The following is a 42,343-nucleotide window of genomic DNA, read 5'->3' as shown; positions in this document are numbered from 1 at the left end:
GGGTCAGCCCGTGGGAGGCCAGGGCGCCGCTGACCGGTGGACGGCACCGAGCCGTCATCGAACTTAGAAGGGGGAGGCCTCGCGGCCTCCCCCTTTTTTTGCGTTTACGGGCTTTTGTCTCACATAGTAGCTGTGTTTTATAACCCTCGTTTGTCGCATCTTCTGCGAACGGGCTACAATAACTTAGTCTGTGCGATCTGGAGGTGAACATGGCTGAAGCTGGTATCGGCGTTGATATCGTCGAGATTTCCCGCATGAAATCAATTCTTGAAAAGACGCCGTCGTTTGCTCGGCGTGTGTTTACCGAAGAAGAGCGTGCGTATTGCGATGCATCATCGCGTCCCGCTGCTCACTATGCGAGCCGCTTTGCTTCGCGCGAGGCGGTACTTAAAGCTCTCGGCACGGGTTTTAGTCAAGGCGTGGGTCGCAAGGATGTTTCGGTTACGCGTGATAAACTCGGCAAACCGAAGGCGCTGCTTTCGGGCTGTGCTCTCGAGATCGCTCAAGAACTGGGTGTTGTTGAGGTCGCTCTTTCCATTACGCTTACAGGAGACTTGGCCGTTGCGAATGCCATCGCGATTACCGAAGATGCTCGGCCTAAGCCAAAAGAGGAAAAGGTGAGCACCAAGAAACGCGTAGCGCAGACATTTAAAGAGGCTCGCTCTGTTTTAGATGAGCTTGAGCAGCTGCAGAATTCAGCATTGACGGAGCACCTGGGCGATGCTTCGCAAGATACGCTAGGAGCATAGATGAAACCGGTTTTGAGTACCGAAGAAGTCGTTCGTCTCGAGGATATCATCGAACGCGAAGGGACTTCGAAGGCCGAGCTTATGGAGCTAGCGGGTGAGTTTGCCGCCAACGAGGTCTTGAAGCTCAATCCCGATCGGGTTCTCGTTCTGGTCGGTTTTGGTAATAATGGCGGTGACGGTTGGGTTGCCGCCGATATCCTGAGCCATAAGGGTGTGGACGTGGATATCGTTTCTCCGGTTGAGCCGGATGAGATTCCTGCTGCTCTGGCACGTCATGTTGCTCGTCGTACTGCCGGCCGCGATGTGCACGTTTGCGTCGGCCCCTCGCGTGACGAACTCGAGGTTTTGATCGATAAGGCCGATGTTGTTGTCGATGCCATTTTTGGTACCGGTTTCCACGGAAATCTGCGTGCGCCGTTCTCCATCTGGATTCCTACGGTCAATGAATGCGCCGATTGTGTCGTATCCATTGATGTTCCCTCGGGCCTGAATGCCGAGACGGGCGTTGTTGATGACGACTGCATTCGTGCCGAGCATACGGTGACGATGATTGCGCCCAAGATTGGTCTGTATAGCGCTGATGGTCCTGAGTATGCTGGCGATTTGATCTGCGGCAATCTTTACGACCGTCTTGACGAGGTCATCGATGATGTCGACCACGCCGCCGAGATTGTCGAGCCCGGTGACTTAGTTGATTACTTTGCCCCACTACCTACGAATATCGATAAGTATTCCCGTGGCTCTGTGCTTATTGTCGCCGGATCTGCGCAATATCCTGGTGCTGCCATTATGGCGGCCAAGTCTGCAGCTCGCGCGGGTGCTGGTTACGTGGCAGTCGCGGCTCCTGACGCCTGCGCCAATCTTATTCGCATGGCACTTCCTTCGATTCCCGTCTTTGCTATTCCGTCTGATTCCCGCGGCTCCTTTGGCGCCGCTGCGCGCATGACTGTGTGCGAGATTGCAAAGAAGTACAGCTGTGTACTGTGCGGTCCCGGTATTACGACATCTGCCGGCGCTATGCAGGTGGTTTCGGGCTTGCTCGAGCTTGATGTGCCGCTTATCTTGGACGCCGATGCACTCAACTGCCTTGCTAAGATTGCCATTGACGGTATTGATAGTAATCCCGAGATGTATCGTCGCGAACAGCCGTTGGTTATGACGCCGCACTATCGTGAGCTTTCGCGTCTGGTTGCCGGTGACGAGGTGAACGACCTTGGTACCGCGATTGCGGCCGCGCAGAAGGTTGTCTGGGCTGCAGGCTCCGACAATCTGGTGGTCATTGCCAAGGGGCCGACGACGGCTATCTGTGGCGTTGAGCGTGTGCTGCTGCCGCTCTCGGGTCCGGCTTCTCTGGCAACTGCCGGTTCGGGTGATGTTCTCGCGGGTATTTTGGCCGGCACGCTTGCCACCATGCGCGACGAGATGGATCGTTGGGAGTTGCTGTATTCGTACGCCGTCGCACTTCACAGCTACGCCGGTTTTGCCGCGGCGACGGAGTATGGTGAGAAGAGCGTCATCGCGACCGATCTTATCGACTTGATCGGTCCTGCCATGGAACTGGCGGCAAAGGATGCGCTCGAAGATCTGGGAATCATGGACGAAGGGTCGGATGACTAATCATGAATAAAGCCGATTTGACGCGCTGGTCCTGGGTCGAGATCGACCGCGGGGCGCTCCGTCGCAACACGAGGGCCTATAAGAACTTGCTGAATCCACGTCAGCGCCTGTGCTGCGTGGTCAAGGCCGATGCTTATGGTCATGGAGCTGTTGAGTGCGCCAAGATCATGTATTCGGCCGGTGCCGACATGTTTGCCGTGGCGACGGTTAACGAGGGCGTTGAGCTCCGACAGAGCGGGATTACGAAACCCATCCTCATCCTAAGCGAGCCGCCTATCGAGGCCATTCCGACGTTGCTCGAGTTTGATATCATGCCTTCGGTCTATACGTCTGACTTTGCTCTTGCGTATGGCGAATGCGCCGTCGCGGCGGGCAAAGTGGGCAAGTATCATCTCGCCATCGAGACGGGCATGAATCGTATCGGCGTTCACTACACACAGGTGCTCGACTTTGTCCGCGGTATAAATTTCCATCGCGGTATTCAGTGCGACGGCGTATTTACGCACTTCGCCACGGCCGATGAACCTTCGGGCTGGGACTACAAGCTGCAGTGTCAGCGCTTTACCGAGGCCGTTCAGGCCATTAAGGATGCGGGTTTTGAGTGCGGTATCGTGCACTGCGCCAACACGCCGTCCTCGATGCTCGACCCCTCGATGCATTTTGATATGATTCGCGCCGGCGTTGGCTTGTATGGCATGCAGCCGTGCGAGCTGAGTGGCCGCGTGATGCAGCTTGATCCCGTTATGAGCGTCCATGCGCGCGTGACGCGCGTGGCACACCCTGCGATGGGTGAGGGCGTGGGCTACGGTTTTACCTACCGCGTACCGCGTACGCGCGTTCAGATCTGTACGCTGCCGATCGGTTATGCCGACGGCCTATCGCGTACACTTTCCAATCGTATGGATGTGCTGTATCGCGGCGAGCGCGTGCATCAGGTTGGCAATATCTGCATGGACCAGTTTATGGTCGCCATTCAGTCCAACCCGGCACACGAGATTCCCGAGGCCGAGTATGGTGACGAGATGATCATTGTCGGCCGCGATGGCGATGCCGAGATCACTATGGACGAGATGGCCCGACTGCGCGGAACGATTAACTACGAGGTCGCCTGCGGCTTTGGCATGCGTCTCGACAAGGTCTACGTGTAGGAGCCGCTATGGGCGTCATGCACATCCCCGGCCATACCCATCAGGCACCACGTGAGGTCGCACTCGAGGAAATTGAGGCCGTTTTGGGCGATTGTCACCTCTGCCAGCTCTACCAGTCGCGTCACAATATCGTGTTTGGCGTGGGAAACCCCCGCGCTCGCGTGATGTTTATTGGTGAGGCGCCGGGTCGCAACGAGGATTTGCAGGGCGAGCCCTTTGTGGGGGCGGCAGGCGAGGATCTCAACGGCATTTTGTCGCTGGCGGGGCTCAAACGCGAAGACGTCTACATTGCCAACGTGCTTAAGTGCCGCCCGCCGGGAAACCGCAATCCGCGTCCCGAGGAAGTGCTGGCTTGCTCGCCGTTTTTGCGTGAGCAGATTCGAAGCATCTGGCCTGATATTATCGTGACGCTCGGCAACCCCGCGACGCACTTTGTGCTTAAGACCGAGATTGGCATTACTAAGCTGCGCGGCAGGTTCCACCAGATGGGGCATTTTGTAGTAATGCCCACTTTTCATCCGGCAGCAGCGCTGCGCAATCCGGCGTGGCAGGAGCTGCTGGAGGAAGACTTTAAGATGCTGGGCGATTATCTGGAGCGACATCCCGCACCAGAGGACGCCTCGGAATAATAAGGAGCATATATGTCCCTGGAGCGCCTGGGGGTAGGTACTTACAAAACGACTTGCGCTGCCGATACGGAGTACTTTGGCGAGCTAATTGCACCGTGCCTTGAGGACGGCGATGTGCTCATCCTGACCGGTGGCCTGGGAGTGGGCAAAACTCACTTTACCAAGGGCGTCTCGCGCGGGCTGGGCGATGGGCATATGGTTACGAGTCCTACGTTTGCGCTCATGGCCGTTCACGATCAAGGTCGTATTCCGCTGTTTCACTTTGATCTATACCGCCTGGAGCATGCCTACGAGCTCGAGGATACGGGCATTTTCGATGTGCTGGGCTATGAGGGTGCTTGCCTGCTGGAATGGGGCGAACAATTCCAGGACGAGCTGACGGATGAGTATCTTTCGGTGACGCTCAAGCGTGATGAGGGCGACAGCGATGTGCGAACGATAACGCTTGAGGCGCACGGTGACCGCGCAATGGAGCTTTCCCATTTGATTGATAAGGCTGTACAAGATGAGCTTGCATAACGACAACGCGCTGGTGGTGGCGCTCGATACCTCGACCGACATGCTTGCCTGCGCGGCAAGCTGGATTGATGGGCAGACGGGCGAGACGAAGCTCGTGAGTGGCGACCACATGTGTCGCCGTCACGCCAACGTTGAGCTCGTGAATACCGTTGATGGCGTGCTGGCTCAAGCCGGTCTGGATCGCAGCGATGTTGGTTGCTATGTGGTCGGTCGCGGCCCGGGGTCCTTTACGGGTGTGCGCATCGGCATCTCCACTGCCAAGGGCCTCGCGCGTGGTGCCAATGTTCCGCTGCTGGGCGTGTCGACGCTCGACGCTTGCGCTTGGACGGCGTGGAAGGCTGGCGTGCGCGGCAAGCTTGGTATCTTGGCCGATGCTATGCGCGGTGAGGTATATCCGGCGCTGTATATGCTGGTTGATGAGGGTCCCGAGCGTCAATTTGAGCGCGAACACGTGGTCAAGGCCGCCGTGGCGCTCGATGAGTGGCGCCGAGCAGCGGACTGGGACCAGGTTCAGCTGACCGGTGACGGTCTCGTGCGCTATGGCAAGCTGCTGGGTGAGGACGAGACCGCCCGCTGCGTGGAGCGCGACCTGTGGTGGCCTTCGGGCGAGGGCTTGCTGCTCGCGCACGCTGCGGGTGACGGCGATCCGGCCCGCGTCCTGCCGATTTACACGCGCCTTTCGGATGCCGAGGAAAACGAGCGCAAGCGTCTTGGTCTTGCCGAGAGTGCGCAGAGCGGAATTACGGGCGTTGCCGATGAGCTCGCCGGTCGTCATCTGCAGTTCCGTCCCATGGGCGCGGCGGATGCCGAGGGCGCGAGCGCGCTGGAGGCTGCCTGCTTTGAAGGTGCCGGACACGAGGCGTGGACGCCGGGCATGTTCCTGTCCGAACTGGGCGAGGACGTCGCTGCGCCGCGTAGTTGGTGGGTGGCACACGACGACGGCAAGCTACTGGGCCTTGCCGGCGGTATGGTCGTGGACGGTGATGTGCAGATTCTGGATGTCGCCGTCGACCCGGCACATCGCCGTGAGGGCATTGCCCGCAAGCTGCTGTCGCATGTGAGCTATGATGCCCAGATGCTCGGCTGCACCACGGCTTCGCTCGAGGTCGAGGACGGCAACGAGGGAGCGATTGCGCTCTATAACGCTCTGGGCTTTACCGAGGCTGGCCGTCGCCGCGGCTACTATGGTGCCGGCAAGGACGCCATCGTCATGACGGCCCCGCTGCCCCTGGTGCTTCCGGTCGACAATGCTTCGCCCGAGCCGACGGCGGCAGAGCAGCGCGTGTGGCCGCTGCCTGCGCCTGGGCGCTCCGAGGGGGAGCGTGCCGAAATTGAGCGCCGCCGCCTAGTGCTCGCTATCGAGAGCTCCTGCGACGAGACGGCCGTGGCGATTATCGATGCGGATGGCAATATGCTGGCCAACCAGGTGTCGACGCAGATTGATTTTCACGCCCGCTTTGGCGGCGTGGTGCCCGAGATCGCCTCGCGCAAACACGTCGAGGTGATTGTGAGTGTCGTGGATGCGGCGCTCGAGGATGCCGCAGCATCGCTTGGTCTTGAGGATGGAGCCATTGCCCCCAGCGAGCTTGCCGCCGTGGGCGTGACACAGGGTCCGGGCCTGGTGGGCGCGCTCGTGGTTGGCGTCGCCTTCGCCAAGGGCTTTGCCTACGCTGCTGGCAAGCCGCTCGTGTGCGTCAACCATCTTGAGGGTCATCTGTTTGCCAACTTGCTGGCGCAGCCCGACCTCAAGCCGCCGTTCATCTTCACGCTTGTCTCGGGCGGGCACACCATGCTCGTGCACGTGAAGGCGTGGGGCGACTACGAGGTGCTCGGTGAGACGCTCGACGACGCCGTGGGCGAGGCCTTCGACAAGGTGGCCAAGGCGCTGGGCCTGGGCTATCCCGGTGGCCCCATCATCTCTAAGCTGGCCGAGACGGGCAACCCCAAGGCGATCGATTTCCCCCGTGCGCTTAACAGCAGAGGAGACTATCGCTTCTCGCTTTCGGGCCTTAAAACCGCTGTGACGCTCTACATTGAACAGGAGACCAAGGCCGGTCGCACGATTCACCTGCCCGATCTGGCGGCTTCGTTTGAGGCGGCGGTCTTTGACGTGCAGTACAAGAAGGCCAAAAACGCCCTGCACGCCACCGGGTGCAAGGAGTATTGCATCGGCGGTGGTGTCTCGGCTAATCCGCATCTGCGCGAGATGATGATCAAGAAGCTCGGGCGTCAGGGGATCCGCGTGACGGTGCCGCCCTTGTCTGCCTGCACCGATAACGCTGCCATGATCGCGGAGGTCGCCCGCCGTAAATTCGACCGAGGTGAAATCTCGCCGTTCGACGTCGATGCCGATCCGAACATGACGCTGTAGCTGGTACGGCGCGGTCCCCGGACGGAGGGGCCGGATATAAGGTTTCCTGCTCTACAGTCCTGCGCAAGACGAAGGCCACATTAAGTGGCCTTCTTTGCGTGCGGAACTCGCGATAAAGTTCATATGCGCCGCCCGGCTCCCGCGGCTCTCAGGGGCATCTCTCATGCAAAAACTGTCGTGGGGTAAAGTCTGAGGTCAGTGGCGTTTTATACCGAGAAATTCAAAAAAAGTTGAAAATTCATTACATGTTTGCGTTGACTTTAGGTAACTAAAGTTTCATACTCCTTTTCAACCACTGGGGGATGTGAACACGCACGGATCGTTCACATCATGATTGAAGAGGATTTCTTAGACATGTTCACGCATCAGCTAAACATTATCAGCGTAGTAATTATCTGATGCGGGTTAGCACATACAGCTAGCCCGTACGATAACGGGCGGCTGATGAAGATGAGGGCCGTCGAGCGCAACCGACGGCCCTCATTTTTTATGTCTGGGAAGTTCTTTTTAGAGGAGGAAATGTAATGAACGGAGTTTTGCTCATGGTTGTGGCCGCGGCGGTGCTCGCTTGCGGCTATCTGGGCTATGGCCGATGGCTGGCCAACAAGTGGGGCGTTGACAAAGAGGCCCTCACGCCGGCCAAGCGCATGAAGGACGGCAACAGCTTCTCGCCCGTCTCCGCCTTTACCGCGTTCTCGCACCAGTTCAGCTCGATCTGCGGTGCCGGCCCTGTCACGGGTACGATCGTCGCCATGGCCTTCGGCTGGCTTCCCGTCGTGCTCTGGGTCCTCGTCGGCGGCATCTTCTTTGGCGCCGTCCACGACTTTGGCGCCCTGTACGCCTCGATGAAGAACAACGGCAAGTCCCTGGCCCAGCTCATCGAGAAGTACATCGGCAAGACCGGCCGTCGCCTGTTCCTGCTGTTCTGCTGGCTGTTCTGCATCATCGTCATCGCCGCTTTCACCGACATGGTCTGCAAGACGTTCATGTTCACCCCGGCCGTTGACGCTTCTGGTGCTGCTACCGGTGCCATCGACTTCACCAAGTCCTATGCCGCCGGCTGCGCTGGTACCATCTCCATCCTGTTCACCTTCGTCGCTATCGCCTTTGGTTGGGCCCAGAAGAAGTTCAACCTCACCGGCGCTGCCGAGTTCGTCACCGGCGTGGTCCTCATGGTTCTCATGTTCGCCGTCGGTATGCAGTTCCCGGTCTACCTGGACAAGTTCCAGTGGTTCGCCGTCGTCATGGTCTACCTGGTCTTCGCTGGCGCTATGCCCATCCAGATGCTCAAGACCCCGCGTGACTACCTCACTTCCATCATGATGATCGTCATGATCGTCTGCGCTGTCCTCGGCATCGTCGTCCTGGGCGTCAACGGTCAGGCCACTATCACCGCTCCGGTCTTCACCGGCTTCTCCACTGCTTCCGGCATGATGTTCCCGGTCCTGTTCGTCTCCGTCGCTTGCGGTGCTCTCTCCGGTTTCCACAGCCTCGTTTCTTCCGGCACCTCCTCCAAGCAGGTCGAGAAGGAGCAGGACGCCGTCAAGGTCGGTTACGGCGCCATGATCGTCGAGTCCTTCGTCGGCATCCTTGCCATCATCGTCGCCGGCATCATGTTCTCCGACATGAACACCGCCGGTACCGGCGCCCTTAACGCCGGCGTCGCTTCCACCCCGTTCCAGATCTTCGCCGCCGGCATCTCCCGCGGTATGCAGGCTTTCGGCGTTGACGGCACGCTCGCAACCGTCTTCATGACTATGAACGTTTCTGCTCTGGCCCTGACCTCGCTCGATGCCGTCGCCCGCATCGCTCGTACCTCGTTCTCCGAGTTCTTTGCCCAGACCAACGACGCCCTAGCCATCGAGTCCAAGGCCGGCTACATGAAGGTCCTCGGCAATCCCTGGTTCGCCACGGTCGTTACCCTGCTTCCTGGTCTCGCCCTCGCCTTTGGCGGCTATGCCAACATCTGGCCGCTCTTTGGTGCTTCTAACCAGCTGCTCGGCGGTATGACCATGATCACCCTCGCCGTGTTCTGCAAGTGCACCGGCCGCAAGGGTTGGATGCTCTACGTGCCCGTCGTCTTCCTGCTCTGCTGCACCTTCACCTCGCTGGTCCAGAGCGCCATGGGCTGCATGACCGCCGTCCAGGCCTACGGCTTCTTCGGCACCATCCCGGCTACCGCCACCACGGCTGCTGTCTCCGTCGCCGCCACCAAGGGCCTGCAGCTCGTCTTCGCCGTCCTGCTGATGGTCCTGGGCCTTATCGTTGCCGTCAACTGCCTCAAGGAGTTCTTCGGCAAGGAGGCCGGTTCCATGCCCGACGAGGAGCCCGAGTGGTCCGAGATGGGCAAGGCCGAGTATGGCCGCACTGCTGCTGCCGATGCTCCCGCCGACGCCGAGGCCGCCAAGGCCTAATCGGCCTGACGAGTTGAGCGTCACATCTATATGACTCGGAAAGACCGGGTCCGCGACTTCGCGGGCTCGGTCCTTTTTTCATGCAAAAGCTGGTGACGCTCGAGTGTTCTCGCAGATGTTTTGCGTGGATAAGGGCGTGCGTTGTACCATATAAACGTATATGTGTACATATGAAAGGGGCCCCGTGGCCAAGACGGTATATTCCGATAACCAAAATAATGTCGATGCCCTGGCTGAACGTCTGAGCAGCCAGACGTCGCTTTCTGCCGAGCGTGCCAAGCTGGTTGCCTACGACCTGCTCTGCCGCAAGGCGCTCAAGATTAAGTCGAGTGCGCTGGCGCAGATTTTCCGCTCCGTCGATAAGGAATGTGACACCAAGGCGATGCGCGATGAGCTTATCGCGGCAAAAATCGTGACAAAGATCGAGGGTAGCGGCATTAACGGGCGCCCGGCGTTCTATACCATCAATGCCGAGATCAGCGATGTCCAGGAACAACCTACCGAGTCCGTCGAAGACTTTGTCGTCGAGGATTCTGCTGACGTGCCTGCTGTGGAAGAAGTTGCTCCGCGCGAGCATGTCGATACCGATGAGTTGCTCGATGAGAACGTCGTGCGTGCCTTTACGGCCAAGGCAGGACGCGGCGGTTTTGGTGGGGGTGGCAAGCGCGATGCGCAGCGCCGCGCCCAGCAGGAGCGCTTCCGTCGCGCCGTTGCTCAAAAGGGCGAGACGGATGCTGAGGCTGTTGAGACCGAGGTTGCTGCCGAGTCGCAGAAGCCCGCGAGGGAGCAAAAGCCCGTGGAGGCCCAAGAGCCCAAGCGTCGTCGCGGTGCTCACTTTAAGACTGCACAGCAGGATGCCGCGCGTGAGGTTGAAGAGTCTTCTGAGGTTGCAGACGATGTTGAGGAGTCTGCCAAGAAGGCTCCGGGTTCATGCCGTCCCGGACGTGGTTTTGCGGGGCGCGCGTATCCCGTAAGGCATCAGGAGAAGAGCGAGCCGGCTTCGACCACTCAGGACGAGAAGGCCGTTGAGGCGGCGGCTCGCGAACAGAAGCCTGCTGAGCCGCAGCTTGAGGTTGATGCCGAGGCCAAGGGCCAGCAGCCTACTGATGAGCAGGCGGAGCAGGGCGCGTCGAGCAAGCCTCGCCGCCGTCGCCATCGTGGGGGCCGCAGTTCCCATGCCGAGACTGCAGCCGAGAAGACCATGCCACAGGACGAGGATGCGAAGGTCGAGGTTTCTTCGGGGCAGCCTAAGCGCCAGCCGGCGAAGGAGAGCAAGTCCGATCGTCCGCAGAAGCAGGCGCCTATGCCGAAGCGCGAGCGCAATTCCCAAGGCGATTCTAAGCGCAAGTCTCAGAAGAAGCCGGAGTCTACCGCAGTAGATACTGCTGCCCAGCAGCCCGAGTCGGCAGTCCACGGCGAGGTCTCGGCGTTTGCCCTTGCCCGCGTTTTAGGCAGGCAGCTGCTCAAAGTTGTCCCTACGCCCACGGCGCTCTCTAAGATCAAGGAGCAGCAGACACAGATCGTAAAGGTCGAGGGCAAGGACGGCAAAAAGGCTCCGCAACGCACTCAGCACAACGAGATGTCCAACCGCAAGATTGCCGAGGAAATCGCAATCATCCAGGCTTGGATCGAGCAGAACCGAGGTGCCGATACGCCGGTTGCCTCGCGCCGCCAGCGTGCCTACCAGATCTTTAATGACGAGAAGGCTTTTGACGGCAAGCACGGTGAGCGCCTGATCAGGCGTATGACCGAAAAGGGCATCAGCATGCAGGCGATCAAGGTCGCCCCCAATCGCCCCGTGCACTTTACGGGCTTCTTTACGCTGGGTGCCGACAAGCCGTTCATTATGGTCGAGAACCTGGACACCTATGACGAGATCGTCAAGCTCCTGCGCGGACGCAAACATGCCAAGCTCTTTGGTACCAAGGTGGGCGGCGTGATTTTTGGCGGCGGCTGCAAGGCGAGCGTCTCGCACGCACTGGATGATTATCTGGCCGAGATTGGCTATCGCTTTAACTACGTCTACTACGTAGGCGATATCGATCGCGAGGGCGCGCGCATCGTCGAGCAGACTCGCAATGCCAATGTGGTTGAGATTCGCCTGCATGCCGGCATGTATCGCGCTATGCTCGCCGAGCATAAGCGTCGCGTGAAGGCCGGCGGAGAGTGCGAGCCCGCGGCTGCCAACCAGGGTGTGCCGCAGAACCTGGCAGCGACGATCAAGGATCTGCCCATGGTCACGCGCGTGCAGTTCCGCAATGTGCTGCGCGAGGGCGGGCGCATTCCGCAGGAGATTCTGATGACCGCCGACTATCGGGATGGCGACTCGGGAAGCTTCGACCGCATGCTCAACAACTAGGGCGTTCGGCCCCGGGAGAGCGGGGACACCGGCTTAGGTTTCCTGCTCTACAGTCCTGCTCACGACGGAGGCCACATTAAGTGGCCTCCTGTTCGTGCGGAACTCGCGATAAACCTAAGCCGGTGTCCCCGCTCTCCCGGGGCCTGTGGTTACCTGGTTGTTGCATGCGGCTCGCTTTTCGGAACGGGGCTGATATTTTCTTGATGTTAGGCGCTCTTGGTCCTAATGGGCTTGGGGCGCCTTCGCGTTTCCTCAGCTCCGCACCCTTGCGGGTTCGAATTCCTCCGCTTGCCCACAAGAAAGCGCTCCAGGTTCATAAGGGCCTGGAGCGCTGTGTTCTTAAGGGCTGGGACGGAGGGATTCGAACCCCCAACAGCCGGCACCAAAAACCGGAGTTCTACCGTTGAACTACGTCCCAATGTGTGGTGTTGCCCAAAAGCAACTCGTTTAGTTTACCTAATCTGCGAGGGCATCGCAAACGCCATCGAGCAGGCGTACGGCGAGTGTCTGCGCGTCGCTGGCCGTGAAAGTGCCGTTGTAGCGCGTCATGCCCGTGAGCTCAATGCGAATGCGAGCCGGCTTCTGCTGCGCGGCGACATTGGCAGTGCGGATGCGCTGGGCCAGGTTGTGACACTCGGCGAGGGCAATCGTGGCGCGCGGTGCGGCGTCGGCGGGCAGCTCGTCGCTTGCGATTTCGAGCACCAGGTCAACGTCGGTTGGGACCTCGGAGTCGCAGAGCATCATGCCGCTGTTGTCGGTCGTTGCCGTGGCGATATTCCACATGCGCGACGCAACACTGCGCGCGATGGGGTCCTCGCCGATAACGGCAATCTGGAAGCGCTCGAGCACGTTGGCGGCGCGAGCAAAACCGATGCGGGACTCGGCTTCGGTGACCGAGGGCTTGCCCTCCCACACATGGTGCAGGCGGTTGATGTAGGCGTAGGTGTCCTGGAAGGCCATGCCGTCGGCAAACAGGCCGACATTTTCCTGGAACTGCTGCAGGGCGGCCTCGGTATGCGGACCAAAGTAGCCGTCGTCTTCGCCACAGGCAAAGCCCAAAACGTTGAGAGCGCGCTGCAGGGCCTGCACATCGGCGCCATGGAAATTGGGCATGCGCAGATAGAGGGTGCGGTCGCCCAGCTTATACGAAGCGTCTACAAGGGCGCTCCAACAGGGGATATCGACGGCATGACCGGCAGCAAGGCCGCTGTCGAGCCTGAAGGTGCTGACGGCCTGCTCAGTGGTGGCTCCAAAGTACTTGTCGGTGACTTCGGCGGCATCAATCGTGTAGCCGAGCTGCAGGAGACGAGACTGCACGTCCTCGACGGCTGCTCCTTGCATGCCCGTTGTAATAGGTTCCATGAACGAACCCCTTTCGGCGTACCATTCGTACTATTTGAGCGTCTGTCGGATAGACAACGCAAAGGGATGCATAAACATGCACTCAACAGTGTAGCAAGTTGTGCCTAAATACGCTGCTGACAGGTTTTATAACCCCCGTTAGTTAAGGCGCTCCACAAAGAAATCTGCCATGGAGAGGAACAGCTCGCGTGCGTGCGGATCAAGCTCAACGTTCTCGATGGCCGCTTTGGCCTTAGCGGTCAGGTCGAGCGCGTAAGTGTGGGCGTAATCGATGGAGCCGGTCTCCTGGAAGATCTCCACAGCGCGTGCGAGCTGCGCGGGATCATCGGTGCCCGAGGAAAGAATCGCCTTGACCTCGTCGTGGTGGCGCTCATCAGAGAGGGCGTGTACGGCGACAAGCGTGCGCTTGCCCTCGGTGATGTCGGTGCGGAAGTCCTTGTTGGCGGCTTCCTTAGTGCCGACAAGGTTGAGCAGGTCGTCCTGAATCTGAAAGGCGAGGCCTGTGTGTAGGCCAAAGGCGCGCAGCGCTTCGATTTGCTCATCGCTGCCGCCGCCGATAATGGCTCCGGCGGCAAGCGGCGTGGCTCCGCTGTAAAACGCGGTCTTGTGCGTCGCCATGTCCAGGTAGTCATCAACCGAGATATCAAAGCGCCCGTCACGGACCCAACCCAGGTCGAGCGCTTGACCCTCGATGGTGCGGACGATCATCTCGGTAAGCTCGTGGAGCACGCGCAGCTTCACGTCGGACTCCAGCGTGGGGTCGTCGAGAACCGTCTTGGTGACCATGGTGAGCGCCAGGTCGCCGCAATTGATGGCAAGGCCCGTGCCCTCGGTAAGGTGCATGCAGGGCTTGCCTCGACGAAGCTGTCCGTTGTCGGCGATGTCGTCGTGGATCAGCGCGCCCGACTGGAAATGCTCGATGGCTGCCGCGGCGCTGCGGGCGCTCTCAAAGCTACCGCCCACTGCGGTTGCGGCGAGCATACAGATAAGCGGGCGGTGGCGCTTGCCGGCGTTGGCCGTAAAAGCCGAGAGCGGCGCATACAGGTAGCGCTCGATATCGGCAGAGGTCGCCTGTCCGTCAAAGAACGTGGCCAGATAGTCGTTAATCTGGTCAAAGTGCTGGGCTAAAAAGCTGGTAAACGGACTGGACACGGGTTCTCGCATTCTTTCTGAGGTTGCGTTGATGCAATATGCAGACAACATATTGCCACATTAGGGCGTTTGGCGCGGCAGTTTTGGCGATTTGGGACCACGGGCGTGCGTTTGATGGAGCGCGCCTAAATCAGCCCAAAATGCTCGAGCGCCGCAACGACACCGTCGTGATCGACGGTGTCGGTCACGTAATCGGCCTTATCCTTTAGATAGTCCGGCGCATTGCCCATGGCGATACCGACATCGACGGCGTTCATCAGCGAGACGTCATTGCTGGCGTCGCCGATGCCGTATACGGTTCCGTGGTGGGGATCGAGGGCGTCGAGTACAGACTGGATGCCCCCGCGCTTCGTGCATTCGCGGGGCGAGATTTCGGTTACCTCGAGTTCGAGCTCGTTAAAGCACAGCAGCGGCTCAAGTGCCTTATCTTGAGCGATGTGGTTGGCGAGTGATGTAGACATCAAGATCTTGTAGACACTGTAATGGTGCAGCTGCGTGACTGCGTCGCCCAGGGTGCGCGCGTATCCGGGAGCATCGGGCGCATCGGCACTCATGCGCACGACGCCGTTGAGGCCCTCAAAGCGGATGACCTCGCCCGATTGCTCAAGGTAGGGGGCAAGACGCTGCAGCATACTGGGCGTCATCGACAGATCGCGAATTGCGTGTCCGTTGATCTCGGCGTAACCGCCCGCAAGACAGACGATGCCGGTCCAAGGCAGCTCAAGAAGTTTGGGGTGGATGCAGCTCAGGGTGCGTCCCGTGCAGATAAAGGCCATGTTGCCGTTGGCGACAAACTCGCGGATTGCCTGCGAAACCGCCTCGTTGGGATAGGGGGAGAGGTCCCGCTCGTCTTCGGGAAGGTCTTGGGCGAGCCTGGGGTCTTGCCAGGCGAGCGTTCCGTCGATATCGAAGAAGCAAATATCGCCGCGCTTATGGGCTGCGCTGGCGGCAGGGGAGGCCGAGGTGGCGGGCACAAATTCCGGCTCGAGGCCCATGATCTGGTCAAAATGCTCTTTAACGCGGGGAACGGAGATGCCGATGATCACCTGGGCGGTCTTGCCCGTAATGATGAGGCCCTTGGCGCCCACCGCGACAAACGACGCGTTATCTGCAACGATGGAAGGGTCTGCGACCTCGACGCGCAGGCGCGTGGCGCAGTTGGTTGCGCCCACGATATTGCCAACGCCACCTAAAAGCTGAATTACCCGCTCAGCGAGGACGTGATCTTGATCGGATCGACTATTGACCTCGTCATTGGGAGATTGCTCTTTGGCAAAGTCGCTTCCCGTTAAACAATCGATTGCCGCGCGATTGGCGACATGATCCTCGCGGCCCGGAGTCTTAAGGTCATAGACCAAGATGAGTGCTCGAAAACTAACAAAAAAGATGAGGCTAAAGGCAAGGCCGATACCGAGCGCCAAAAGATAGGCACCGGCATGCGTGCGCATGAGCGGAATAAAGTTGAAGGCTGCCATCTCCATCAGGCCGCCCGAGAAGATGCCGACGATGCCAAAGAGATTCATGGTTGTGGCAAGGCAAGACGATAAGACGGCGTAGAGCAAAAAGAGCCCGGGGTGGGTGAACATAAAGAGAAATTCGAGTGGCTCGGTAACGCCGCAAACCACCGAGGCGACGATGGCGGGCAAAAGGATGACCTTAAGGCCGGCGCGGCGCTCGGGTTTTGCGGTGGAGTAGAACGCAGCTGCGATGGCAGGAAGGCCAAAGAGCTTGACCCAGCCGGTGGCGGTAAAACCGGCCCACGGCGCAAGCTCATTAAGGGGGCGCGTGCTATGGGAGAGGATGGGGAGCAAGCTGCTCCACGTGGCGTAGATGCCGTCGTTAATGACCAGGTTGTCGTAGTAGATCGGCATGTAGAGCAGGTGGTGCAGGCCAAAGGGCTCGAGTGCTCGTTCTAAAAAGACAAAGATGCCCACGCCAAAGGGACCGACGCCTGCAAGCGCGTGACGCAGCGTATCGGTTACATCGTATACGTAGGGCACGATGGCGGCCGAGATAGCGGCAAGGGCAAACACGGCAAAAAAGCTGATGAGGTAGACCAGTGAGGAGCCCGAGAAGGTACCGAGCCAATCGGGAACCTTGGCATCGTAGAAGCGGTCATGGATGGCGACGACGGTTGCCGATACCGCCAGCGGGCCGATAATGCCGGTGTCGAGCGTCTTGATGCCGTCGATGATGGTGATGCCGCTAGCGGAGGTCAAAGACGACGGGTACTTAAGTCCAAGATTGTCTCCGCTCAGCTTAATGATTTCGCTCAAAAAGAAGCAATAGGCAAAATAGGCCACGAGTGCCTCGAGGCAGCAACGTGCCGGTTGCTTTTGGGCAAGGCCGATGGGCAGCGCTACAGCAAAAAGGAGCGGAAGGCGCTTAAAGACCGTCCACGAGCCGCGCTGGATGATGGTCCAAAAAACATACCAAGGGGTTCCGTATACGGCGAGATCGCCGACGATGTCCGCAGTCGTTGCGAGAGCGGAGACGCCGACCATGAGGCCTGATATAGAAAACAGCATGGCGGGCGCGAACATTGCCCCGCCAAAGCGTTGGATTTTTTGCAGCATGTTCTGCCTCCCGAATATCGAGGTGCGTTGCGGGTGGTGAAACGTTTAAACAATGGATTCATTGTAGAGGACCGGACGATTGTCGTGCCGGCAGTTTTGAGTGAAACCGATTTGGGCATGACAGAAGCCGTCAACGGTTAAATACTGTCGCTTTGCCGATAATCGGTTTAAACAACTTTAAGAAATGCTATCGTTCCTAGCCATACATATTCATTAGAGGTGAAGTCATGCCAAAAGCGATTTACGAAGGAATCTACCGCGAGATCCGTTCGCGCATCATTAACGGGACCTATGCGTTTCAGGAGATGCTGCCAACCGAAGCCGAGCTGACCGCGGAATTTGGCTGCACGCGCAATACCGTCCGCCGCGCTTTGAGCATGCTGGCCGACGGGATGTTTGTGCAGCCCATACACGGCAAGGGCGTGCGCGTTATTTGGCTTAAGGGCGAAACCGACATGTTGGGCGCACTCGAAGAGGTTGAGTCGTTTGGCGAGTTTGCAAAGCGCAACAATGCCGTTGCATCGACGGACGTTAAGTCTTTTGAACATCTGGTCTGCACCGAGCAACTCTCTCGTCGCCTGGGCTTTAAGGTGGGCGAGAAGTTGATTCGCGTGGTGCGCGTCCGTAGCCTTAACGGTAACGCTCGCCAGGTGGACCACGGCTATTTTCTGGAGTCGATCGCCAAAGGCCTGACACCCGAGATCGCCGCAAGGTCAATTTACGACTATCTGGAGCACAAGCGCGGCGTCAAAGTGATGGCGAGTCGTCGTACGGTGAGTGTCGAGCTCGCCAACGATGAGGACTGCAGCTACTTGGACCTTGGTAAGTACAACTGCGTCGCCGTTATGGAGAGCCAATCGTACACCTCGGACGGCATCTTGTTCGAGGTCACGCACGCCCGTACGCACCCCGAGATCTTCCACTACCGCGTCAATTCCAAGCGATAGCCGGCTAGCTCGCAGCCTGACGAGACTCATGCCCTCAAAGCGAAAACGCCCGGTCAAACCGACGATGCATCGGCTTGACCGGGCGTTTTCTCTATATTCGATAACAAATAATTGTTTATACAAAACTTGTCAAGTATCAAGTTGAAATTACCGTTCACCGATGTTTTTCTACCGCTCTAGTAATACTTGTTCAAACAACTAGCCAAATAGCGTATTGTACAAATCAGCAAAAGGGGCAAAGTCCCCGAGCCAATCTCCGAAGGCGGCGGCAAAGGGTGCCGCCACGGTGTGAAAGGGTGGATTGTAATGAAGAACGAAATGAGCAGAAGGCAGTTCCTGGGCTTTGCTGGTTCCGCGGCTGCGGTTCTTGGTCTGGGTCTCGTGGGCTGCGGTGGTTCTGCCGGCTCCGGCTCCTCTGCTTCTGGTGACGCTGCCGAGGTCTACTTCCTCCAATTCAAGCCCGAGGTCGACAAGGAGTGGAAGGAGATCGCCAAGGCCTATAAGAAGGAGAAGGGCGTCGAGGTCAAGATCGTGACCGCTGCCTCCAACACCTACGAGGAGAAGCTCAAGTCCGAGATGTCCAAGAGCTCCGCTCCGACCCTGTTCCAGGTCAACGGCCCCACCGGCCTTAAGAACTGGAAGGATTACTGCGCCGACCTGTCCGATACCAAGCTCCGCGGTGAGCTCATTGACGACTCCCTGGCTCTGCAGTCCGACGGCAAGGATCTGGGTATCGACTGGGTCCAGGAGAGCTACGGCATCATCTACAACAAGCAGCTGCTCGAGAAGGCTGGCTACAAGGCCGAGGACATCAACTCCTTCGACAAGCTGAAGGCTTGTGCCGACGACATCCAGGCCCGCAAGGACGAGCTTGGCATTGAGGGTGCCTTCACTTCTGCTGGCATGGATGACTCCTCCAGCTGGCGCTACACCACCCACCTCGCCAACCTCCCGCTCTACTACGAGTTCGAGAAGGAGCACAACCAGGAGGACGACGAGATCAAGGGCGAGTATCTCGACAACTTCAAGCAGATTTTCGACCTGTACATCACCGACTCCACCTGCGATCCTTCGCAGCTTGCCTCCAAGACCGGCGACGACGCCACCAACGAGTTCGCAACCGGCAAGGCCGTCTTCTATCAGAACGGATCCTGGGCCTACTCTGACCTCGTCAAGGCCGGCATGACCGACGATCAGATTGGCATGATGCCCATCTACATCGGTGTCGACGGCGAGGAGAACCAGGGCCTGTGCTCCGGCGGCGAGAACTACTGGTGCGTCAGCTCCCAGGCTTCCGAGGATGCCCAGAAGGCCACCGAGGACTTCATGTATTGGTGCGTCACTTCTGACACCGCCACCAGCATCATCGCTGACAAGATGGGTCTGACTGCCCCGTTCAAGAGCGCCAAGGAAACCACCAATGTCTTCTCGCAGCAGGCCGTCGCCATGGCCAAGGACGGCAAGAAGACCGTCGCTTGGGACTTCGTCTACATCCCCTCTGAGGAGTGGAAGAAGAACCTCAAGCAGGCTCTGATCGCCTATGCTGCCGACAACAGCAAGTGGGACGGCGTCAAGAACGCCTTCGTCGATGGCTGGAAGACCGAGAAGGCTGCTTCCGAGTAAGTAGTTGCTGCCCAAGCTATCTGATTAGCGACAGGGGGCGGGCAGACGTTGGTTTGCCCGCCCCCTGCATATTGAAAGGACCCTTCTATGGGCAAAGCACTCAAGCGCTGGTGGCCGCTCTTTATGCTGCCCACGTGCCTGGCGTTTATGATCGGGTTCGTGATCCCCTTTATCCAGGGCTTCTATCTCTCGTTCTGCCAGTTTATTACCATCAACAATACGCACTTTGTCGGTATCGAGAACTACGTGCGCGCACTGTCCGATCCGCAGTTTGCCACGTCGTTCTTCTTTACCGTGGCGTTTGCCTTCCTGTCGACGGTGCTCATCAACGTGATCGCCCTCGCCATTGCGCAGGCGCTCACCCGCAAAGCGCTCAAGGGCACCAATATCTTCCGTACGATCTTCTTTATGCCTAATCTGATCGGCGGCATCGTGCTGGGCTACATCTGGCAGATTCTGATCAACTGCCTACTCTCCAACGTGGGCGCCCAGCTCATTGCCCTTAACTCTGCTGCTGGCTTCTGGGGCCTTATCATCCTGACCCTGTGGCAGCAGGTCGGCTACATGATGATCATCTACATCGCTGGTCTGCAGTCCATTCCGTCCGACTACATCGAGGCCGCCAAGGTCGACGGCGCTACGGCATGGCAGACGTTTTGGAAGGTTAAGATCCCTAACCTGATGCCGACCATCACCATCTGCCTGTTCCTGTCCATCACCAACGGCTTTAAGCTGTTCGACCAGAACCTCGCCCTTACCGGCGGCGCCCCCGCGCACTCCACCGAGATGCTCGCCCTGAACATCTACAACACGTTCTATTCGCGTGCCGGTATCGCATGGCAGGGCATTGGTCAGGCCAAGGCGGTTATCTTCTGCATCCTGGTCGTGGCCATCTCCATGATCCAGCTTAAGGCCACGAGGTCCAAGGAGGTGCAGCAGTAATGAAACGCGATAAGGTTATCAACCGCGCGCTCTCGATTTTCTTTACGATCCTGTCGCTCGCGTGGATCTACCCCGTGTTCATGATTGCGCTTAATTCTTTTAAGAAAGCGACTGCAATCAGCACCACCACGGCATTCGATCTGCTCACGCCCGAGACGTTCAACGGCCTCGCAAACTACATGCACGCCCTTAACGAGCAGGGCTTTGCCTCGGCATTTATGTACTCGCTCATCATCACGGTCACGTCGGTCGTGCTGATCTTGGTGTGCTGCTCCATGTGCGCTTGGTACGTGGTTCGTGTCAACAACAAGATCTCGAACTTCTTCTATTACCTGTTCGTGTTCTCGATGGTCGTGCCCTTCCAGATGCTCATGTTCACGCTGTCCAATTTGGCGGACCGCATCGGCTTCAACACGCCGTTCAACATCTGCTTTATCTACCTCGGCTTTGGCGCGGGCCTGGCGGTCTTTATGTTCGCCGGTTTTGTAAAGAACATCCCGCTCGAGATCGAGGAGGCGGCCATGATTGATGGCTGCAACCCGGTCCAGGTGTTCTTTAAGATCGTCCTTCCCATCATGAAGCCCACCTATCTTTCGGTCGGCATCCTCGAGACCATGTGGGTCTGGAACGACTATCTGCTGCCCTACCTTACGCTCGACTCCACCAAGTACAAGACCATTCCTATCTTGATCCAGTACTTCCGCGGCGGCTACGGCCACGTCGAGCTCGGCCCCATGATGGCCTGCATCATGATGGTCGTTATCCCCATCGTTATCATGTACATCCTCTGTCAGAAGTACATCATCGACGGCGTGGTGGCAGGTGCCGTCAAGGGCTGATGCCGTAACTGTTTTGCAAGTTTCTGCGGCGCCCCTCAGCGCGGCGCCGCATATCGAAAGGTAAAGACATGGCCGAGATCGTTCTCAAACATGTTCAGAAGGTGTATCCCAACAACGAGTCCAAAAAGAAGGGCTTCTTTGGCAAAAAGAAGAAGACCGAGGAGAAGAAGCACAACCTCAAGGTTACCGAGGACGGCGTGCTCGCGGTGGAGGACTTCAACCTCACCGTGCATGACCAGGAGTTTGTCGTTCTCGTTGGCCCGTCTGGCTGCGGCAAGTCCACGACGATGCGCATGGTCGCTGGCCTGGAGGACATCACTTCGGGCGACGTGCTCATCGACGGCAAGCGCGTCAACGACGTGGCGCCCAAGGACCGCGACATTGCCATGGTGTTCCAGAGCTATGCTCTGTACCCCAATATGACGGTGTACGAGAACATGGCGTTTACGCTCGAGCTCAAGAAGGTTCCCAAGGACGAGATCGACCGCAAGGTTCGTTCTGCTGCCGAGATTCTGGGCATTACCGAGTACCTCGACCGTAAGCCCAAGGCGCTCTCCGGCGGCCAGCGCCAGCGTGTCGCTATCGGCCGCGCCATCGTGCGTGACCCCAAGGTCTTCCTGATGGACGAGCCGCTGTCCAACCTGGACGCCAAGCTTCGTAACCAGATGCGTGCCGAGCTCATTAAGCTGCGCCACGAGATCAAGGGCACGTTCATTTATGTTACTCACGACCAGACCGAGGCTATGACCCTCGGTGACCGTATCGTGGTCATGAAGGACGGCGTCGTCCAGCAGATCGCCACCCCGCAGGAGGTCTTCAACCATCCCGCGAACATCTTCGTCGCCGGCTTCATCGGCGTGCCGCAGATGAACTTCTTCGATGCCCAGCTGGTGCGCTCGGGCAACGGCTTTACCGTCAAGACCGAGGATATGAACGTGGCGCTCGCCCCCGAGACCTGCGCTCAGCTTGCCCTCAACTGGGACGGCGGCGACGTGAAGGAGATCACGGCTGGCGTGCGCCCCGAGCAGATTCTGCTTGCCGACAAGGACGAGGAGGGCGCGCTCCAGGGTACCGTCGAGGTGACCGAGCTCATGGGTTCGACCGAGCATGTCCACGTGACTGCTCCCGATGGCCAGTTCGTCCTGATCATTCCCGTTGTCGACCTTGAGGCCAAGGGTGCGCTCAAGGCGGGCGACCCCATCTGGTTCAAGTTCGAGAAGAACGCGACCCACCTCTTCGATAAGGTCTCTGGCAAGAACCTTGTCTAGGCCCGGTGCATCCGGGCCCTCCCTTTGGGCGACTGCGGTATTGCCATCCTTTTGCCGCGGTCACATATAAGGCTCCCCTCCCGTCCACTGGGCGAGAGGGGAGCCTTTCTTTGTGTTGGGGTTGTCTGGCCGGTCGTTTGTCTCGATCTGTAACGGGTAGGGCCGTTTTGATTGAGTAGTTGTTATAGATTGAGATTGTTTGGTCGAGTCGGGTCACAGGGTAACGTGCGGGCACAAAAAACGGAGCCGTGTTGCCACGACTCCGTTTCTCAGGAGGATGGGTAAGGGAAGCGAAATTAGTTCAGGTGCCAGATCTCGTCGTTGTACTGGGAGATGGTGCGGTCGGACGAGAAGGTGCCGGCGTTGGCGATATTGATGAGCGCCTTGCGCATCCAGGCGTCCTGGTCCTCGTAGTCGGCCAGCACGCGCTCCTTGGTTTGGATGTACTCCTCAATGTCGAGCAGGGCCATAAACCAGTCCTTGCCCTTAATGTCGTCGTGCAGGCGCTGCAGGCGCTCGGCGTTGCCGGTCGCCATAAAGGCGGGGTTGGTGATGAAGTCCACCAGCAGTTTAATGCCGGGCTTGCGGTAGAGCGCACCGGCGTCATAGGCGCCGTCGGCGTAGAGCTGCTCGACCTGTTTGGACGAGGCACCAAAGGTATAGATGTTCTCGTCGCCCACGAGCTCGGCAATCTCCACGTTGGCGCCGTCAAGCGTGCACAGGGTTAGGGCGCCGTTGAGCATGAACTTCATGTTGGAGGTGCCGCTCGCCTCCTTGGAGGCCAGGCTGATCTGCTCGGAGATATCAGCGGCGGGGATCACGCGCTCGGCGGCGGTGACGTTGTAGTTCTCGATCATGACGACCTGCAGGTAGGGAGCCACGTCGGGGTCGTTTGCAATCCACTGCGACAGCGTCAAGATCAGATGGATGATGTCCTGCGCGATAGTGTAGGCAGGCGCCGCCTTGCCGCCAAAGATGATGGTGACGGGGTGCTTAGGTCTGTTGCCGTTCTTGATATCGAGGTACTTCCAGATGATGTAGAGCGCGAGCATCTGCTGGCGCTTGTACTCGTGGATGCGCTTGACCTGGACGTCGATGATGGCGTTGGAGGGAATGGTCACGCCCTGCTCGAGCGCCATGAACTGGCGCATGATGGCCTTGGCCTCGACCTTGGTGGCGGCCAGGCGCTCAAGAACGTCCTTGTCGTCGGCGAACTTGGCGAGTTTGCTCAGATCGCCGGTGCTGCGCCAGTCGGTGCCGATCACATCGTCGAGCAGGCTAGCGAGCGCGGGGTTGGCCCCATGGATCCAGCGGCGGAAGGTGATGCCGTTGGTCTTGTTGGAGAACTTCTCGGGATAGATTTCGTAGAACGGATGAAGCTCGGTGTCCTCCAGGATCTTGGTGTGGAGGGCGGCTACGCCGTTGATGGAGAAGCCAAAGTGGATGTCCATGTGGGCCATGTGGACGGTATCGTGTTTGTCGATGATGGCGACGCGCGGGTCATCGTGCTCGGCCTTCGCGATCTCATCGAGCTTGACGATAATGTCGGCGATGGCAGGGGAGACCTTCTGTAGGCTGGCGAGCGGCCACTTCTCGAGCGCCTCGGCAAGAATCGTGTGGTTAGTGTAGGCGACCATGGAGCGTACGATGGTCACGGCCTCGTCAAACTCGATGCCATGCTCGGTGGTGAGCAGGCGGATGAGCTCGGGGATGACCATGGTGGGGTGCGTGTCGTTAATTTGGACCACGGCGTAGTCGGCCAGATCGTGCAGGTTGCTGCCGCGCTCGACGGCCTCGTCGATCAGGAGCTGGGCGGCGTTGCTCACCATGAAGTACTCCTGATAGATGCGAAGTAGGCGGCCCTGCTCGTCGGAATCGTCGGGGTAGAGGAACAAGGTGAGGTTCTTGGCGATCTCGGTCTTGTCGAAGTCGATGGAGCTGCCGGGGACCAGGCCGTCGTCGACGCTCGCCAGGTCGAACAAACGCAGGCGGTTCTTGGTGGGCTGGCCGTAACCGGGCACATCGATGTTGACGAGCTTGGAGGTAACGGCAAAATCGCCGAACTCGACGGTGTAGGAGCGGTCATCGTCGACTAGGATGTCCTGCTCACCGAGCCACTCGTCGGGGACGGCCTTCTGCTGGTTGTCGACAAAGCGCTGACGGAACAGACCGTAGTGATAGTTGAGGCCCACGCCATCGCCGGTCAAGCCCAGCGTGGCGATGGAATCCAGGAAGCATGCGGCCAAGCGGCCCAGGCCGCCGTTGCCGAGTGACGGCTCGACCTCGAATTCCTCGATCTTGTTGAGGTCGTGGCCTGCGGCGGTGAGCTGGTCCTTAACCTCGTCGTAGATGCCGAGGTCGATCATGTTGTTGATGAGCAGCTTGCCGATCAAAAATTCGGCGGAAATGTAATAGAGCTTTTTCTTGCCGTTGTTGAGCGGGCAGGTGGCAGAGCGCTCCTGCACGAGTTTGACCAGCAGCTTGTAAATGCGACGGTCGTCGAGCTGCTCGAGCGAGGTGCCAAAAGACTGCTCGGCGAGTTCCATGAGGTTAATTTGGGGCATGTTTTCTCCTGTGATGGGTTGTTTCATGTCTGCAATTCATAAGAAGCCCGCGCGAGGGGATTGGGGTGGCCTCGCGCGGGAAAAGCAAGCGCGTCCGCACGGTGGGGAGGGGCCGGGCGCGGTAGCTCCTATTGAGGAAGCTTGATTTCGGCTTCCGACGGGATGCGGAAGTAGGTCTCGGTCCAGTCGGTGAGTTTGTGCTCGAGCTCGCGGGTGATGGCGCCGTCGAGCATGCGCCAGGTCCAGTTGCCGCCCAGCGTGGCAGGGGTGTTGATGCGCGCCTCGTTGCCCAAGTTGAGCAGGTCTTGCATGGTGTAGATGCACGTGTCACTCACGCTGGCGGCGATGGTGCGATTGAGTGCATCTGCCATGGGTTCGCCGGCCTGCTGATGGGTGTACAGGGCTGCCTGCTCGCGTTGACGCGGGGTGGCCGTTCCCTCAAACCAACCGCGCGCCGTCTCGTTGTCGTGGGTGCCCACATAGGCGACGGTGTTGGCGATGTAGTTATGCGGCAGGTAGTACGAGTTGGTACCCTCAAAGGCAAACTGCAGGATCTTCATGCCGGGGAAGCCCGAGTTATCGCGCATGTCGATGACGCCGGGGGTGAGGAAGCCCAGGTCCTCGGCGATGATGGGCAGCGTGCCGAGCTTTTCCTCGAGCGTCTTGAAGAACTTGAGGCCGGGGCCCTGCGTCCACGAACCGTAGGACGAATCGGGCGAGGAGAACGGCACCTCCCAATAGGCCTCGAAGCCGCGGAAGTGATCCAGGCGGATGACGTCGTACATGTCGAGGGCGGCGCGAATGCGGCCCTCCCACCAGGAGAAGCCATCGGACTCCATAGCGTCCCAGTCGTAGATGGGGTTGCCCCAGTACTGGCCGGTGGCCGAGAACTGGTCGGGCGGCGTGCCGGCGACGCTCACGGGATTGCCGGCGGCGTCGATCTTAAAGAGCTCAGGCGTCGCCCACATCTCGACGGAGTCACGCGAGACATAGATGGGCAGGTCGCCGATGATGAGAATGTCGCGCTCGTTGGCATAGGCCTTGAGGCGGCTCCACTGGCGATCGAAGAAGTACTGCGTCATCTGGTGGTAGAGCATACGCGCCGGATGGTCGGCGCAGACCTTGGCGGAAGCCTCACCGCGGGTGCGGAGCTCCGCGGGCCACTCCCAAAACGCCTTGAGACCGCACTCCTCTTTGACGGTCATGAACTCACAGTAGGGGATGAGCCAGTCCTCGTTGGCTTGGATAAAGTCATCGAAATCGGCCGGCTTGTCGGCAGCAAAGCGCTCGGCGGCGCGGTCGAGAATCTGACGGCGGCCGCCAAAGATGGCACCGTAGTCAACGTTACTGGGGTCAGAACCCAGGTACACGCCATCGATATCGCGCTGCTCTAGATACCCTGCCTCGATAAGCTCGGCAAAGTCGATAAAGTTGGGGTTGCCTGCGCGGGCCGAGAACGACTGATAGGGCGAATCGCCATAGCTGGTCGTCGTAAGGGGCAGAATCTGCCAGTAATGTTGTTTGCACGAGGCGAGAAAATCGACGAAGTCGTAGGCATTCCAGCCAAAGCCGCCGATTCCGTATGGTCCGGGCAGAGATGAGACGGGCATGAGGACGCCGCTTGCACGCTCCATGAATGCGCTCACCAACCTTCTTGTTGCGGGGTCGGCCTGCCGATGGGTGTGCAGTCCGCCTCCGATGTTCTGATTCGATACGCCCATTGTAAAACATGTTGTTTAAACATGTACAGGCAAGATAAAAAAGTTGGTCGATTTTCGGCGAATGGTTACATGCCATGAAAAAGCCCCGACCTCACAACGTGAGATCGGGGCAAGAGCGGTATGTAGGTTTTTGCTACTCGGCGTCGGCGAAGCCGTTGGGGTTGTGGCTCTGCCAGTTCCAGCTATCGCGGCACATGTCCGCGATGTCGTACTGGGCCTTCCAGCCCATCATGCGCTCGGCCTTGGAGGCATCGCACCAGTTGGCAGCGATGTCGCCGGCGCGGCGCTCGCGGATCACGTAGGGCAGCTCCTTGCCACAAGCCTTGGAGAAGGCGGCGACGACCTCGAGTACCGAGGTGCCGGTGCCGGTGCCCAAGTTAAAGATCTCGACGCCGGTCTTGCCGTTCATCCAGTTAAGGGCGGCAACGTGACCAGAGGCCAGATCGCACACGTGGATGTAGTCGCGCACGCCGGTGCCGTCGGGGGTGGGGTAGTCGTTGCCAAAGACCTGAACGGCCTCGAGCTTGCCCACGGCGACCTGGGCGACATAGGGCACCAGGTTGTTGGGGATGCCCTTAGGGTCCTCGCCGATCAGGCCCGACGGATGAGCGCCGATGGGGTTGAAGTAACGGAGCAGCACGACGTCCCACTCGGGGTCGGCAGTGTGGACGTCCATAAGGATCTGCTCGATCATCCACTTGGTCCAACCATAGGGGTTGGTCGCGGGCTTCTTAGGATCCTCCTCGGTGACGGGCGGGTTGTCCGGGTCGCCGTAGACGGTCGAGGAGCTCGAGAAGATGATGGACTTGCAGCCATGGTTGCGCATGACGTCGATGAGCACCAGGGTGTTCTCGATGTTGTTGTGGTAGTACTCGACGGGCTTGCTCACCGACTCGCCGACGGCCTTAAAGCCGGCAAAGTGGATGACGCGGTCGATCTGATGGGTATCGAAGATTTTGTTCATCGCATCGCGGTCGAGCACGTTGGCCTCGTAGAAGGTGAGGTTCTTGGCGGCCTCGTCGCCCACGATGGTCTTGACGCGGTCGACGGCGACGGCGCTGGAGTTGGAGAGATCATCGACGATGACGACCTGATAGCCACCCTCGAGCAGCTGAACGACGGTGTGCGAGCCGATAAAGCCGGCGCCACCGGTAACGAGGACACAGGTGTCTTTGGGGTCGAGTGCTTTGGACATGTAGTCTCCTATCGAATCAGGAACACTTCTTCAGGGGAGTATAGCGCAGGCAGGGACGCCCAAATCGTGCGCTGTAGGAAAAGCAGAGGATTGTGCTAACGTACTCATAGAAGAGCTTGCGTACGCATAACCTGATCTTTGGCATTTGCTTACGAGCCGCTGACCTTGCAGTTTCCTGCCGTTCGTGGAAATCGTTGGGACGCGCCATATGTACGCTAATATGTATGAGTTGAGCGACATATAAATAAGCATGTAACGGAGTACATATGTCACCAAACAGCGATTCCATCCTTTCCCAGGAGCTCTCGCGCCGCACTGCCCTCAAGGCCCTGTTCGGCGCCGCTTCTGCGGCAGTTCTTTTTGGCCTGCCCGCTCGCGCCCATGCGGCGGAGGCTTCCAAAGAAACCACCGATAAACTGAATGCCGCCCAGGCCCAGCTCGACGAGGTTCAGGCCCAGCTCGACAGCATCGCAAATGAGTATGCGGCGCTGGCCAACAAGAATGCCCAGACCCTCAACGACATCGAGAATGTCCAGGGCAAGATTGACGACACGCAGGCCCAGATCGATGAAAAGAAGGCCGAGCTCAAGAAGAAGCGCAACGACCTTTCCGATCGCGTGGCCGCCAGCTACAAGTCCGGCGGCACGAACATCCTGTCGCTGCTGCTGGCCTCTGGCTCGTTTGAGGAACTCGTCGCCAACGCGCATTACGTTGAGAAGATCAACAAGAGCGACCGCGACGCCATCGAGGACATTCAGACCATCCAGGAAGAGCTCGATGCGCAAAAGACCGAGCTCGAGTCGCAGAAGGCCGACTTAGAGAAGCTCAAGGACCAGCAGACTGCCCAGATGCAGGACATGCAGGCCAAGCAGCAGGAAGTCCAGACGGTTCTGAACGGCCTCTCTGACGATGTCAAGGAGCTCATGGCTCAGCGTGATTCCGAGATTCTCGCTGCCGCCCAGGCCGAGGAGGCCGCTAGGAAGGCCGCCGCTGCCGCGGCCGCCGCGAACAAGAACAATTCCTACTCGGGTGGTTCGAGCTCGGGTGGCGGATCGTATGCGCCCGGAACTCCGCAGCAGAATGCCGGCTCGGGCAAGCAACAGGCCGTCGTCAACGCGTGCTACTCCACGCCTTCGCCGGGCCAGAACTGGTGCGCGGCGTGGGTTACCAATGTCTTCCGTAACGCCGGCGTTGGCTACTTTGGCGGCAATGCGTGCGACATGTTTAACGCCTGGTGCTATAGCTCCGACCGCTCGGCGCTGCAGGTGGGCATGATCGTGGCCGACTCATCGCATAGCGGCACGGGTGCTCCGGGCCTCATCTACGGTCATGTGGGTATCTACGTTGGCGGCGGCATCGTTATGAGCAACGAGGGTGCCATTACGTCTAAGTCGCTTGATTCGTTTATTAGCTTCTATGGCACTGGCTCTGGCGTGCGTTGGGGCTGGCTCGGCGGTATTGCGCTGTCGTAGCTGCGGCTTGGTCCAGGACAGTCCGAGAGGCATAAGGTTGCCTGCTCGGGCAGTCCTGCTCGCACGGAGAGCACATTAAGTGCTCTCCGGCTCGTGCGGAACTCGCGATCAACCTTATGCCTCTCGGACTGTCCCGGCCCTCTCGGATTCGGGGCGCGACACACCGGACTGGGTTATCTGAATAAATATGGTGAAGGCCCCTTTCGGGGCCTTCTTTTTATAAAAATTCGCCTACTCGGTGGACTTCGGGTTCTAGGTCTACGTCGAATTGGCCTTTGACGGTTGTTTGGATGTGGCGGATGAGTTCGTCAACGTCGGCGGCGGTGGCGTGGTTGGCGTTGACGATAAAACCGCAGTGCTTTTCGCTTACCTGCGCGCCGCCAACGGCGTGTCCTCGCAGGCCGGCGTCCATGATGAGCTTGCCGGCAAAGTAGCCCTCGGGGCGCTTGAAAGTGGAGCCGGCACTCGGCATGTCGAGCGGCTGCTTGTCCTCGCGGCGCTGGCGGTAGTCGTCCATGTCGGCCTTGATCATCGCGGCGTTGCCCGGAGCGAGATTGAAGGTGGCCGAAAGCACGATGAAGCCGTCGTCGGCAATGCGGCTCTTGCGATAGCCCAGGTTGAGCTCATCGACATCGAACTCAATGATATTGCCGCTGCCGCGGGTGCCGTCGTCGAGCTGGCGAGCGGGTTTGTAGACGCGCACGGACTCCAGCACATCGGCCATGCAGGCACCGTAGGCACCGGCGTTCATGTAGCAGGCGCCGCCGACCGATCCGGGGATGCCCGAGATGGGCTCCATGCCGGTGAGGCCGGCCTCGGCTGCCGCCGCGGCGACATCGGAAAGCAGCGCGCCGGCTGCCGCCGTGACGTGCGTGCCGTCGACGGTGATGTTGGAGAGACCTTCGCCCAGCGCTACGACGACGCCGCGGATGCCCTTGTCGCCGACGAGCAGGTCGGAGCCGTTGCCCACGATGGTGAGCGGCAGGTCGCAGCGATAGCAGGTATCGAGCGTGGCGACGAGGCCCTGCTCGGTATCGGGCGTGACAAAGACGTCGGCCGGGCCGCCGATCTTAAACGTGGTGTGCTCGCGCATGGGCTCGCTCATCAGTACGTTGTCCTCGCCGGCAACGCCAGCAAGCGCGCACAGCAGGTCCTCGTTAAAAAAATCGTTTTCGTGCATACTAATAGCCGCCTTTTGGTGGTCGTTGTCATCAATCGATTGCAATATACCCCACCCGGACGGATTTGGTGCGCTGGCGGCGATAAAACAGCCGTCTACCGGATTGGTAAAGTGTTTATCACCGAGGTAGAGGGTCGGTCGCTATACTTTCAAGAGATTGCGCGTAAACCTGGAAGGAGCGAGATGGCCAACAAAGTCACCCTCAAGCAGATCGCCCAGGAGGTGGGGCTTTCCCCCTCGTCGGTCTCGCTTGTTCTCAATAATCGGCCCTGTCGCATCTCGGAAGAAAACCGCAAGCTCATCAAGGAGGTCGCGGCGCGCAACCACTATGTCCCCAACCAGATTGCGCGTAGTCTGGTCATGCGCGAGTCGCGCACGCTGGGCCTTATCGTCCCTAACATCGAGAGCCGCTTTTTTGCCTCGCTCGCCGGTAGCCTGGAAAAGCGCTGCCGCGAGGACGGCTATGCGCTCTTCATTACCAGCTCGGGTGGAAGTGCCGACGACGATCTGGAGCTGCTGCGCCAGCTGGTAACGCGCGGCGTTGATGGCGTCTTCCTGGTTGTGGGCGACGAGTTCTCCGACGACCGCGCCCTGCGCGAAGAAGTCAGCCATCTGCCTATCCCTGCCGTGATGGTCGACCGTGCCATTGAGGGGCTCGAGTGCGACAAGGTGATGTTCGACCACGAGATGGGTGGCTACATGGCCACTCGCTATCTGATCGAGCAGGGCCACCGTCGCATTGCCTGCTTGGTTAACGCGCGCCGTTCCAATACGGGGCGTAAGCGACTTGCCGGCTATGAGCGCGCGCTGCGTGAGGTTGGCCTGCCTATCGACGCACGTTTGGAGTTTGAGAGCGAGTACTACATTCCGAGTGCATACGAGGCCTCGGAGGCGGTACTCGCAACCGACGCCACCGCCGTGTTCGCAAGCTCGGACAACATTGCCCTCGGTCTGCTCAAGCGCTTGCACGAGATGGGGAAGAGCATTCCGAGCGATATCTCGGTCGTAAGCTATGACAACTCGGCGGCCGACGTTCTCTTTGAGCCGGCGCTGACCGCGATTGAGCAGGATCCTGGTGTCCTTGCGGAGCATGCTTTTGGCTGCATGTCCAAGCGTCTTGCCGGTAGAGGCGGTAGGCGTGCCGAAGAGGTCGTTCTGGAGCCGGCGCTTATCGTTAAGGGCAGCGTTCTCGAGCTTACTAAACACAACTAAACACGTTTATCAATTTGCAGAGACTGAATGTGGAACACCTGTGACAGGCAATACCGCAGGTGAATGTCTGCTTTTGCCTTTCCAGATGGCAAATCAGGATGCTAAAACGTTTTTTCAACATGATAAAACGTTTTAGCAAATATACTAGTCCCAACGAATGGTTGCCGTATTGGAAGGCGACCGCACAGCGAAGGGACATAAACAATGGCTAAAACACTGGGGACGCCGTGGCAAAAGCTGGGCCACGAGGTACCGGCTTCCGAGCTCGAGGGCGTCGACCTGTATTGGCGCGCATCGAACTATCTGTCCGTCGGTCAGATCTACCTTCGCTCCAACCCGCTGATGCGCAGCGACTTTGTCGACGAGAAAACCGGTGAGGTGCGCGACTTTGGTCGTCCGGACGTTAAGCACCGCCTGGTCGGTCACTGGGGCACCACGCCCGGCATCAACTTCCTGTTCGGCCACGTCAACCGCCTCATCGCCGATCACAACCAGAACGCCATTTTCTTGATGGGACCGGGTCACGGTGGCCCCGCCGGCACCGCCCAGTCGCTGCTCGATGGCACCTACCGCGAGATTCGCCCCGACATCACCAATGATGAGGCCGGCCTGCAGAAGTTCTTCCGCCAGTTCTCTTATCCCGGCGGCATCCCGAGCCACTTTGCGCCCGAGACGCCAGGTTCCATCCACGAGGGTGGCGAGCTCGGCTACACGCTCAGCCATGCCTACGGCGCCGTCATGGACAACCCGAGCCTGCTGGCCGTGGCCGTGGTGGGCGACGGCGAGTCCGAGACCGGTCCGCTCGCGACTTCTTGGCAGTCCAACAAGCTCGTGAACCCGGCAACCGACGGTATCGTCCTGCCGATCCTGCACCTCAACGGCTATAAGATCGCCAACCCCACCATTCTTGCCCGCGTGTCCGACGAAGAACTCACCAAGTTTTTTGAGGGCATGGGCTATAAGCCGCACTTCTTTGTCGCCGGTTTTGACGACGAGAGCCATGCAAGCATCCACAAGCGTTTCGCTGTCCTGTTTGAGCAGGTCTTTGACGAGATTTGCGACATCAAGGCCGCCGCACGGGCCCAGGCCGTCGCAGGCGAGACCGTGGTCCGCCCGGCCTATCCCATGATCGTGTTCCGTACGCCCAAGGGCTGGACCTGCCCCAAGCACATCGATGGCAAGAAGACCGAGGACTCCTGGCGCGCACATCAGGTGCCGCTGGCGAGTGCCAAGGACACCCACGAGCACTTCCGCGTGCTGCGCGAGTGGCTGCGCTCCTACAAGCCCGAGGAACTCTTTACACCCGAGGGCCAGGTGCGCCCCGAGGTGACGGCCTTTATGCCGACCGGCGAGTTGCGCATCGGCGCCAACCCCAATGCAAACGGCGGCAAGGTGCGCCGCGAGCTCGAGCTCCCCGATATTCACGCCCACGAGGTTCCCGTCGCAAGTAAGGGTCACGGCTGGGGCTCCACCGAGGCCGCCCGCGTCTTTGGCGAGTACACCGCCGATGTTCTGGCCAAGAACATGGACGACTTCCGCATCTTCGGTCCCGACGAGACCGCGTCCAACCGCCTGCAGGCTGCCTACAAGGTGACCAAAAAGCAGTGGGATGCCGGCTTCTACGAGGACGAGGCCAACGACGAGCTGCTGGCCGGTTCCGGTAAGGTTGTCGAGCAGCTGTCCGAGCACCAGTGCGAGGGTTTCCTCGAGGCCTACGTGCTCACCGGCCGCTCGGGTGTGTGGAGCTCCTACGAGAGCTTTGTCCACGTGGTCGATTCCATGGTCAACCAGCACTGCAAGTGGCTCGAGGCCACCAAGCGCGAGATTCCGTGGCGTGCTCCCATCAGCGGCCTCAACATTTTGCTGTCGAGCCATGTCTGGCGCCAGGACCATAACGGCTTCTCGCACCAGGACCCCGGCTTTATCGACCTGCTGCTCAACAAAGCCAACGACACGCACATCGTGAACGCATACTATCCGGCCGACGCCAACATGGCGCTTGCCGTTGCCGAGCGCGTCTACCAGTCCACCGACTGCGTCAACGCCGTCTTCTGTGGCAAGCAGCCCGCCCCCACCTTCCAGACGGTCGACGAGGCCAAGTCCGAGCTCGCCGAGGGCATCGCGACCTGGGAGTGGGCGTCGACTGCCGACTCGCTCGCCGAGGCCGACGTCGTGGTCGCCACCTGTGGTGACGTGCCGACGCTCGAGGCCCTGGCTGCAACCGATATGCTGCGCAAGCTGGGCATTAAGGTGTGGTTTGTCAACGTGGTCGATCTGCTCAAGATTCAGAACGTCTGCGAGAACGATCAGGCCATCAGCGATGAGCGCTGGGCTGAGCTGTTCGGCTGCGGTGAGAAGCCCGTCCTCTTCGCCTTCCACGCCTATGCCGGTACGATTCGCCGCCTGATCTGGAACCGCCCCGGCCACGATGCCTTCCGCGTCCACGGCTACGAGGAGAAGGGCTCCACGACCACGCCGTTCGACATGCTGCGCCTGAATAACATGGACCGCTGGGCCCTGGCCGCCGACGCGTTGCGCATGGTCGACGCCGATAAGTTTGCCGAGCAGATTGATGAGTGGGAGGCATTCCGCACCGAGGCCTTTGAGTTCGCGTGCGATGAGGGCTACGATCACCCGGCCTTCACCGACTGGGTCTGGCCCGACGCAGCAGCTGCAACCGCTGCCGACGGCGCACTCTCCGCAACCCAAATGACCGCTGGCGACAACGAATAGCATCCGGGACGGTCTCGCGCTGGGGCCTGCTCCGGGCGGGTGCCCTTCCTCGGGGAAGTGGGCTTCGCGAACTTCCCCGAGGAAGGGCACCCGCCCGGAGCAGGTCCTCTCGGCCGTTTCGTTTTGCGGGGCTGAAAATTTTTAATGCAATGGTGGCGTTGCTGATGCTGCCCTGGAGACTGCGCATCTAACTTTGGTCAGCTAGGATTACATTGCCGGGGCCGGGGCGGCCTGGTTAGGTTTGGGAAGTTCGCGAAGCCCACTTCCCAAACCTAACCAGGCCGCCCCGGCCCTCGTGGAATAGCTAAGAGGGGGAGTAGATGAGCTTTACGAGCGTGGCGTTGCAGATGGTGACGGTTTCTTTGCCAATCCTGTTGGGGTGGTGTATCTCCAAGCTGGGGTTTATGAAGGCCGAGTTTGAACGCGAGCTGTCGCGTCTGCTGCTTCAGGTGGCGTTGCCGTGCTTGGTGCTTTCGTCGGCGCTGGGTGACGATGTGCAGCTGCCGAGCGTTGCCGATACGTTTTCGCTCATGGGTTTGTCTATTGTCATGTATGTGGTGGCGATCGTAATCGCGTTTGCCGTTACCGCTGTCCTTCGTGTGCCTAAGGGAACCGAGTGCTCGTATCGCTTTGCCGTGCTCTTTGGAAATGCCGGTTTTATCGGGTTTCCGGTTGTTCAGGCGGTGCTTGGCAAGCAGGCGCTGCTCTATGCTTCGATTGCGCTCATCCCCCTCAACATATTTATGTTTACCGTCGGTGTCATGCTCTTTAGTGGCACACGAGGCGGCCTGAAGAAGCAACTGCGAAACCTTGCCGCTTGCTGCAAAAACCCCGGCCTTATCGCGAGCCTTGTTGTGCTCGTGATCGTGTTGACGGGTTGGACCGATTGGGGCGTGCTGGGCGATTCGATTTCCATCGTGGGCACCATGACCACCCCGGCGGCGCTGCTACTCATGGGTTCGTCTATTGCCAAGTATCATCCGCTCGATATGCTTACCAACTGGCGCGCCTATGTCGCCGTTGCATTCCGTTTGGTTATCGTGCCCGTGGCGTGTCTTGCCGTGGCTCGCGTGTGGCCGGGCATGACGTCCATGTTTATCACAACACTCGTCCTCGAGATGGCAATGCCGGTTGGCAGCAACGGCACGCTGTACTGTCTCCAATACGGCAAGGACGCACGCCCCATGATGCAGTGCACCTTCCTGTCGATCATCTGCTCCATCTTGACGATCCCTCTCGTAACCATGCTGTGCGGGTAGCGGATAGCATCCGGGACGGTCTCGCACTGGGGCCGCCTCCGGGCGGGTGCCTTCCTCTGAGAAGTGGGCTTCGCGAACTTCTCAGAGGAAGGCACCCGCCCGGAGGCGGCCCTCTCGACCGTTTCGATATGCGGGGGCTGATTTTTTTAATGTATTGGGGACATGGCTGTTGCTGCCTTGGAAACAGGAAGTCTTACTATGGCTAGCCCGAGATACATCGCCGGGGCCGGGGTGCCTGCTTTGTTTTGAGAAGTTCGCGGAGCCCACTTCTCAAAACAAAGCAGGCACCCCGGCCCTCGCCCGTACACTTTTCCGCTGAGCGCGTGATTGCCGCCGTGTACCGAAGGGTTGCCGTTGCAACTTCAAATTGGTGCTATATTCGGCTTGAGTTGTTTAATACTAGTACGGGAGGCTGATATGGGGCTGTTCAAGAAGAAAAACCCGCAGGATGCCTTTGATCCCGATGTGTTTACCATCACGGATACGATTTTGGACCCGCCGCGGTTTACGTTTTTGCCGGCTATCTACCAAGATGCCACGCATCGCAAATGGGCCGTACATCAGCGCGGCGGCGAGCCGAAGATTTTTGACTATGCGGACGTGCTGCAGTGCGAAGTGGCCGAGTCGGGCGATCCGGAGGCCGAAGAAGCGGTCTCTAAACAGGAATTTGCCCAGCGTATCCTGGCAAATCCTGCCAAGGCAGCAAAAATAAATGCTGCCAAGCGTAATATGTGTCTTGGTATGGGCGTTGTTGTGGCGGTTCAGACGGGAAAAGACGAGGTTTCCAAATTAGAGATTCCCGTTATGACCGACGAAGTCAAACGCGATTCAAGTCTATATAAGTCGTATCGGAATGTCGCCGAGAAGATCAAGGCAGAATTTGATGCCATGGGAGGGCTGGCCTAATTTTCGCGGCATACGTTTCTGAATGAGGAGTCTGTGCAATGGCAGGCGAATCTTATGCAATTCCCCCCAAAGATCATGCTGTTGAGGGAATTCTTTGGTATATCCAGCACCATCAGCTTGCCGGCGGCGATCGCCTGCCGGCCGAGCGCGTGCTGTGCGAAGAGATTGGCGTTTCGCGTACGGCGTTGCGTGCCGGTATCACGCGGCTTATCTCGTGTGGAACGCTCGAGAGCCGTCGCGGATCGGGCACGTATGTGTGTCCTCCCAAGCCGCTGAACATCTTCCAGGAAACGTATAACTTTTCCGATGCTGTGCGGACTGCCGGCCTGCACCCCTCTTCTCGTCTGGTTTCCACCGGGACCATCGAGGCGGATGAGGCGCTTGCCGACAAGCTTGGGGTGGCTGTAGGCGCTCCCTTGCTCCGCATGCAGCGCGTTCGACTTATTGAGGGCGAGCCGGCGTCAATCGAGACCGCTCACGTTAACCTGTCCCTGTGCCCATCGCTTCCCGAGCACGATTTTGAGTGTGAGAGCCTTTACGATGTCTTGCTCAAAGAAGGTGGCGTGCGCGTTGAGCATGGACGTGAGCATATCTCCATCTCGCGTTTGAACGTCGAAGAGGCCGAGCTGCTCCAGCAAGAAGAGGGAACGCCGGTGTTCTATGAGAGCTCGATCGAATTTGATAAGGACATGCGTTTTGTGGAGCATTGCAAATCGGTGATTTTGCCCACAAAGTTCCGCTTTGCCGATAACGGCGAAGAGAACGGCATGAGGAGCGTGGCAGGTGAACAATGGCTGAAACAGTAGATGCCACCCCGGTTTATATGCGCATTCGACGCTGCATCGAGGAACGTATCGAGCGCGGTGCATATCCCACGGGTTCCATGATTCCGTCCGAAAAAGACCTCGCCGAGGAATTTGGTACGACACGCTTGACCATCCGAAGCGCTGTCGATGAGCTGGTTCGGCGCGGGCAGATTCGCCGTGTTCGGGGAAAAGGTGCCTTTGTGGCGCAGAAAGTACCTGCTTTTTTTGAACGCACGGTCGGTTTCCGTGAATCGGTCCGTGCTTCGGGCGGCGAGCCGTCCGTCCGTATTCTCGCGCGTTCCAAGCGTTATGCGGGGCCATATTACGCCGACCTGTTTGGCATCGCCGAGGACGACCTGCTCTATTCCGTTCGACGCCTGAACTGCATAAACGGTAGCCCCGTATCGATTGAGACGGCGCTGATTCCCTGCCTGCTGTTCCCAACCATCGAAGATATTGACGTGTCGGTCTTCAGTTTGTACGAGACCTATGAGATGCTGGGCCGAAAGCCAGTCATGGCACAGGAAAAGCTCGATATCGAGGCACTGGGCGCACGAGATGCCGGCCTCCTTGGACTGGAACAGGGCGATCTTGTTTTGCTTTTGGAATGCGTGAGCTATGACGCGAGCGGTCAGGCTATCGAGTATGTAAAGTCCTTCAATCGTGGCGATACGGGCGGCTACACCTATACGTACTAGCTGGTATTTTGTGAATAACGGCTGGGAAACTAACCAGTTTTGATCGTTGGGTCAGCTGTATATACAACCTTACATGGCTCAAAATCGACCGTTCGCCGAAGGGGATAAATTAATCGACAAAGAGGTATCAAAAAGCCGTAACCTGTAACTGTGATTGGTATCAAATACTAATGATTTGTTACGAGGTGAGACGATGAAGATGCTCGATTACGTTCAGCTTGCCCATGTGCGTATGGGAGAGAACCTCGAGCGTTCGTCTGAGCTGGTAGCGCAGCTCGTTGATATTTTCCAGTCCGGTTCTTTTGACGCGCTGCGCATCGTTGCTTCGGGTTCGTCGCGCCATGCTGCGGATTGCGCCCGCGATTACCTGCAAGATGCGCTGCAGATGCAGGTGTCCGTTGTGACGCCCGAGGCCTTCGTCGATTTTGAACACACCTATCCGCAGCATGCGCTCAACATCGCCGTCTCGCAGAGTGGCTATTCGACCAATACGATTGCGGCGCTCGATTACATGCGCGCACACGATATGGCTGCAGTTGCGCTCACGGCAAACGTCGAGGCGCCCATCAAGGAGCACACTGACATCGTTCTTGACTACGGTGTGGGCGTCGAGTCGGTGGACTTTGTGACTCTGGGCGTTGAGGTTCTCGTTGAGTACCTGGTGCTCTTTGGTATTTACGGCGGTCAGGCGCGCGGAACGATTGACGCCAAGGGCGTTGCCCAGCGTCTTGACGACCTGCGCGAGGCTATCCATGCCAATGCTGTGATGTGCAAGACCGCCGAGGCATATGTCCAAGACCACATGTTCGAGCTTTCTGAGCACACGCCCGCCATGGTCGTCGGCAACGGCCCCAACTACGGCGTTGCCGAGGAGGCGGCGCTCAAGCTGAGCGAGACCATCAAGATTCCTGCCATGCATCACGAGGGCGAGGAGTTCGTTCACGGTCCCGAGATGCAGATCGTTCCGGGCTATCTGGTGTTTATCGTCGACGATCCGCAGGGGTCGGAGCGTCTTGCGAATATCGCCGATGCGCTATCGAACGTTACGGCAAAAACGGTGCTGCTCACGGCCCATCCCAGGGGTAAGGCTCACGAGGTTGCGGTGCCTCAGGTGGCTCCGCTGCTCAGCGCAATTCCCAATTTGGTGTTCTTCCAGACGATTGCGGCAATGATTGCCGAGCGTCTGAAGTCATGGGACGTGCACCCGTATCTTGATGCCGTCTCCAAGCAAATGGAGGTCAAGGCAGAGGGCTACGAAGAATCAGTCAATGCGCTTAAGGCCAAAGCGGCCGAGTGTTACGGAATGTAAGCGGGTTTGATGCCCGTTGGCATGGGGGATGTGAAGACAACCCCAGAAAGGAGAGACAAATGAAGGAAACCGAGAAGATCGAGATCATGCATTTCGACCAGGAGGGCTATCTCGAGGACGGCAAGGCGCTCTACGAGACCGGCAAGAAGATGACCGCGCTCGCCGACAAGGTCGCCGACGAGGGCTACGACGCCGTGTTTCTGATGGGCGTCGGCGGCACCTGGGACGAGCTCATGCAGCTCGAGTACCTCATGAACAAGTTCGGCGACCGCGACCTCGAGGTCTACCTGATCCACGCCGCCGAGTGGAACGTCATGGGCCACAAGCGCATGACCGAGAAGTCCGTCGTGCTCACCGCCTCCGAGTCCGGCACCACCCCCGAGGTCCTCGAGGCCGTCAAGAAGATGAAGGACATGGGCGTGCGCGTCTACGCCATGACCAAGCCCGAGGGCCCCATCGGCCAGGCTGTCGGTGCCGAGAACTGCGTCGCCATGGCTTCTGATCATGGTTCGGGCGGCTGCGAGAAGGGCTACTACCTCGCCGACTGCTTCGGCCTGCGCCTGCTCAACCGCCGTGGCTGCTTCCCGCAGTTCGATAAGTTCATCGAGCAGACCAAGGACATCTGGAAGGACATGCTCGATATCCGCAAGCGCTTCGAGCCGCGCGCCGAGGAGCTCGCCAAGAAGTACGCCCTGGCCCCCTACACCATGTTCATCGGCTCCGGCGCCCTGTGGGGCGAGACCATCCTGTTCTCGATGTGCATCCTGGAGGAGATGCAGTGGAAGCGCACCCGCTACATCACCTCGGCCGACTTCTTCCACGGCACCCTCGAGCTCGTGGAGCCCGGCGTCCCGGTCTTCCTGTTCATGGGCGAGGACGAGAACCGCAAGCTCGACGAGCGCGTCCGCGCCTTCCTGACCCGCGGCGTGACCGGCGACACCGACATCAACATCATCGACACCGCCGAGTTCGCGATCCCCGGCCTTGACGACGAGTTCCGCGTCATCGTCTCCCCGTGGATTCTGACGGTGCTCGTGACCGACCGCCTGGCTCGCTACTACGAGACGGTCACCAAGCATAACCTCAAGTATCGTCGCTACTATCACCAGTTCGACTACTAAAGAAAACGGGTGCGGGAACGTGCCGGGCTATTGAGAGGAACACAGAATGAGACAGTACATCATCGCCAGCCATGCGCACTTCGCTACCGGCATCAAGGAGAGCGTCGAACTGCTCTCGGGCGCTCGCGACAACGTCCACGATCTTTCGATGTTCGTCGATGGCCGCATGGACGTGGCCGAGGAGGCCCAAAAACTGCTGGCAGGCATGTCTGCTGACGATGATGTCGTTGTCTGCACCGACCTCTTTGGCGGCAGCGTCAACAACGAGTTCACCAAGATCGTCCAGACGCGTCCCCGCACGTACCTCGTTACCAACATGAACCTTCCTCTCCTCATCCAGCTGCTGTTCTCTGACGAGTCGGCGCCGGTTGAGGAGACGATTCGCGCCATCGTCGCTGCGGACGATACGCGCGTGAAGTTTGTCAACGATCTTTTGGTCGATGACGACGAGGAAGAAGAGTTCTAATCCGCAGCACCTACTGACACGCCGTAAGACGGCACAAGACCTTTGGGGGTCACATTATGATTCAGCTACTTCGCGTTGACCATCGCCTGCTTCATGGCCAGGTTGCAGTTTCCTGGGTTCAGGGCCTTGGCTCCAACTGCATCTTCTGCGTGGGCGATAAGGTCGCTAATGACCCGGTGTGGAAGACGACGCTTAAGATGGGCAAGCCTGCCGGCTGCAAGCTCGTCATCAAAGATATGGAGCATGCAATCGAAGCTATCAACTCGGGCGTGACCGACAAGTACAAGATGATCATCTGCGTCGCCACTATCGCTGAGGCAAAGCAGCTTGTTGAGGGCTGCCCGCAGATCAAGTCGGTCAACCTGGGCAACACCAAGCCCAAGGACGAGAAGCGTCCCGATGCTCGTCAGGTCTCTCGTCAGATCTTCCTGACCGCGGCCGAGGAAGCCGATGTGCGCGAGATGCTGGATCGTGGCGTTGAGGTCGAGATTCGACCCCTGGCCGATGACCCCAAGGTTGACTGCGCCAGCGTGCTCTAGGCGTTCAATTTCGAAGAGTCTGAGCTCTTCGTAGTGTCCTATTAGGAAAGGGGGATATATGCTTACCCAAGCAATCCTCATCGGACTTATCGCCGCATTTGGTAAGTTCGACTGCCAGCTCGGTACGCTCTACGCGTTCCGCCCCATCGTCCTGTGCCCGCTCGTGGGCCTGGTGCTGGGGGACCTGCAGTCCGGCCTCGCGATCGGTGCGAGTCTGGAGCTGCTGTTCATGGGCTCGATCTCCATCGGCGCCTACGTGCCGCCTGATGAGACGATCGGCGGCGTGCTCGCCTGCGCCTTCGCTATCCAGCTGGGCCAGAGCACCGAGGCAGCCATTGCGCTTGCCATGCCCATCGCCACGCTGTGCCTTGCCATCAAGAACATCCTCAACGCCGCCCTGCCGATCCTGGTTGACCGCGCTGATGTCTTCTCCGGCCAGGGCAACCTTAAGGGTGTCTATGCGATGCACTTCCTGATCGGTGCCACCGGTATCATCATGGCGTTCCTGCTGTGCTCGCTGTCGTTCTATCTGGGTGCTGACGCCATCCAGGGCCTGCTCGACTTCATCCCGCCCTTTGTCCTTGCTGGCTTTGGCGTTGCAGCCAACATCCTGCCTGCCATGGGCTTCGCCATGCTCGGCCGCCTGG

General features: G+C 59.1%; 32 protein-coding genes and 1 tRNA gene. 25 read left to right on the top strand and 8 right to left on the bottom strand.

The annotated features are described in order from the left end of the window. Positions 1-209 precede the first annotated feature (209 nt). The 8 genes from acpS (at position 210) to LK493_RS08360 (ending at position 11,806) form a co-directional block, all read left to right on the top strand. Entirely contained in the window at positions 210-749 is a 540-nt protein-coding gene (gene acpS, locus LK493_RS08395) for a holo-ACP synthase (protein ID WP_227790711.1), read from the top strand. Further along, a complete protein-coding gene (locus LK493_RS08390; RefSeq protein WP_227790710.1) occupies positions 750-2,366 on the top strand; it encodes an NAD(P)H-hydrate dehydratase in 1,617 nt (538 codons plus the stop codon). A 2-nt stretch (positions 2,367-2,368) separates the two neighbouring features. Next, positions 2,369-3,514 (top strand): alanine racemase, encoded by a 1,146-nt coding sequence (gene alr / locus LK493_RS08385; protein ID WP_227790709.1) that lies wholly within the window; start codon positions 2,369-2,371, stop codon positions 3,512-3,514. Between the two features lie 8 nt (positions 3,515-3,522). After that, positions 3,523-4,143, top strand: a complete 621-nt coding sequence (locus LK493_RS08380) for a uracil-DNA glycosylase (RefSeq protein WP_006235848.1) — start codon at positions 3,523-3,525, stop codon at positions 4,141-4,143. A gap of 12 nt (positions 4,144-4,155) precedes the next feature. Beyond that, positions 4,156-4,662, top strand: coding sequence for a tRNA (adenosine(37)-N6)-threonylcarbamoyltransferase complex ATPase subunit type 1 TsaE (tsaE, locus tag LK493_RS08375; protein WP_006235849.1), 507 nt, complete (start codon positions 4,156-4,158; stop codon positions 4,660-4,662). Continuing rightward, on the top strand, positions 4,649-7,033 hold the full coding sequence (tsaD, locus tag LK493_RS08370) for a tRNA (adenosine(37)-N6)-threonylcarbamoyltransferase complex transferase subunit TsaD (protein WP_227790708.1): 2,385 nt from the start codon (positions 4,649-4,651) through the stop codon (positions 7,031-7,033). The genes tsaE and tsaD overlap by 14 nt, the downstream gene beginning before the upstream one ends. Positions 7,034-7,557: 524 nt before the next feature. Beyond that, the gene (locus tag LK493_RS08365) at positions 7,558-9,447 is read left to right on the top strand and encodes a carbon starvation CstA family protein (protein ID WP_227790707.1); all 1,890 of its coding nucleotides are present in this window, start codon (positions 7,558-7,560) and stop codon (positions 9,445-9,447) included. A gap of 184 nt (positions 9,448-9,631) precedes the next feature. Next, positions 9,632-11,806: a hypothetical protein gene (locus tag LK493_RS08360; protein WP_227790706.1), complete on the top strand. Its 2,175-nt coding sequence runs from the start codon at positions 9,632-9,634 to the stop codon at positions 11,804-11,806. 346 nt (positions 11,807-12,152) lie between these two features. Here LK493_RS08360 and LK493_RS08355 read toward each other — a convergent pair. The 4 genes from LK493_RS08355 to LK493_RS08340 all read right to left on the bottom strand — a co-directional run bounded on the left by LK493_RS08355 (position 12,153) and on the right by LK493_RS08340 (position 16,896). Further along, a tRNA-Gln gene (locus tag LK493_RS08355) sits at positions 12,153-12,224 on the bottom strand. Positions 12,225-12,262: 38 nt separating this feature from the next. Beyond that, positions 12,263-13,168, bottom strand: coding sequence for a peptidoglycan-binding domain-containing protein (locus tag LK493_RS08350; protein ID WP_022094145.1), 906 nt, complete (start codon positions 13,166-13,168; stop codon positions 12,263-12,265). 138 nt (positions 13,169-13,306) lie between these two features. Next, positions 13,307-14,320 (bottom strand): polyprenyl synthetase family protein, encoded by a 1,014-nt coding sequence (locus LK493_RS08345; protein WP_227790705.1) that lies wholly within the window; start codon positions 14,318-14,320, stop codon positions 13,307-13,309. A gap of 125 nt (positions 14,321-14,445) precedes the next feature. Next, the gene (locus LK493_RS08340; RefSeq protein WP_227790704.1) at positions 14,446-16,896 is read right to left on the bottom strand and encodes a PTS transporter subunit EIIC; all 2,451 of its coding nucleotides are present in this window, start codon (positions 16,894-16,896) and stop codon (positions 14,446-14,448) included. Between the two features lie 227 nt (positions 16,897-17,123). Between LK493_RS08340 and LK493_RS08335 the strand changes: the two genes are divergently transcribed. The 5 genes from LK493_RS08335 (at position 17,124) to LK493_RS08315 (ending at position 22,515) form a co-directional block, all read left to right on the top strand. Further along, positions 17,124-17,843: a GntR family transcriptional regulator gene (locus LK493_RS08335; RefSeq protein WP_217750741.1), complete on the top strand. Its 720-nt coding sequence runs from the start codon at positions 17,124-17,126 to the stop codon at positions 17,841-17,843. Between the two features lie 306 nt (positions 17,844-18,149). Further along, a complete protein-coding gene (locus LK493_RS08330; RefSeq protein ID WP_195568732.1) occupies positions 18,150-19,466 on the top strand; it encodes an ABC transporter substrate-binding protein in 1,317 nt (438 codons plus the stop codon). Between the two features lie 87 nt (positions 19,467-19,553). Then, a complete protein-coding gene (locus tag LK493_RS08325) occupies positions 19,554-20,408 on the top strand; it encodes a carbohydrate ABC transporter permease (RefSeq protein ID WP_055285610.1) in 855 nt (284 codons plus the stop codon). Beyond that, positions 20,408-21,247 carry a carbohydrate ABC transporter permease gene (locus LK493_RS08320; RefSeq protein ID WP_022095055.1) on the top strand — a complete coding sequence of 280 codons (840 nt, stop codon included), beginning with the start codon at positions 20,408-20,410 and terminating at the stop codon, positions 21,245-21,247. The genes LK493_RS08325 and LK493_RS08320 overlap by 1 nt, the downstream gene beginning before the upstream one ends. A 68-nt stretch (positions 21,248-21,315) precedes the next feature. Next, positions 21,316-22,515 carry an ABC transporter ATP-binding protein gene (locus tag LK493_RS08315; protein WP_227790703.1) on the top strand — a complete coding sequence of 400 codons (1,200 nt, stop codon included), beginning with the start codon at positions 21,316-21,318 and terminating at the stop codon, positions 22,513-22,515. Between the two features lie 296 nt (positions 22,516-22,811). Here LK493_RS08315 and LK493_RS08310 read toward each other — a convergent pair whose 3' ends face one another. The 3 genes from LK493_RS08310 to galE form a co-directional block, all read right to left on the bottom strand. Beyond that, the gene (locus LK493_RS08310; RefSeq protein ID WP_227790702.1) at positions 22,812-25,079 is read right to left on the bottom strand and encodes a glycogen/starch/alpha-glucan phosphorylase; all 2,268 of its coding nucleotides are present in this window, start codon (positions 25,077-25,079) and stop codon (positions 22,812-22,814) included. A gap of 128 nt (positions 25,080-25,207) precedes the next feature. Then, positions 25,208-26,725 carry a 4-alpha-glucanotransferase gene (malQ, locus tag LK493_RS08305; protein WP_227790701.1) on the bottom strand — a complete coding sequence of 506 codons (1,518 nt, stop codon included), beginning with the start codon at positions 26,723-26,725 and terminating at the stop codon, positions 25,208-25,210. Between the two features lie 208 nt (positions 26,726-26,933). Beyond that, a complete protein-coding gene (galE, locus tag LK493_RS08300) occupies positions 26,934-27,995 on the bottom strand; it encodes a UDP-glucose 4-epimerase GalE (protein ID WP_006235870.1) in 1,062 nt (353 codons plus the stop codon). Positions 27,996-28,261: 266 nt separating this feature from the next. Between galE and LK493_RS08295 the strand changes: the two genes are divergently transcribed. Next, positions 28,262-29,467 carry a coiled-coil domain-containing protein gene (locus LK493_RS08295; RefSeq protein ID WP_006235871.1) on the top strand — a complete coding sequence of 402 codons (1,206 nt, stop codon included), beginning with the start codon at positions 28,262-28,264 and terminating at the stop codon, positions 29,465-29,467. Between the two features lie 217 nt (positions 29,468-29,684). Here LK493_RS08295 and murB read toward each other — a convergent pair whose 3' ends face one another. After that, positions 29,685-30,647 (bottom strand): UDP-N-acetylmuramate dehydrogenase, encoded by a 963-nt coding sequence (gene murB / locus LK493_RS08290; protein WP_227790700.1) that lies wholly within the window; start codon positions 30,645-30,647, stop codon positions 29,685-29,687. A gap of 183 nt (positions 30,648-30,830) precedes the next feature. On the opposite strand from murB, the gene LK493_RS08285 reads away from it, so the two are divergent. From LK493_RS08285 to LK493_RS08235, 11 genes are all read left to right on the top strand, one after another. Then, positions 30,831-31,859 carry a LacI family DNA-binding transcriptional regulator gene (locus tag LK493_RS08285; RefSeq protein WP_227790699.1) on the top strand — a complete coding sequence of 343 codons (1,029 nt, stop codon included), beginning with the start codon at positions 30,831-30,833 and terminating at the stop codon, positions 31,857-31,859. A gap of 204 nt (positions 31,860-32,063) precedes the next feature. Continuing rightward, entirely contained in the window at positions 32,064-34,592 is a 2,529-nt protein-coding gene (locus LK493_RS08280) for a phosphoketolase family protein (RefSeq protein WP_227790698.1), read from the top strand. Positions 34,593-34,912: 320 nt separating this feature from the next. Then, a complete protein-coding gene (locus tag LK493_RS08275) occupies positions 34,913-35,851 on the top strand; it encodes an AEC family transporter (RefSeq protein WP_227790697.1) in 939 nt (312 codons plus the stop codon). Between the two features lie 417 nt (positions 35,852-36,268). Next, positions 36,269-36,757, top strand: a complete 489-nt coding sequence (locus LK493_RS08270; RefSeq protein WP_227790696.1) for a hypothetical protein — start codon at positions 36,269-36,271, stop codon at positions 36,755-36,757. Between the two features lie 38 nt (positions 36,758-36,795). Next, positions 36,796-37,563 (top strand): GntR family transcriptional regulator, encoded by a 768-nt coding sequence (locus tag LK493_RS08265; RefSeq protein WP_035137744.1) that lies wholly within the window; start codon positions 36,796-36,798, stop codon positions 37,561-37,563. After that, positions 37,548-38,261, top strand: coding sequence for a GntR family transcriptional regulator (locus LK493_RS08260; protein WP_035137743.1), 714 nt, complete (start codon positions 37,548-37,550; stop codon positions 38,259-38,261). Before LK493_RS08265 ends, LK493_RS08260 begins: the two co-directional genes overlap by 16 nt. A 193-nt stretch (positions 38,262-38,454) precedes the next feature. Further along, on the top strand, positions 38,455-39,570 hold the full coding sequence (locus LK493_RS08255) for an SIS domain-containing protein (protein ID WP_227790695.1): 1,116 nt from the start codon (positions 38,455-38,457) through the stop codon (positions 39,568-39,570). Positions 39,571-39,629: 59 nt separating this feature from the next. Next, positions 39,630-40,691, top strand: coding sequence for an SIS domain-containing protein (locus LK493_RS08250; RefSeq protein ID WP_227790694.1), 1,062 nt, complete (start codon positions 39,630-39,632; stop codon positions 40,689-40,691). Positions 40,692-40,737: 46 nt separating this feature from the next. Beyond that, positions 40,738-41,157: a PTS sugar transporter subunit IIA gene (locus LK493_RS08245; RefSeq protein WP_035137739.1), complete on the top strand. Its 420-nt coding sequence runs from the start codon at positions 40,738-40,740 to the stop codon at positions 41,155-41,157. Between the two features lie 56 nt (positions 41,158-41,213). Beyond that, positions 41,214-41,696 (top strand): PTS sugar transporter subunit IIB, encoded by a 483-nt coding sequence (locus LK493_RS08240; protein WP_099432286.1) that lies wholly within the window; start codon positions 41,214-41,216, stop codon positions 41,694-41,696. Between the two features lie 58 nt (positions 41,697-41,754). Beyond that, positions 41,755-42,343 (top strand): PTS mannose/fructose/sorbose/N-acetylgalactosamine transporter subunit IIC (locus tag LK493_RS08235; RefSeq protein WP_227790693.1); only part of this gene is annotated, 589 nt, incomplete at its 3' end.

The sequence above is a fragment of the Collinsella aerofaciens genome, assembly GCF_020709435.1.
In the GTDB taxonomy this organism is placed as follows: Bacteria; Actinomycetota; Coriobacteriia; order Coriobacteriales; family Coriobacteriaceae; genus Collinsella; species Collinsella aerofaciens_AU.
This window is presented reverse-complemented; position numbering and strand designations above follow the sequence as displayed.

What these genes read in the sequence shown, in the direction of transcription:
- acpS (WP_227790711.1), top strand. Translation starts at nt 210, where the DNA reads ATGGCTGAAGCTGGTATCGGCGTTGATATCGTCGAGATTTCCCGCATG.
- LK493_RS08390 (WP_227790710.1), top strand. Translation starts at nt 750, where the DNA reads ATGAAACCGGTTTTGAGTACCGAAGAAGTCGTTCGTCTCGAGGATATC.
- alr (WP_227790709.1), top strand. Translation starts at nt 2,369, where the DNA reads ATGAATAAAGCCGATTTGACGCGCTGGTCCTGGGTCGAGATCGACCGC.
- LK493_RS08380 (WP_006235848.1), top strand. Translation starts at nt 3,523, where the DNA reads ATGGGCGTCATGCACATCCCCGGCCATACCCATCAGGCACCACGTGAG.
- tsaE (WP_006235849.1), top strand. Translation starts at nt 4,156, where the DNA reads ATGTCCCTGGAGCGCCTGGGGGTAGGTACTTACAAAACGACTTGCGCT.
- tsaD (WP_227790708.1), top strand. Translation starts at nt 4,649, where the DNA reads ATGAGCTTGCATAACGACAACGCGCTGGTGGTGGCGCTCGATACCTCG.
- LK493_RS08365 (WP_227790707.1), top strand. Translation starts at nt 7,558, where the DNA reads ATGAACGGAGTTTTGCTCATGGTTGTGGCCGCGGCGGTGCTCGCTTGC.
- LK493_RS08350 (WP_022094145.1), bottom strand. Translation starts at nt 13,168, where the DNA reads ATGGAACCTATTACAACGGGCATGCAAGGAGCAGCCGTCGAGGACGTG.
- LK493_RS08340 (WP_227790704.1), bottom strand. Translation starts at nt 16,896, where the DNA reads ATGCTGCAAAAAATCCAACGCTTTGGCGGGGCAATGTTCGCGCCCGCC.
- LK493_RS08335 (WP_217750741.1), top strand. Translation starts at nt 17,124, where the DNA reads ATGCCAAAAGCGATTTACGAAGGAATCTACCGCGAGATCCGTTCGCGC.
- LK493_RS08330 (WP_195568732.1), top strand. Translation starts at nt 18,150, where the DNA reads ATGAAGAACGAAATGAGCAGAAGGCAGTTCCTGGGCTTTGCTGGTTCC.
- LK493_RS08325 (WP_055285610.1), top strand. Translation starts at nt 19,554, where the DNA reads ATGGGCAAAGCACTCAAGCGCTGGTGGCCGCTCTTTATGCTGCCCACG.
- LK493_RS08320 (WP_022095055.1), top strand. Translation starts at nt 20,408, where the DNA reads ATGAAACGCGATAAGGTTATCAACCGCGCGCTCTCGATTTTCTTTACG.
- LK493_RS08315 (WP_227790703.1), top strand. Translation starts at nt 21,316, where the DNA reads ATGGCCGAGATCGTTCTCAAACATGTTCAGAAGGTGTATCCCAACAAC.
- LK493_RS08310 (WP_227790702.1), bottom strand. Translation starts at nt 25,079, where the DNA reads ATGCCCCAAATTAACCTCATGGAACTCGCCGAGCAGTCTTTTGGCACC.
- galE (WP_006235870.1), bottom strand. Translation starts at nt 27,995, where the DNA reads ATGTCCAAAGCACTCGACCCCAAAGACACCTGTGTCCTCGTTACCGGT.
- LK493_RS08295 (WP_006235871.1), top strand. Translation starts at nt 28,262, where the DNA reads ATGTCACCAAACAGCGATTCCATCCTTTCCCAGGAGCTCTCGCGCCGC.
- murB (WP_227790700.1), bottom strand. Translation starts at nt 30,647, where the DNA reads ATGCACGAAAACGATTTTTTTAACGAGGACCTGCTGTGCGCGCTTGCT.
- LK493_RS08285 (WP_227790699.1), top strand. Translation starts at nt 30,831, where the DNA reads ATGGCCAACAAAGTCACCCTCAAGCAGATCGCCCAGGAGGTGGGGCTT.
- LK493_RS08280 (WP_227790698.1), top strand. Translation starts at nt 32,064, where the DNA reads ATGGCTAAAACACTGGGGACGCCGTGGCAAAAGCTGGGCCACGAGGTA.
- LK493_RS08275 (WP_227790697.1), top strand. Translation starts at nt 34,913, where the DNA reads ATGAGCTTTACGAGCGTGGCGTTGCAGATGGTGACGGTTTCTTTGCCA.
- LK493_RS08270 (WP_227790696.1), top strand. Translation starts at nt 36,269, where the DNA reads ATGGGGCTGTTCAAGAAGAAAAACCCGCAGGATGCCTTTGATCCCGAT.
- LK493_RS08265 (WP_035137744.1), top strand. Translation starts at nt 36,796, where the DNA reads ATGGCAGGCGAATCTTATGCAATTCCCCCCAAAGATCATGCTGTTGAG.
- LK493_RS08260 (WP_035137743.1), top strand. Translation starts at nt 37,548, where the DNA reads ATGGCTGAAACAGTAGATGCCACCCCGGTTTATATGCGCATTCGACGC.
- LK493_RS08255 (WP_227790695.1), top strand. Translation starts at nt 38,455, where the DNA reads ATGAAGATGCTCGATTACGTTCAGCTTGCCCATGTGCGTATGGGAGAG.
- LK493_RS08250 (WP_227790694.1), top strand. Translation starts at nt 39,630, where the DNA reads ATGAAGGAAACCGAGAAGATCGAGATCATGCATTTCGACCAGGAGGGC.
- LK493_RS08245 (WP_035137739.1), top strand. Translation starts at nt 40,738, where the DNA reads ATGAGACAGTACATCATCGCCAGCCATGCGCACTTCGCTACCGGCATC.
- LK493_RS08240 (WP_099432286.1), top strand. Translation starts at nt 41,214, where the DNA reads ATGATTCAGCTACTTCGCGTTGACCATCGCCTGCTTCATGGCCAGGTT.